Source organism: Methylobacterium sp. GC_Met_3 (assembly GCF_026540775.1).
Lineage (GTDB): Bacteria > Pseudomonadota > Alphaproteobacteria > Rhizobiales > Beijerinckiaceae > Methylobacterium.
On record NZ_JALNUL010000020.1, the window covers coordinates 1 to 57,671 of the forward strand.

Annotated in this window: 46 protein-coding genes (1 of these 46 running past the window's edge); 24 read left to right on the forward strand and 22 right to left on the reverse strand. The window is 68.6% G+C overall.

All coding sequences use genetic code 11. The annotated features are described in order from the left end of the window. Positions 1-409: 409 nt before the first annotated feature. A complete protein-coding gene (locus OXS27_RS20420; protein WP_267358417.1) occupies positions 410-631 on the reverse strand; it encodes a hypothetical protein in 222 nt (73 codons plus the stop codon). A 107-nt stretch (positions 632-738) separates the two neighbouring features. On the opposite strand from OXS27_RS20420, the gene OXS27_RS20425 reads away from it, so the two are divergent. From OXS27_RS20425 to OXS27_RS20445, 5 genes are read left to right on the forward strand one after another with little or no spacing between them, the layout of a single operon-like run. Further along, a complete protein-coding gene (locus OXS27_RS20425) occupies positions 739-1,125 on the forward strand; it encodes a hypothetical protein (RefSeq protein WP_267358419.1) in 387 nt (128 codons plus the stop codon). After that, on the forward strand, positions 1,122-2,678 hold the full coding sequence (locus tag OXS27_RS20430) for a hypothetical protein (RefSeq protein ID WP_267358420.1): 1,557 nt from the start codon (positions 1,122-1,124) through the stop codon (positions 2,676-2,678). Before OXS27_RS20425 ends, OXS27_RS20430 begins: the two co-directional genes overlap by 4 nt. A 1-nt stretch (position 2,679) precedes the next feature. After that, a complete protein-coding gene (locus OXS27_RS20435; protein WP_267358421.1) occupies positions 2,680-3,366 on the forward strand; it encodes a hypothetical protein in 687 nt (228 codons plus the stop codon). After that, positions 3,363-3,668, forward strand: a complete 306-nt coding sequence (locus OXS27_RS20440; RefSeq protein WP_267358422.1) for a hypothetical protein — start codon at positions 3,363-3,365, stop codon at positions 3,666-3,668. Before OXS27_RS20435 ends, OXS27_RS20440 begins: the two co-directional genes overlap by 4 nt. Before the next feature lies 1 nt (position 3,669). Continuing rightward, entirely contained in the window at positions 3,670-6,366 is a 2,697-nt protein-coding gene (locus OXS27_RS20445) for a hypothetical protein (protein ID WP_267358423.1), read from the forward strand. 30 nt (positions 6,367-6,396) lie between these two features. Here the strand turns inward: OXS27_RS20445 and OXS27_RS20450 are convergent, their stop codons facing one another. Beyond that, positions 6,397-6,786, reverse strand: a complete 390-nt coding sequence (locus OXS27_RS20450; protein WP_267358425.1) for a hypothetical protein — start codon at positions 6,784-6,786, stop codon at positions 6,397-6,399. A gap of 277 nt (positions 6,787-7,063) precedes the next feature. Here OXS27_RS20450 and OXS27_RS20455 point away from each other — a divergent pair, with 277 nt between their 5' ends. Further along, positions 7,064-7,666, forward strand: coding sequence for a hypothetical protein (locus OXS27_RS20455; protein ID WP_267358426.1), 603 nt, complete (start codon positions 7,064-7,066; stop codon positions 7,664-7,666). Positions 7,667-7,915: 249 nt separating this feature from the next. Here the strand turns inward: OXS27_RS20455 and OXS27_RS20460 are convergent, their stop codons facing one another. Beyond that, entirely contained in the window at positions 7,916-8,131 is a 216-nt protein-coding gene (locus OXS27_RS20460; protein ID WP_267358428.1) for a helix-turn-helix transcriptional regulator, read from the reverse strand. 172 nt (positions 8,132-8,303) lie between these two features. On the opposite strand from OXS27_RS20460, the gene OXS27_RS20465 reads away from it, so the two are divergent. From OXS27_RS20465 to OXS27_RS20490, 6 genes are all read left to right on the forward strand, one after another. After that, complete coding sequence (locus OXS27_RS20465) at positions 8,304-8,558, forward strand: hypothetical protein (RefSeq protein ID WP_267358429.1); 255 nt, start codon at positions 8,304-8,306, stop codon at positions 8,556-8,558. A 10-nt stretch (positions 8,559-8,568) separates the two neighbouring features. Further along, positions 8,569-8,808 (forward strand): hypothetical protein, encoded by a 240-nt coding sequence (locus tag OXS27_RS20470; protein WP_267358431.1) that lies wholly within the window; start codon positions 8,569-8,571, stop codon positions 8,806-8,808. Beyond that, positions 8,805-9,026 carry a hypothetical protein gene (locus OXS27_RS20475; RefSeq protein WP_267358432.1) on the forward strand — a complete coding sequence of 74 codons (222 nt, stop codon included), beginning with the start codon at positions 8,805-8,807 and terminating at the stop codon, positions 9,024-9,026. The genes OXS27_RS20470 and OXS27_RS20475 overlap by 4 nt, the downstream gene beginning before the upstream one ends. Continuing rightward, complete coding sequence (locus OXS27_RS20480) at positions 9,023-9,478, forward strand: hypothetical protein (RefSeq protein WP_267358433.1); 456 nt, start codon at positions 9,023-9,025, stop codon at positions 9,476-9,478. Before OXS27_RS20475 ends, OXS27_RS20480 begins: the two co-directional genes overlap by 4 nt. After that, positions 9,469-9,678, forward strand: coding sequence for a hypothetical protein (locus tag OXS27_RS20485; protein ID WP_267358434.1), 210 nt, complete (start codon positions 9,469-9,471; stop codon positions 9,676-9,678). Before OXS27_RS20480 ends, OXS27_RS20485 begins: the two co-directional genes overlap by 10 nt. A 423-nt stretch (positions 9,679-10,101) precedes the next feature. Beyond that, the gene (locus OXS27_RS20490; protein WP_267358435.1) at positions 10,102-10,338 is read left to right on the forward strand and encodes a hypothetical protein; all 237 of its coding nucleotides are present in this window, start codon (positions 10,102-10,104) and stop codon (positions 10,336-10,338) included. 22 nt (positions 10,339-10,360) lie between these two features. Here OXS27_RS20490 and OXS27_RS20495 read toward each other — a convergent pair whose 3' ends face one another. Beyond that, positions 10,361-10,750 (reverse strand): hypothetical protein, encoded by a 390-nt coding sequence (locus tag OXS27_RS20495; protein ID WP_243927336.1) that lies wholly within the window; start codon positions 10,748-10,750, stop codon positions 10,361-10,363. A gap of 184 nt (positions 10,751-10,934) precedes the next feature. Between OXS27_RS20495 and OXS27_RS20500 the strand changes: the two genes are divergently transcribed. The 3 genes from OXS27_RS20500 (at position 10,935) to OXS27_RS20510 (ending at position 13,329) form a co-directional block, all read left to right on the forward strand. Further along, positions 10,935-11,171 (forward strand): DUF4170 domain-containing protein, encoded by a 237-nt coding sequence (locus OXS27_RS20500; RefSeq protein WP_243927333.1) that lies wholly within the window; start codon positions 10,935-10,937, stop codon positions 11,169-11,171. A 162-nt stretch (positions 11,172-11,333) separates the two neighbouring features. Further along, the gene (locus tag OXS27_RS20505; RefSeq protein WP_243927331.1) at positions 11,334-12,278 is read left to right on the forward strand and encodes a ribose-phosphate pyrophosphokinase; all 945 of its coding nucleotides are present in this window, start codon (positions 11,334-11,336) and stop codon (positions 12,276-12,278) included. Between the two features lie 163 nt (positions 12,279-12,441). Continuing rightward, on the forward strand, positions 12,442-13,329 hold the full coding sequence (locus OXS27_RS20510; protein ID WP_267358439.1) for a hypothetical protein: 888 nt from the start codon (positions 12,442-12,444) through the stop codon (positions 13,327-13,329). Positions 13,330-13,347: 18 nt separating this feature from the next. On the opposite strand, the gene OXS27_RS20515 is transcribed toward OXS27_RS20510, so the two are convergent. Together OXS27_RS20515 and OXS27_RS20520 are read right to left on the reverse strand one after the other, a co-directional pair. Continuing rightward, the gene (locus OXS27_RS20515; RefSeq protein ID WP_243927327.1) at positions 13,348-13,623 is read right to left on the reverse strand and encodes a YiaA/YiaB family inner membrane protein; all 276 of its coding nucleotides are present in this window, start codon (positions 13,621-13,623) and stop codon (positions 13,348-13,350) included. Between the two features lie 62 nt (positions 13,624-13,685). Next, a complete protein-coding gene (locus OXS27_RS20520; protein WP_267358440.1) occupies positions 13,686-14,414 on the reverse strand; it encodes a PspA/IM30 family protein in 729 nt (242 codons plus the stop codon). Positions 14,415-14,517: 103 nt separating this feature from the next. Here OXS27_RS20520 and OXS27_RS20525 point away from each other — a divergent pair, with 103 nt between their 5' ends. Then, the gene (locus OXS27_RS20525) at positions 14,518-15,144 is read left to right on the forward strand and encodes a TetR/AcrR family transcriptional regulator (RefSeq protein ID WP_267358441.1); all 627 of its coding nucleotides are present in this window, start codon (positions 14,518-14,520) and stop codon (positions 15,142-15,144) included. Between the two features lie 4 nt (positions 15,145-15,148). On the opposite strand, the gene OXS27_RS20530 is transcribed toward OXS27_RS20525, so the two are convergent. Next, positions 15,149-15,361 (reverse strand): hypothetical protein, encoded by a 213-nt coding sequence (locus OXS27_RS20530; RefSeq protein ID WP_267358442.1) that lies wholly within the window; start codon positions 15,359-15,361, stop codon positions 15,149-15,151. A gap of 287 nt (positions 15,362-15,648) precedes the next feature. On the opposite strand from OXS27_RS20530, the gene OXS27_RS20535 reads away from it, so the two are divergent. The 3 genes from OXS27_RS20535 (at position 15,649) to OXS27_RS20545 (ending at position 19,190) form a co-directional block, all read left to right on the forward strand. Next, positions 15,649-16,692 carry an ABC transporter substrate-binding protein gene (locus tag OXS27_RS20535; RefSeq protein ID WP_243927321.1) on the forward strand — a complete coding sequence of 348 codons (1,044 nt, stop codon included), beginning with the start codon at positions 15,649-15,651 and terminating at the stop codon, positions 16,690-16,692. A 188-nt stretch (positions 16,693-16,880) separates the two neighbouring features. Then, positions 16,881-17,873: an ABC transporter substrate-binding protein gene (locus OXS27_RS20540; protein WP_267358444.1), complete on the forward strand. Its 993-nt coding sequence runs from the start codon at positions 16,881-16,883 to the stop codon at positions 17,871-17,873. A gap of 612 nt (positions 17,874-18,485) precedes the next feature. Next, the gene (locus OXS27_RS20545; RefSeq protein WP_243927317.1) at positions 18,486-19,190 is read left to right on the forward strand and encodes a cell cycle transcriptional regulator TrcR; all 705 of its coding nucleotides are present in this window, start codon (positions 18,486-18,488) and stop codon (positions 19,188-19,190) included. Positions 19,191-19,207: 17 nt separating this feature from the next. Here the strand turns inward: OXS27_RS20545 and OXS27_RS20550 are convergent, their stop codons facing one another. Beyond that, on the reverse strand, positions 19,208-20,233 hold the full coding sequence (locus OXS27_RS20550) for a histone deacetylase family protein (protein WP_267358490.1): 1,026 nt from the start codon (positions 20,231-20,233) through the stop codon (positions 19,208-19,210). Positions 20,234-20,277: 44 nt separating this feature from the next. Beyond that, complete coding sequence (locus OXS27_RS20555) at positions 20,278-21,666, reverse strand: HD domain-containing phosphohydrolase (RefSeq protein ID WP_267358445.1); 1,389 nt, start codon at positions 21,664-21,666, stop codon at positions 20,278-20,280. A 556-nt stretch (positions 21,667-22,222) separates the two neighbouring features. Here OXS27_RS20555 and OXS27_RS20560 point away from each other — a divergent pair. Continuing rightward, positions 22,223-23,107, forward strand: a complete 885-nt coding sequence (locus tag OXS27_RS20560) for a LysR substrate-binding domain-containing protein (RefSeq protein WP_267358491.1) — start codon at positions 22,223-22,225, stop codon at positions 23,105-23,107. A gap of 245 nt (positions 23,108-23,352) precedes the next feature. Then, on the forward strand, positions 23,353-23,772 hold the full coding sequence (locus OXS27_RS20565) for a hypothetical protein (RefSeq protein WP_243927313.1): 420 nt from the start codon (positions 23,353-23,355) through the stop codon (positions 23,770-23,772). 677 nt (positions 23,773-24,449) lie between these two features. Here OXS27_RS20565 and urtE read toward each other — a convergent pair. From urtE to urtA, 5 genes are all read right to left on the reverse strand, one after another. Then, the gene (urtE, locus tag OXS27_RS20570; protein WP_267358446.1) at positions 24,450-25,145 is read right to left on the reverse strand and encodes an urea ABC transporter ATP-binding subunit UrtE; all 696 of its coding nucleotides are present in this window, start codon (positions 25,143-25,145) and stop codon (positions 24,450-24,452) included. A 181-nt stretch (positions 25,146-25,326) separates the two neighbouring features. Then, positions 25,327-26,124, reverse strand: a complete 798-nt coding sequence (gene urtD, locus OXS27_RS20575) for an urea ABC transporter ATP-binding protein UrtD (protein WP_243927307.1) — start codon at positions 26,122-26,124, stop codon at positions 25,327-25,329. Continuing rightward, positions 26,121-27,275: an urea ABC transporter permease subunit UrtC gene (gene urtC, locus OXS27_RS20580; RefSeq protein ID WP_267358448.1), complete on the reverse strand. Its 1,155-nt coding sequence runs from the start codon at positions 27,273-27,275 to the stop codon at positions 26,121-26,123. Before urtC ends, urtD begins: the two co-directional genes overlap by 4 nt. Before the next feature lie 5 nt (positions 27,276-27,280). Continuing rightward, positions 27,281-28,855, reverse strand: a complete 1,575-nt coding sequence (gene urtB / locus OXS27_RS20585) for an urea ABC transporter permease subunit UrtB (RefSeq protein WP_267358449.1) — start codon at positions 28,853-28,855, stop codon at positions 27,281-27,283. A 183-nt stretch (positions 28,856-29,038) separates the two neighbouring features. Continuing rightward, positions 29,039-30,334 (reverse strand): urea ABC transporter substrate-binding protein, encoded by a 1,296-nt coding sequence (urtA, locus tag OXS27_RS20590; RefSeq protein WP_267358450.1) that lies wholly within the window; start codon positions 30,332-30,334, stop codon positions 29,039-29,041. A gap of 309 nt (positions 30,335-30,643) precedes the next feature. Between urtA and OXS27_RS20595 the strand changes: the two genes are divergently transcribed. After that, a complete protein-coding gene (locus tag OXS27_RS20595; RefSeq protein ID WP_267358451.1) occupies positions 30,644-31,327 on the forward strand; it encodes a Crp/Fnr family transcriptional regulator in 684 nt (227 codons plus the stop codon). Positions 31,328-31,448: 121 nt separating this feature from the next. Here the strand turns inward: OXS27_RS20595 and OXS27_RS20600 are convergent, their stop codons facing one another. Next, positions 31,449-33,986, reverse strand: a complete 2,538-nt coding sequence (locus OXS27_RS20600) for a glycogen/starch/alpha-glucan phosphorylase (protein ID WP_267358452.1) — start codon at positions 33,984-33,986, stop codon at positions 31,449-31,451. A gap of 408 nt (positions 33,987-34,394) precedes the next feature. Between OXS27_RS20600 and OXS27_RS20605 the strand changes: the two genes are divergently transcribed. Further along, positions 34,395-35,978 carry an alpha-amylase family glycosyl hydrolase gene (locus OXS27_RS20605; protein WP_267358453.1) on the forward strand — a complete coding sequence of 528 codons (1,584 nt, stop codon included), beginning with the start codon at positions 34,395-34,397 and terminating at the stop codon, positions 35,976-35,978. Positions 35,979-36,262: 284 nt separating this feature from the next. Beyond that, positions 36,263-37,753: a glycogen synthase GlgA gene (gene glgA, locus OXS27_RS20610; protein ID WP_243927451.1), complete on the forward strand. Its 1,491-nt coding sequence runs from the start codon at positions 36,263-36,265 to the stop codon at positions 37,751-37,753. Positions 37,754-37,967: 214 nt separating this feature from the next. Here glgA and glgB read toward each other — a convergent pair whose 3' ends face one another. The 7 genes from glgB to OXS27_RS20645 all read right to left on the reverse strand — a co-directional run. Next, positions 37,968-40,247, reverse strand: a complete 2,280-nt coding sequence (gene glgB, locus OXS27_RS20615; protein ID WP_243927295.1) for a 1,4-alpha-glucan branching protein GlgB — start codon at positions 40,245-40,247, stop codon at positions 37,968-37,970. Next, complete coding sequence (gene treS / locus OXS27_RS20620; RefSeq protein ID WP_267358455.1) at positions 40,244-43,522, reverse strand: maltose alpha-D-glucosyltransferase; 3,279 nt, start codon at positions 43,520-43,522, stop codon at positions 40,244-40,246. The genes glgB and treS overlap by 4 nt, the downstream gene beginning before the upstream one ends. A gap of 149 nt (positions 43,523-43,671) precedes the next feature. Next, entirely contained in the window at positions 43,672-47,052 is a 3,381-nt protein-coding gene (locus tag OXS27_RS20625) for a maltotransferase domain-containing protein (protein WP_267358456.1), read from the reverse strand. A gap of 339 nt (positions 47,053-47,391) precedes the next feature. Next, positions 47,392-52,299: a malto-oligosyltrehalose synthase gene (locus OXS27_RS20630; RefSeq protein ID WP_267358492.1), complete on the reverse strand. Its 4,908-nt coding sequence runs from the start codon at positions 52,297-52,299 to the stop codon at positions 47,392-47,394. Positions 52,300-52,310: 11 nt separating this feature from the next. Then, complete coding sequence (gene treZ / locus OXS27_RS20635) at positions 52,311-54,116, reverse strand: malto-oligosyltrehalose trehalohydrolase (RefSeq protein WP_267358457.1); 1,806 nt, start codon at positions 54,114-54,116, stop codon at positions 52,311-52,313. Positions 54,117-54,337: 221 nt separating this feature from the next. Then, positions 54,338-56,446 (reverse strand): glycogen debranching protein GlgX, encoded by a 2,109-nt coding sequence (gene glgX, locus OXS27_RS20640; RefSeq protein ID WP_267358458.1) that lies wholly within the window; start codon positions 56,444-56,446, stop codon positions 54,338-54,340. A 167-nt stretch (positions 56,447-56,613) separates the two neighbouring features. Continuing rightward, positions 56,614-57,671 carry the 3' portion of a trehalose-6-phosphate synthase gene (locus OXS27_RS20645; protein WP_243927285.1) on the reverse strand. It continues 367 nt past the right edge of the window, so the window shows 1,058 of its 1,425 coding nt (coding positions 368-1,425); its start codon lies beyond the right edge, outside the window; the stop codon is at positions 56,614-56,616.

Here is a 57,671-nt window from a genome sequence, read left to right on the forward strand (position 1 = left end):
AAGAGACAGGTGGGTGGGTGGCAGACCCAAGGTGGGGTGGAGGGCCGTTCAGAGATCGGGTGCCGGAGGTCAGGGGCCGGACCTGATGCGACCCAGCTGGTCGAGCGCTGAGGACGAATGTCTGATGCAGCTCCCGGCCGGAGAGCGCAGCACGTTCAAACCGCACTGCCCGAAAAAATATGCGCGGGCGAAGGCATGTTTTCCGCTCTTTGCAGGCCCGGCAGCGCGGCTGCCCACTGAACAGCAGCCGCGAGGTGGGTGACCGATCCCCCACCTTCACGGCGACGGGCTAGAACCGGCCGCGGCGGATACATCATCCGCCTCGAAGGCCAGAAAACATAGCTTCGGCAACGGCTTAAATTTCGGCGCCGAACGCTACCCACATCTTCCCCCACGATTGAGGGCATTTCTAACCGGATGACTCGCCGATCACGGCGGTATTGATCTCAGCCTGTGCTGCAGCCTCCAGCTGACTGACGCTCATCTGTTCACGATCGTCATCGAAGACGCGGACGTTCCAGCCCTGCCGGACCAACCGGTTGTGCTGCTCGAAGGCTATCCACGCTGAGGCACACCGAAGATCCTTCTTTGCGCGGCCGAGCGCTGCTCGGATCATATAGCCGTGTTCCACGTCCACCTCCCGCCCGCGGCTAGTCCATGCAAGCGGCAGACCTCAGCATCACAAACGGCCGTGACACAATATAGCAAATGCTATATTAGTTAGCCGATAGCACGCGAATGGATGGGCTCAGTGCCATGAAGGCCCGGGGACGCAGCAAGGTCACCAACGGCAACAGGCTTCTGCCCGATGTGGATGGCCGGACGGTCTGGGCGCGCCGGATGCGCGACCTGATCCACGCGCACACAGCCGACCTCGGCGGCGACAGCGAGATGTCGGAGGCCGAGCGCAGCCTCGTGCGCCGGGCCGCCACCTTGGCGACTGAGCTGGAGCGGCTTGAGGCGCAGTTCGCAGCCGCCGGTGCCGCTGATCCCGAGACCCTGGACCTCTACGGCAGACAGGCTGGCACGCTGAAGCGCATCCTCGAAGGGATCGGCCTGAAGCGCCGCCCACGGGACGTGACGCCAGACCTGCGCCACTACATCAACGCGAGGCCGGCGGCATGAACCTGCTGGAAGCCATGCGCGACCCGAAGCTGTTCGGGCCCTGGTTCAAGGACGCTGACACCTGGGCGGCCTGGAGGGCGTTCGTAGGCGCCCTGTTCGGCTTGCCCCTGTCCGAGGCCGAGGCAACCACCTACCGCGCCTGTACGGGCCGCTCTGAGGCTCCTGAGGCGGCCTTCACCGAGGCGTGGCTCATCTGCGGGCGCCGCGCCGGCAAGAGCTTCGTGCTGGCGCTGATCGCCACTTACCTCGCCGCGTTCCGCGAGTACCGTCAGCACCTCGCCCCGGGCGAGCGGGCGACGATCCTGATCATCGCCACGGACCGTCGCCAGGCCCGGACGATCATCCGCTACATCCGCGCCCTGCTCACCGAGGTGCCGATGTTGGCCCGCATGGTCGAGCGGGAGACGGCTGATGAATTCGACCTCATCAACCGCGTCACCATCGAGGTCGGGACCAGTTCATACCGTGCCGTCCGCGGCCGCACGCTCGCCGCCGCCTTGGCCGACGAGATCGCGTTCTGGCCCACCGACGATGCGGCCGAGCCGGACTACGCCATCCTCGACGCGCTGCGGCCCGCGATGGCGACGATCCCGAACGCCATGCTGCTGTGCGCCTCGTCGCCTTATGCCCGCCGTGGCGCCCTTTATGACGCTCACCGCCGGTACTACGGTCGGGATGGTGCACCCGCCTTAGTCTGGCAGGCCGAGACCCGGGCGATGAACCCGACGGTCCGTCAGTCGGTGATCGACGAGGCGTTGGAGCGCGATCTCGCCAGCGCTTCGGCTGAGTACCTCGCGGAATTCAGATCCGACGTGGAGAGCTTCGTCTCCCGGGAGGTGGTCGAGGCCGCCATCCCGCCCGGCATCGCCGAGCGCCCGCCGGTCACTGGCGTGGCCTATCGCGCCTTCACGGATCCATCCGGTGGCGCGTCGGACTCCATGACGCTGGCGATCAGCCACCAGGCCGGTGAGCGGGTGGTTCTGGATGCCGTCCGTGAGCGCAAGGCGCCGTTTAGCCCAGAGTCGGTGGTGACGGAGTTCGCCGGCCTGCTGAAGCGCTACGGGCTCTCCAAGGTGACGGGCGACCGGTACGCGGGCGAGTGGCCCCGGGAGGCGTTCCAGCGCCACGGCATCACCTACGTGCCGTCGGAGCGGCCCAAGAGCCAGATCTACCTCGACCTGCTGCCCAAGCTGAATTCCGGCGAGGTCGAGCTACTCGACGTGCCGACGCTGGCCGCACAGCTCGTCTCCCTAGAGCGCCGCACGGCTCGCGGTGGCCGGGACAGCATCGACCACGCCCCCGGCTCTCACGACGACGTGGCGAACGCCGTGGCCGGCGCCCTGGTGATCCGCACGCAGGCCGCTCCGGTCGCCCAGTTCGGCCACTACACCTACAGCAGGGGCGGCACGCCGAAGCATTCCGGACCCGCACCCGAATGGTTCATCCGCGGCGACAAGTACGCGCCCGGTGATCCTCGCTGGAAGCTGGAGATCGCGCAGGGACTGGTCTCCCGAGACGAAGCAATCGCCAAGGGTTGGATAAAGGAAGCCTAAGATGGACGAAGCTGAAATCCGCAACCGACGCTTGATCCGTCAGAACGTCATCGAGCGCGTGCGCGCCGACCAGCCTCACACCGGGTCCGTGGTAGCCTGCATCGATCGCATCTTCGACATTTCGGACCGGTTTCACGTTAAGCGATCCGAGATCGAGGCGGATCAGAAGCTCTCGACGGTCGGGCGCCGCGCCGCCCTCGCACAGGCTGTCCGCGCCGAACTGATGCCGGATCTGGCGAAGGCGACGCGGCCGATCCGCAAGGCTCTCGGCTACGCCGCCTCGCAACGAGCGGGGTTCGAGGATCCCGTGCGGGTCGACTCGACCGACCATGTGGGCGAGATGCGCCGACAGGAACTTCGCTCCTACCTGCGCAGCCTCCAGCCGCATGAGCGGATGAGCATGGCGAACGAGTTGGTGAAGGAGGATGCCGGCGCCGCCGCGATCCTCGACGCGCACCCGGCGCTCAGCGGGCTGCAGGAGCAATTCTATGGGCAGTTGCGCGCCCAGGTCGCCGAGCGGGTCAACGGGCCGAAGCTTACCGAGTTGGCCGGCATCGAGGGCGACTACCAGCAGGGCCAGGCCGCAGCCGGCATCCTGTTGAATGACCTTGTGGCGGCCTCCGGTCTGACCGCCAAGGCGTTCACGGAGGAGATGGCCCCGCTGGAACAGGCGGCGGACAGCGCATGACGACGTCTGCGGAGCGGCGCGCCCGCAGGCGCTGGCAAATCGGCGGGCCTGCCGATCCTCTCAACGGGGCCTTTGAGCAGTTGGTGATCTTCGCCGCGGCTGCGTCCCGGATGAGTGTCGTAGCCACGGCCGCAGGCAGCAGGTTTGCGGCTGCGGGTGGCCCGACCGCTGCTGAAGCTGAAGCACTGGCGCGCTGGGCTCTCCCGGCAGACGCCGCATTCCGGCGCGCGACCGTCGATCTCGAACGCCTGACCGGGCAACTCGCCGCCATCGCCTGTATAGACCTGACCGGAGACCGCTGAGATGATCACGAGCTACGAGGTCGGCGCGGTCTACCGCATCGTTGATCAAGCCTCCCCGACCCTGCTGAAAATCGTCGGTCTGCTGGAGAAGGTCTCCGGTCTCAGCAAACAGGTCGAGGCGCATTTCTCCGGCATCGGCGCGGTAAAGCTTGGCGGGCTCAACAAGAGCTTGAGCACCCTCGACAAGCACCTGACGGGGGTCGCCGAGAAGGCGGGTGTTGCCCGAGAGGGGCTGGTCAGCAGCTTCGCCAAGGCTGATACCTCGATCAACACGACGACGGCCGCGGTCGCTAAACTTACCGCTGAACTCGCGGCGGCGAAGACCGAGGCTGCGGGTCTCCGGATCCCGGCGGGCGGTGGCGGGCGTGTGCGCCCAGGCCAGGGCGGATTTGGCGGCGGCGGATCCCGTGCGGGCGGTCATGGCTCCTCAAGCGCGGCGGGCCATACCGGTCTTCAGCTCGGGGTGATGGGGTTCTTCGGCGCCGAGGCGGTCGGACACGGCCTCAAGGACGTGTTGCAGCACGCGAGCGAGCTTGAGCACGTCCAGCAGCAGATGATCCAGGGCGGCTTCAAGGAAGTCAATATTGCGAAGGCCCGAAATGCCGCGTGGGCGGAGGCCGGCAAGTACGGCTTGAACGTCGCCAAGGTGCTCGGCGACATCAAGGAACTGACCTTGCCGTTCGGCTCGATCGAGCACGCGATTGAGTTCATCGAGCCTCTTGAGAAGATGAAGATCGTTCTCAACGGTGTCTCAGAGGGCAAAGGCAATGCCTCTGCCGAGGCCGTTTACAAGATGGCTCGGGCGGGCGAACTGAAGGGACTTCAGGATCCCAAGGACTTCCTGTCCTATTTCGAGAACATGACCAAGGCGATCTCCGCATCTGGTGGAAAGATCACGCCTAACGATTTCATGCAGGCCACGAAGTACTCCAAGCTGTCCGGAATGGGCTTCAGCGAGGAGTATTTTACCAAGTACCTGCCGACGCTGATCCAGACCATGGGCGCGAGCACCGCTGGTACGGCGTCTCAGTCGCTCTTCAGCACCCTCGTGCAAGGCACGGTCACCAAGCGCGCCCTCGGCCGAATGGATGACTTGGGGCTCATTGGCGATCCGTCGAAAATCATCTACGACAACAAAGGCGACCCGAAGGGTTTCAACCCTGGCGCGGTCCAAGGGACTGAGCTTCTTGTCTCGAACCCATTCAAATGGGCGCAGACGGTCCTCCTGCCGCTTCTGGAAAAGAAGTACGGCAGCATCGACGACCCGGCCAATAAGCAGAAGGCGATTGAGGATCTGGGCGGCCTGTTCGGTAACCGGAATTCCGCGGCGGCCATCGCTGAACTCGCCTTGCGCGGCAAGACCTTCAATAAGGACGCGGCGCTCATTGAGCAGGCCCGCGGCCTTGGTGGCGCGGATCAGCTTCAGAAGGAAGACCCGAACAGCTCGGCGGCTCGCCTTCACGGGGCCTGGGAGAACCTCCTGACCGCGATCGGCGGGCCGGGTGTCTCCATCGCGGTCGCGGGCATGAACAGCTTGGCGACCGGCATTACCGCCATCACGAAGGTAGCGAACGAGCATCCGGGCGCGATGAAGATCGTCCTTGAGGGCGTGCTCGGTCTCGCAGGCGCACTAGCCGCGATAACCGTCGGCGGCGCGCTCGTCGGCGCTGCCGTCCTCGCCCCGACCGGCGCGGTCGTGGTCGCGGTGACGACCTTGGTCGGAGTGCTCGGGAGCATCGCGGCCTTTAACTGGAAAAGCCTGCTGTCCGCGCTGGATGCCGCCGACAAGGCGTTCAACGACGCCGCCTTGGCCCTCGGCACGGAGATCAAATCCTGGCCTGGCAAACTCGCCAGCGCTATCGCAGAGATGGGCACCGGCCTCGTCACCGCCATCGGCGATATGCTTAAGAGCCTGTTCAGCAAGCTCAACCCGTTCAGCAAGACGGCGTTTGAAAGCGGCGAGGGGTTCGGCGGTCTGATCCACAGCGCCAGCTTCGGCGGTGGCGCCAATGACAACTTCGGTGGAGCATCCGGCGTTGGTCGGGCGCTCGGCCGGTCCGGCACGGGCGGCATTGTCCCGCGCGGCGCTTTCGGTCCCGGCACTGGCGCGGGCGATAGCTGGTACGAAGCGATCATGCGGGCCGAGGGTACGGCCGGCAAAGACCCATACAATGTGGTGCTCGGGAATGGCCGCTACGGTCTGCCCAGCAAGCCGCTCACAGATATGTCGCTTGCTGAGGCTTATCAGTTCGGCCGAAGCGTTCGCGCTCGCCACGGGTCATCTTCGGCGATTGGAGCGTTTCAGATCGTCGGTCAGACCATGAAGAGCTTCATGGGCGAGGCTGGTCTCGGCTGGAACGACAAGTTCAGTCCCGAGAACCAGCGCAAGCTGGCCGAAGTGATCCGGCGCCACCAAGGGTTCGGCGCTTGGGAAGGCTTCAAGGTTCATCCTGGCGAGCTTCGGCATGCTCGCGAGTTGCACCCCTACGGTCAGCAGTCTGCCCCGACCGCCAGCGCACCGCCGAAGCCTCACCACGAGGAACTCCACGTCCACAACGTCTACATGGACGGGGAGAAGATCGAACGGCACGTCACGCGGCGGCAGGTTGCGAAGATGCGCTTCCCCTCAAGCGTCGGCGGCACGGACAGCTACGGCAACTGGCATGGCCCCGGCACGGCAGGAACGAAGGTCGCCTGATGGTTGACGGTACAGAGAAGTCAAGGGTGGCTATTGAGCTTTATCCGGATCGGGAATGTCCTCCGGTGGCAGGTTTTGATCGATCATCCGTGCGAGTACACGTGCACTCGTGGCTTCGATCCGAACCCCGAAATCTACTTGGTTCTCATCCACGAATTGAAGAGCAACCGTACCATCAGATGCTAGGCCGACGTCTTCCAGAGTGGCGTAGGGGACGAGCCACTCTGACTCTTCTCCAGGCTCTTGAGGCTTCAGCATGTCTTTGGCTTGCTTGGCGGCTAAAGAAAGCCCTCGCGCGACCTCGGCAGCTTCCTCGTCCGTGAAATTGATGGCGTAGCTGCCCTTGTCGGACTGGATCACGAAGCGCACGTGACCGGGCGTGGCCTGGAAAGTAGTAGGAGGCTTCTCATCACGCGGCATCGGTCAGACCCCAGTTCTTAGCAACCTCGTGCCTTGTCGACGGACGGTCGAGCTTACTCGGCATCAGGTGTCGCGTTGCGCCATAGATGCTACAGGTGCGATGGTGCCTGGGCTGGTCGCTTACACAACGCAGAGACGATTGGCGACGGTGTTCAGGCTGGAACGCTATCTCAGTAGAAATGGAAGACCCGTGGGGACCCCGATAAATCCAATAGGGTGGGATTTCGAAATAAAGAACAGAAAGACACTACAGACGCAAGTACATGGCTGGAACGATATGAAAAAAGAACCCAATCAGGATTTTGCAACCGCTGACATTGATTGGGACAAAACTAATCCTGATGTCGCTAAACACATTTTTACGCAAAGCGAAACCTATTTACGCGCGCAGATGCAGATCGCTTTGGACGCGGACAAGCGCGCTTTAGGCTTGGCGGGGTTTTTTACAACTTTTTCCACAGCCTTGATCGCGGCCTGCGTCACTTATTACAACGTAAATAAGGAATTCCATATCCTGGTGATTGGATTGATTGGTGCTTGTCTTGCTTTCACTTCGGCCGTTCTGAGTTACTACTCAGCTCGCCCAATGCTGATAGCACCGCCTGGGAATTATCCAGAAAGTTACTGGGCAGCTATTGGGGAGTCTGCAGCATATCTTTATGGACAAGAGGCACAAAATTATCAATCAAAGATCAAGTTCAATGAAAATTTTTTGAATACAAACGCGAGGTACGTTCGTTGGGCGATGCGTATATTCGTTAGTATACCGCTTGTACTAGTCATTACTTATTATCTTCACGATTTTTCATCACGTATGGACCAGGCGAAACTTTGGGCTTGTCAGGCTTCGGTGCTGCATCATGTGCTTGCTTGCGACTAGCAACATGTGACGTTCCGGTCCTGACACGATGCTCATCTAATTTTTGAGAACTACCAGTTTTCTTACCATGGTTGTTGTTTTTGTCGTCCTTTGCCATGACCGGTCCAGACCTTCCGCGATGTGGTTACTGCAATCCTTGTCTGAGCTACTCTTCTGTGGTGCTTTTCAAAATCGCGCAAGGCCTCGCAGGCCGTCACACGTACCGCTCACTTGGGTAGCCTTTCGATTTCAGGTGCTTAGCGGGGAGCATCAGTTCGCCCCCTCAGCCTTCCTCAGCCGCACCCCCGGCCCCTCGCCGTTCTCATCAATGAAAATGACACCAGCGGCTTCAAGCGCTGTCTGTAGGGCAGCGACGGTGCGGTCCTTCAGATCGTCGCCGCGCTCGAACCGAGCCACCGTGTCAGGGGACACGCCGGCTGCGGCAGCAAGTTCCCGGACGCCCAGGCCGAGCGCGGTCCGCGCCATCTTGCATTGGACAGCCTGCATTTCAGAACCCTGTTACGATTTCGGTTGACGGCCGTCCGAGGCAGGCGTAATCATAACCTCGTTCCGATTTCGGAACAACAACTGGTTTCGGCGCTCGTCGCCGGCCTCTCTAGAAATGTCCTGCAGCCTTCAGCCCCGGAGCACACCGGTTATGGCAATGCCCCCGCTCGCCCTGAAGTCGACTAATCGCCGGCTGGCCACCATCTATGCCCGCCCGCGGCCGGTGATCGAGCCTGATGAATCAGCGCCCGGCACCTTCGAGGCCTGGGAGGCTATCTCTCCTGTCCGCCCCGACACCGCCCACGTCCGGGCCCCGCGCTTTCTCGACTTGGCTGGCGAACTGCTGACCGCCACCCTCATCATCGCCGGGGGCGTGTTCGCCTACGGCTTCATGCCAGTGGCCTGAGGAGAACGGCATGAGCCATCATCCTGCTTTTCACCCGATCGCCGACATGGAGGATGACATCCTCGCGGTCGCGCGGTGGGCTGGAGTGCTCAACAACCTGGGCACATGCACAAGCTCGATCGATCCAGGTCAGATCTGGGTGATCAGCCACGCGCTGACCGACCTGGGTAGGCGGCTCGACGCAAGTTGGAACCAGGCTTTCGACGCCGCTGCCGAGCGACGGGCCCTAGGCCCCGGGAGGCCCGCATGAGCACGCCCCGCGTCGACTGGGGCAACATCCTCGCCATGGAGGATGACCTGCGAAACCTCGATCGTCTGGCCAACGTGCTGACGACGCTCGGCACGCACGACGACGACGTGGACCGCGACTGCATCTATGTGCTGGGCTGCATGCTCAGTCAGATGGCGAAGCGCCTGGAAGTTCGCTTCGACGCTATCACGCCGATCAAAGACGGAGGCTCCCGATGACCGCCGCACCACTGACAGGTGGGGTCGTCATGGCCCTTCCTTCCGACTCCGAACAACTGCCGGAACGAGAGGCGCAGTTCCTCGCCCTTACGCCGAGGATCCTGCCGCTGGCCAAGGCGCTGAACGCCGCCGCGCTGGAAGTCCACCGCCTCTACGAGGCCGGTGACGAGACCGCGGGACCATTCCCCGGTCACGACGACGGACCATTGCGCAGCGCCTGGATCAAGCGGAGCCACGCCGCCCGGGACGGCAACGGCTACCACGAGGCCTGGGCGACCATGAATGCCGCTGACAAAGCGCTCACGCCGCTGGTGGACGGCTTCGATGAGGTCGAGATGACCACGCTACCAGCCATTCTGCTCAAGGCCATGCTGATCGGCCTGGGCGAGTGGTGGAAGGAAAGCGTCTCGGCCGACCTCCAGCGGTACGCGGAGGCTCAGCTATGCGCCTGATGCTCCTCATCGGCACCCTGGCCGGCCACGTCGTCGGCTTCGTCGGGCTCGGCCGCAGGCTCCTGCTGGCTTGGCTCGCTCATCGCGATTTAGAGCGAGCCAAGCTGCTGCTGCGACGATCTGACCGACGATACACAGCTTCTTGCCTGTCCCGGCTGCCCATCAAGGCGAGTGGTGTGCCCCGCGTGAATCGTCCGTGAAGGACTCACCCATAAGCCCAATTAAATCAGGGTCTTAGGGTCTGAATCGTTGTCGGAGGGAATCACCCCTCCGGTTTCCGCCATCGTCCGCTCACGTCCGCGACATGCCGCCATATCGGCATGGGTCAGTGTGTGGGTAGGCTCATTCATTCGAGCGTTAAGTATGGGTAATCATTACGTAAAGACCGCCACTGTGGCGGACATCCGCTTCCGCCAAGATCCCTATCATTCAGACCTATAACCGAGTCGTTATTGGTCCTGAGGCGACACACGCGCTACAACCGGCGATCATGATCCGCCGATATGGTCGTTCCTGGCCGTCTCCGCGTTGATTCGATCCCGCACTGGTGCCCCCGTGAAGAACCGGTCCGCCCTCCCCGCCCCGATCCCGCCGGCCGCCGGCCGCGAAGTCTGAGGCCGGTCATGCTGGACACGCTCGTCGCGCTCTTCCCACCCGGCCTCCGCGAGGCGCTGCGCACCCGGGCGGCGCGGCGGCCTGTCGACCGGGCGCCGGTCGGGCCGAGTCCGCTGCCGGACTTCGGCGCGAAGCCGGCACCGATGCCGGTGGTCGCCCCGCCCTCCGCCACGAACGACAATCCGCTCCGGGCCGTCCACGACGCGGTGGAGCGGGACCTGCGCGCCAGCGGCCATCTGCGCTGAGGATCGTTCGCGCTGACGTCCGTCAGCGCCCGGCCGGTCCGGGCCGGTCGACCGCCCCCGCCTCGACCCAGTGGCAGGCCGTGGTGTTCCGGAGGCTGGCGCAATCATAGCTCCGGCCGCCGAGCGAGACCCGGTCGGCGATGCCGGTGACGTCGCCCCGCGCCATGACGGTACAGCCGAGATGGTCCGCCTTGGGATCGGCCAGCAGCGCGGACGCCGCCGGCGCGCCGTCGTGCATCAGCATCCGGTAATTGGCCAGCGACGGGCAGCCGATCACCGGCGGCCCGCCCCGCCGGTCGGCGGTCTTGTCCGGACCGGGCCGAGCCGGCGCCCGGCTTGCCGTCTGGCTGGAGGCCGGCAGGACCGACAGGCCGAGCGCCAGGACGGCGATGCGGAGTGAGACACATGTCATGACGTGCTGATAGCATGTTGCGCGGCTGGTCTTGCAGCGCTGGTCTTGCAGCTCCCGCAGGACGCCTGAAAAGCGGGCCTGCGGCAGAGGCGGGGCTCGGATACGGCGTTTCAGGCTTGACCGAAGCCGTGCCATTTGCGAGCGCCGCGGACGCGTGTGGACGGCCGAGCGCGGAGGAGTGACCATGACGACGGCGATCGATAGCGACCAGAAGCTCCACTTGGTCTTCGGCGGCGAGTTGCAGGATCTCGACGGCATCCGGTTCCGGGATCTCGCGAATCTCGATATCGTCGGCATCTTCCCGGATTACGCCTCCGCGCAGGCCGCGTGGCGGGCCAAGGCGCAGGCCACCGTGGACAGCGCCCAGACCCGTTATTTCGTGGTCCACCTGCACCGGCTGCTGGAGCCGCCGGCCGTCTGAACGGGGCACGGCCTGTGCGCGGCATCCGTAAGGACTGCGTGAAGGCATTGTGACACTTCCGGCCCGCTGCTAAGAGCCTCGCCCGTCATCGCATCGTTCCGGCCTGCAAGGGCCGGCCATCGGAGCGCGGCGGGCAGACCGGCCGCGAGTGAGCGGCTGCCCATGAAATCCTCGATCAAGATCATCGCCGGGAACTCCAGCCGGCCCCTGGCCGAGGCGATCGCGGCCTATCTCGAATTGCCGCTCGCCAAGTGCATGGTCCGGCGCTTCGCCGACATGGAGATCTTCGTCGAGCTGCAGGAGAACGTGCGCGGCGAGGACGTGTTCATCGTCCAGTCGACCTCGTTTCCGGCCAACGATCACCTGATGGAACTGCTGATCATGATCGACGCCGCGCGCCGGTCGTCGGCGCGGCGCATCACGGCGGTGATCCCGTATTTCGGCTACGCCCGGCAGGACCGGCGTACCTCGGGCCGGACCCCGATCTCGGCCAAGCTGGTGGCGAACCTGATCACCCGGGCGGGCGCCGACCGGGTGCTGACCCTCGACCTCCATGCCGGCCAGATTCAGGGCTTCTTCGACATCCCCACCGACAACCTGTTCGCCGCCCCCGTGATGGTGCGCGACATCAAGGAGCGGCTGCCGAACGCCGACCGGATGGTGGTCTCGCCGGACGTCGGCGGCGTGGTCCGGGCGCGGGCCATCGCCAAGCGGATCGACTGCTCGCTCGCCATCGTGGACAAGCGCCGGGAGCGCCCGGGCGAGTCCGAGGTGATGAACATCATCGGCGAGGTCGAGGGCCGCTCCTGCATCCTGGTCGACGACATCGTCGATTCCGGCGGCACCCTGGTCAACGCCGCCGAGGCGCTGCTCAATGCCGGCGCCAAGGACGTCTCGGCCTACATCACCCACGGGGTGCTGTCGGGGGGCGCGGTCTCGCGCATCGCCGCCTCGCGGATGAAGGAATTGGTGATCACCGATTCGATCCAGCCGACGCAAGCGGTGAAGCTCGCCCGCAACATCCGGGTGGCGACGATCGCGCCGCTGCTCGGCGAGGCGATCGGGCGCACGGCGACGGAATCCAGCGTCTCCAGCCTGTTCGACTGAGCGCCGGACAAAGGCATGGTTTCGAAAGGTCGAGACCGTTCGCGGAGCCCGGATCTTCGTCGGGGCCTCGCCCTGACACCCCGCCAAAGGGCACGCCCTTTGGAAACCCGGGTCGCAGTACCACCTGCGCGCGAAGGCCCTATGTGCTCAGCCGATACGGGGTTTGGTTCGGGAGCGGACACTGGGTCGGGCGCACATCATCGGCATCCACGGGCTCGCCAACAAGCCGCCGCGTGACGAGAAGGCGGGCTGGTGGCAGGCCGCGATCCGCGAGGGGCTCGACCGCAATCGCGGGATGCACGTGCCGGAGGGCCGCCTGCGCTTCACCTTCGTCTACTGGGCGGATCTGCGCTATCCGCAGCCGCTCACCGACGACAGCAACCGCGAGCCCTACCGGCCCGATTACGGGCTCGGCCCGTTCCCCTCGCCGGCGGGCGATCCCGAGAGCGCCGCGCCGACGCTCACCGACCGGATCTACCGCAGCCTGTCGCACCTGCAGGAGGCCGCCGGGCTGACCCCGGTGGACGACCTGATCCTCGAATACCGCCTCGACGACCTCTGGGGCTACTACACGGATGCGGGCTTTCGGGCGGCGGCCCGGGAGCGCCTGCGCGCGGTGCTCGCCGAGGCCGCCGGCGACGACGTGCTGATCGCCGCGCATTCGATGGGCGGCCTGATCGCCTACGACGTGCTGCGCGCCGCCGAGGCGGACGGGACCCCCCTGCCCCGCTGCGCCCTGGTCACCCTGGGCTCGCCCCTGGCGCTGGCCGAGCTGAAGCTGAAGCTCGCCGACGAGCACGGTGCCCTGCGCGTCCCGGCGGCGCTGACCGCCTGGACCAACCTGATGGACCGCCAGGACATCGCCACGGTGGGCGACGACCTCGCGGAAATCTACGCCCCGAACGCCGCCGGCGTGCGGGTCCGGGACGTGCCGGTGATCAACGCCTACCAGAGGCCGGACGGCACCGAGAACCGGCACAAATCCTACGGCTACCTGCGCACGCCGGAATTCTCGACGGTTCTGGAAGAGTTTCTGGGCGCCGCTGGCTGAGCGGCGCCCGCCCGGGTCTCAGAGCCGGCCCGGGATCGCTTCGCGCAGGACGCGCTCGGTGGCGGCGTCCTCGATCTTGTTGATCAGCCGGTTCGCCTCGTGCTCGTCGCGCAGGGTCTTGGCCAGGGTGAAGGTCGTGCCCGTGAGGAACAGCGACGCCATGGCGAGGTAGCCCTTGATCCAGATATCCGCGGGCAGGAAGAAGATCCCGATCGTCAGCATGGCGGCTGCGGCGGCGAAACTGACCAGCGTGAAGGTCTTCCAGGCGCCGGTATGGGGCATCTGTGGGATCATGGTGCGGATTCCTGTTTGCTGTTCGAAGGATTGGGATGGATGCGGTTTGATCAGGTCGCGGCTCAGAGACCTTGTGGTGACGCGCTCTCTTGCGCCGAACCGGTGCCCACTTCGGCGGAGAGCGCTTTGAGGCGGTCGAGCACCGCCCGCGGGTCCGTGCGGGGGCGGCCGTAGCCGGCGGCTTCGAGGTCGGCCTCGATCCCGCCCGCGGCCTCGGTCTCCAGTGCGTTCAGCGCGGCGGCGACATCCGCCTCGGTCTCGTGCCGCGCGCGCAGGCGGGCCAGCGTCCGCTCCGCCTCGCCAAGCGCCCCCGCCGAGAGGGTCGTGGCCCGGCGGCCCTCAAGCCCCGCCCGGCGCAGCGCCTCGGTGGTGCGGGCGGTCTGGAGCCCGCGGTCGAGATCCCGCAGCCGCTCGCCCCCCTGTGCGACCAGGCGCTTCAGCCGCTCGACCTCGGCGGCGAAGCGGTCGGCGGCCTCCCGGCGGTCGGTCCGCTCGTCCTCCAGGGCGGCGATGTGGAGTGCCGCCTCGGTCCCGAGATCCATGCGGCCGTCGCCGAGCGCCCGCCGCGCCCCGTCCGACAGGGTGTCGATCCGGGTTCCGATCGCGTCGAGGGCGCGGGCCTCGGCGGCATGGTAGGCCATGGCCACGGCGAGTTCCCGCCGGGCGGTCGCCAGGGCGCCGGCGGCGTCCCGGATCTGCTGGCGCAGGATGGTCACGGCATGGGCATCGTGGATTGCCTGGGCGTTGTCGGCGATCACGCCGCGCATCAGGAGAGAGAGGGTCCTCGTCACGGTTCACCTCGCGGGAACGACGGTCCGGAGCCGGTCCGGATTTGATTGAACGTCGTTCACAAAACGAGGTAACCACGCGGCGGTGCCCGGCGCAAGGGATAAAATGAACGAGGTTCATAAAAAGATACGGGGGCGTCCGCGGAAGGCCTCGGTCGAGCGTGCGGCGGATCGCCAGGCCCTGATCGACGCCGCGGTGGCGATCCTGAACGAGGCCGGCGCGGGGGCGCTGACCGCCCGCGGCGTCGCCGAGCGGGCCGGCACGGCGGTCGGCTCGGTCTACACGCAGTTCGACAGCCTGGAGCTGCTGCGGCTGGAGGCCAACGCGGTCACGATGCGGCATCTTCGGGATGTCCTGGCGGGGGCGCTGGCTGCCTGCCCGTCGCGGGAGACGGAGACGCGGCTCCTGGCCCTGGCCGACGCGTATCTCGCCTTCGCGGCCGAGCACCATGCGGCCTGGGCGGCGATCTTCGAGCGCCGGACCGTGGCGGCGCCGGATTCGGTGCAGGCCGACATCGCGGCCCTGTTCGGGGTCCTCGAAGGGGTCCTGCGTGACGGCGGTGGCCTCGCCGGGCCGGCGATCCCCGTCATGGCGCGGGCGCTCTGGTCCAGCGTCCACGGCATGACCTATCTCGCCGATCTCGGCAGCCTCGGGCCGCTCGGCATGGACGACGTGCAGCCGATGATCGACGCCCTGGTCCGGGCGGCGGTCCGGGGCTTCTCCGGGAGCTGAACGCTCAGGCGGCCTTCACCGGCGTGCGGAACGCCCGGACCGTCTGATCGGCACCCTGGCGCAGGCCGCCGACATTCCCGGTGACGCCCTGCGCGCCCGTGGCGGCGCTCGACACCCCGCGGACGATCTCCCGGATCGCCGCGTTCTGCTCCTCCAGGGCGGCCGCGACCCGTAGGCCGTGTCCACGCGGTTGCGGGTCGTTGCGGGTCTTGGCCATGCGGTCCTGCTCGACCTGCGTCTTCGGGCTGACGCGCCGATGCCCGAGGCCGTGACGATGCCGACCAGCGCGGCCGCCGGGATGGGGTGGAGCTTCGCCCCGATGCCGATCCTCACCCGCGCGCCCGCACCGGTCGCACACGGTGCAAAGACATGACGCTTCGGCGCTGGCGGACGGTGGAGACGGGCGCGGGGCCTTGCGCTCGGCTGCGCGAGCCTGTCCATTCGTGTCCAATCACAAGCTCGGCACCGACACCCAGAAAACGCCGGGCCACAGGGAGAAGCGTCATGGTGCGTACGGGCTCGTTGCGGCTGGGCCGTGTCTTCCGGGCGGGTCCCGCCGTCCTCCTGCTGGCCGGGCTTGCCCTCGTCACCCCCATCGGCGTCGCCCCCGCCCGGGCCGACGACGCCAAGGTCCGGATCAGCCGGCAGCCGGGCTTCGTCTACCTGCCGGCCGTGCTCGCCGAGCAGCACAAGCTGATCGAGAAGCACGCCAAGGCGGCCGGTCTCGGTGACGTGGCGGTGGAGTGGGTGAACCTGACGAGCGGCGCCGCCGGCAACGACGCGCTGCTCTCGGGCAACATCGACATCGTCGACAGCGGCTCCACCAACATGCTGCTCCTGAACGACCGGACGCGCGGCGACGTGAAGGGGCTGTGCGGGGTCGGTTCGACGCCGATGCTGCTGCTCACCCGCAACCCGGACGTGAAGGACCTCAAGGACTTCTCCGGCAAGGACAAGATCGCCCTGCCCTCCGTGAAGGTCTCGTCCCAGGCGGTGCTGCTCCAGATCGCCGCCAAGAAGGCGTTCGGCCCCGAGAACGCGACCAAGCTCGACCCGCTCACCGTCCAGCTCGGCCATCCGGACGCAGTGGCGGCGCTGGGCAGCCCCCACAACGAGGTCAACAGCCACTTCTCCCTGCCGCCGTTCCAGCAGCGCGAATTGCAGGACCCGGCGATCCACACGGTGCTGAACTCGTACGAGCTGGTCGGCGAGCCGGTGAGCAACGCGATCTTCTACGCGCGGACGGGCTGGTTCAATCGCAACCCGAAACTCGCCGCCGCGATCGTGGCCGCCATCGACGAGGCCAATGCCGAGATCGCCAAGGATCCGCTCCAGGCCGCCAAGGACTACGTGGCGGCCACCAAAGAGAAGACCCCGCCCGAGACCCTGGTGGCGATCATGAAGGAGCCCGGGACCAACTTCTCGACCACGCCCTACGGCATCATGCTCCAGGCCCGGCACTTCTACGCGATGAAGACCATCAAGGCCGAGCCCAAGGATTGGAAGGACACGTTCTTCCCGATCGTCCACAACCTGCCGGGCCGGTGAGGCCGCGGCGGTCTGAGCCGTGCCGGGTTCCGACCGCGCTCTGACGATCGTTCCCGGCCGCCGACGCCGCGGCGCCGCCGCCAGGTGCGATCGCGCTTGACCGGTCTCGAATCGCGCGCCCTTGTCGCCGGCACTTGGCGGCTGGTCGCAAGCACTTGGCAGCTGGTCGCCGGCGAGGGGGGCGGCGCATGCGGCGACGGAACATCATCGGGCTGGTCGCGGGCCTCGTCCTGATCTCGGGCCAGCCTGCCGCCCCGGCGGCTCCGGAGCGGATCCGCCATGTGGTGGTCCTCTTCCCCATGCCGAAGAGCGACCCGCAATTCGGCGAGAACGAGCGGCTCCTGAGGAGCGCCCTCGTCAAGCACGGGTGGGCGGAGGGCCGGAACCTCGTGCTGACCTTCGCCTCCGTCGGCCGCGAGCCGTCGCAGATCGATCCGCTGCTGCCCGCAATCCTGACGCCCGAGCCGGACGTCATCGTCAGCCGCTCGACCGCGGTGGCGCTCGCCCTGCACCGACGGTCGCAGCGGACGCCGGTGGTGTTCACGCGGGTCGCCGACCCCGTCGGCCTCGGCCTCGTCGCGACGTTGCAGAAGCCCGGGGGCACCATGACCGGCCTGACCGGAACCGAGCCGTCCATGGGGCGCAAATGGGTGGGGCTGCTCCGGGAGATCGCCCCGGACCTGAAACGGGTGGCCTTCCTGATGCATGCGGCGAGCAGCCCGATCGCGCCGGTTCTGGCCGAATCGATCGAGCAGGTCAGCGCGTCCCTCGGGCTGGAGGCCGTGATCGTGCCCCTGCGCGAGCGCTCCGATCTGGAGCCCGCCTTCGCGAGGCTGGCCGCCCTGGGCGATGTCGGGATCCTGGTTTCCCCCGGCGCCTTCACCCTCGAGACCTGCCCCCTGATCGCGACCCTGGCGGCGCGCCATCGGATCCCGGCCGTCTACCCGTACCGGCCCTGCGTGACCGCCGGCGGCCTGGCCTCCTATGGGTCCGACGAGAGCGTGTGGTTCCAGCAGGCGAGCGACTACGTCGATCGCATCCTGCGGGGCGCGCATCCCGGAGACCTCCCGGTCCAGGCGCCGAGCCAGCTGAGCTTCATCCTGAACGCACGGGCTGCGGCGGGGCTGGGCATCGCCGTCACACCGGCCCTCCTGGCGCGGGCCGACGAGATCCTCGACTAGGGTCACTGCCACATCTCGGCTCCACCAGGGCCGGGGCGCCGGCCCTCCCGTCAATGCGCCTCCACCGGTCCGGCGGCGCGCAGGGGCTTCCTGAGATCGTCACCACGGCGTGGCTCGCCCCGACCCGCCAGAACCCATCCGCTGGCGGTGCGGCTGTTCCGCGACGGGGGCGCCCACACTGATGAGGCGTCCGGGATTGTTGTTGGCGCGCCCCGGTCGCGTTATCTTCAGGAGTGGGACCGGCGGCGGCTACCGCCGATCCCTGGCCATTACCCGTTAGGGTTTAGCCAACTCAAGAACATCGGGTGAATGGCGAGCCGGAGCTGAATCCTCCACTCGCCATTTCCGTTTCTTGAGACTGCCAGAGAGAAGACCATCTCTCCACACTCCCGGCCGCAACCGGCCGCGTGCGGCCTTCGCGGGTGAGTCGGTCGGGCTCCCGGCCCCAGTGAATCGACGCGCAGGCTCCGAACCCGCGATTGCGCCCCTCCCGGCCCCGGCCTATAGTGCCGTATCCCCATTCAACAGCGTGAGACGGGACATCCGGATCGACCATCCGGAGCCCGCGGCCCGATGCCCGGCCCCCGTCCCGCAGGCCGGAGCACGAGAGACATGTCCCAGGGTCCGCTGATGCCGAAGGCGACCGCCGTCTGGCTGGTCGAGAACACCTCGCTCGCCTTCGAGCAGATCGCCGATTTCTGCAAGCTGCACCCGCTGGAGGTGAAGGGCATCGCCGACGGCGAGGTCGCGGCCGGGATCAAGGGGCTCGATCCGGTCTCCACCGGCCAGCTCACCCGCGACGAGATCGAGAAGGCCCAGAAGGCGCCGCACTACAAGCTCAAGCCCGCCGTCTCCAAGGTGAAGCTGCCGGAGGTGAAGCGCACCACCAAGGGCCCGCGCTACACCCCGCTGTCCCGCCGCCAGGACCGGCCGAACGCCATCCTGTGGCTGCTGCGCAACCACCCGGAGCTGAAGGACGCGCAGATCATCCGGCTGGTCGGCACCACCAAGTCGACGATCCAGCAGATCCGCGAGCGCACCCACTGGAACTCGGGCTCGCTGCAGCCGATGGACCCGGTGACGCTGGGGCTCTCCACCCAGATCAACCTCGATTTCGAGGTCCAGCGCGCGGCGGCCGACCGCCCGGCCGCGGTGGCGGCCGATTCCGGCGCCTCGCTGCTGCCGACGGAGGTCTCCACGGCCCTGGACGAGCGGGAGCCTGAGGCGGATCACGGCGGCCGCGAGGAGCGGCTCGACGCGGATTCGGTCTTCGCCAAGCTCAAGGGCCGGCAGCAGGACGAGGACGACGAGGCGTAATTCGCCGTCCGCGGGGCCTATCGGGCGGCGTCGAAGGCCGCCAGGAAGGCCGCGAGGTTCTCCGGCAATGCCGCACAGAGGTAGCCGCCCTCCTGGACGAGGGCGGTGGGCAGCCCGGCCCGGGCGATCCTTTCCGCCGCTCCGGCGAAGCCCGACCGGGTGACTTTCAGGGCGCCGATCGGATCGTCCGCCGAGGCGTCGAGGCCCAGCGCCACCACGAGCCCCCGCGGCTTCTGCGCGGCGATCGCCGCGAGCCCCGCCTCCACGGCTTCGAGCCAGGGGGCGTCGCCCGAGCCCGGCGGCAGCGGCAGGTTGCGGTTGAAGCCGATCCCCGCCCCCGTACCGGTCTCGTCGGCATAGCCCGCGAAGAACGGGAAGTAGTCCGACGGATCGGCATGGACCGAGACCGTCAGGACATCCGCGCGCCCGTAAAAAATCCCCTGCGTGCCGTTGCCGTGGTGGACGTCGATGTCGAGGATCGCCACCGGGCCGCCGGTGTCGGCCAGCATCCGGGCGGCCGCGATCCCGCTGTTGTTGAGGAAGCAGAAGCCGCCGGCGGAATCCGCATAGGCGTGGTGGCCGGGCGGCCGGCACAGGGCGTAGGCGTGACCGTCTGCGAGCGCCGAGTCCGCGGTCGCGACGGCGCATTGCGCCGCGCCGTAGATGGCGGGCCACGTCCCGGCGCGGATCGGCGTCGAGGTGTCGGCCATGTAGAGGCCGGCGAGCCCGAGGAGCCCCGTAGGCCGCCGGTGCATGTGCGGCCGGGCGAAGACGCCGCTGAGGATCTCGTCGCCGATGCCCGGCATCTCGCCCCGGCGGGTCCAGGCCTCGGCCAGGAATGCCACGTAGGCGGGATCGTGCACCGCCCGGATCGGGTCCAGGCCGTGATCGCCGGGCTCCGCGAGGGTGTGGCCGCCCCGCAGGGCCGCATCGCGCAGGATCGCGTAGCGGTCAGCCTGCTCGGGATGCGGGATCGGCGTGCCGCGCCGCCAGTAGCGTTCGGGATCGTGCCGGGCTGAGTCGGGATTGTGGAAGACGCGCATCCCGGCAGGGTACGGCATGAGGCCGGAAACCGGAACGCGCCGTCTCAGGACCGCCCGAGGGTCGAATCGTCCGGCCGTGCGGCGATCAGATGCGGTGGACCGTTCCGTCGGTGCGCAACACCGTGGGGCAGCCCGTCGCGTCGACCGGGCGTCGGGCCGCGCCCAGGGAGATGTGGCCGGCCTGCGCGATCGCCGGCCGCGTCATCCGGCGCGTGTTCACGGCGAGGCTCCTTCGGTCGTTTGTGCGGATCCCGGGTCAGCGGCGGAACCGGTGGCGCGTCGTCCGGGGCGATCAGGCTGTGCGGATCGCGCACCAGCCACCCGGACGGGCCCGGCGGCTCGGCCGCGATCTCGCGGAGCAGGGTCGGGACCCGCGCCCAGGGCTCGGTGACCGGCCGGATCGCGGCTCGCTCCTGGCCGCCGGCGACGCGGATATCGGCCCAGCGGGCGCAGAAGGCCGCGATGCAATCCGGGTCGAAATGGCGTCCGCTCTCGGCGCGGAGGGCGTCCAGGGCCGCCTCGAAGGGCATCGCGGCCTTGTAGGGACGCTGCGTGGTCAGGGCATCGAACACGTCCGCCACCGCGACGATCCGGGCGGCGAGCGGGATCGCGGTCCCGGCGAGCCCGTTCGGGTAGCCGCCGCCGTCCCACCGCTCGTGATGGGCCTCGGCGATCTCGGCCGCGAGGCGGATCAGCTCGGATGCGCTCCCGCCCAGGATCCGCTGGCCGATGGTGGTATGCGTCTGGACCACGGCGAACTCGTCCGGATCGAGCCGCCCGGGCTTCAGCAGGATGCTGTCGGGCACGCCGACCTTGCCGACATCATGCAGAGGCGCCGCGAGATAGAGGCTGCGGCAGGCATCCGGGGCGAGCCCCAGTTCCTCGGCGATGATCTGGCTGTAGCGGGCGACCCGCCAGGTATGGTCCCCCGTGTCGCTGTCGCGATACTCGACCGCGAGGGCGAGGCGGAAGATGATCTCCTCCTCGCGTTCGCGCATGTGGCGCAGGGCGGCCTCGACCTCGCCGTCGAGCCAAGCCGCCTGCTCGGACAGCCGCCGCACGGCCTTGGCAAGGCGGATCATGTTGCGCAGCCGCACGGTCAGCTCGACGCCCTGCATGGAGGTGTCGAGGAAGTCGGTCGCGCCGGCCTCCAGCGCGGAGAGCCGCACCGCGTCCGAGATGTTGTCCGCCAGCATCACGATCGGCACCTGGGCGTAATGCGGGATGGTCCGCATGCACCGGATGAAGGCGATCCCGTCCATGGTGCGCAGGTGGCAATCGACCAGGACGAGGTCGAAGGCCCGGATCTGCGCCTCGACGAGCGCGGCGCCCGGATCGGCGTGATCGGTCACGCTCACGTCGGGCTTGGCCTCCAGCAACTGGCGCAGCCTCAGGCGCATGACCGCGCTGTCGTCGACCAGAAGCGCGTCCATCAGGGGCTCCCGGGCGGCGGCTTCGGTGCGTCCGGCGCGGGGCCGCGCGCCGGGCCGTGCCGCTGGCGGTCCATCCGGAGGGACGTCGGACATCCCGGTCGCGACCCTAGTGGTCCGGACCCTTGTGGTCGCGGGCGGATCGGACTCAGTCCCGGGGCGGGCATGCGCAAGAGATTTGTCATTGATGCGGACGATCCAGGGGCTGTCTTATAGATTTGGATTGCCTCGCGTTAAAAGGAGGTAAATAATTATTCTGCGATCTTGAGTAAAGGTAACTCAGTATCCAGATTTTTTTCTGGTAAGTTTGTAAGAGGATCTGCGTATCGGTGCGTCGATTGCGGGTATAAAAAATCAAAGCTCGCGACGATAGTGCATATCCAGCTGTTGCGTCGCCACGACCGGGAACAGGATTGGATGGCCGCAAGGGTGGTTATCCCCCGCTGGCGGGTCCTGCATCCGGCGCGCTGACACGGGGACGGGCTGGGGCTACCGTCGGTCGCCCGTGGGCAGCGTGTCCGATGGGCCGGCGCGGGCGCTGTCGGAAGAGGCCGGGGCGATGATGCGGTTCGATCTCACCGATCTCGGCCTGTTCCGGCACGTGGTCGAGGCCGGCTCGATCACCCATGGGGCGGCGCGGGCGAATCTCGCTTTGGCGGCGGCCTCCACGCGGATCCGGCTGATGGAGGAGTCGCTCGGGGCCGCGCTGCTGACCCGGGGGCGCCAGGGCGTCAATCCGACCCCGGCGGGGCGTGCGCTCCTGGTCCATGCCCGCGAGGTCCTGTCCGCGGTCGAGCGTCTGCGCGAGGAGATGTCGGCCTATTCGGGGGGCGCCTTCGGCCAGATCCGCGTGCTGGCCAACACCAACGCGCTCACCGAATTCCTGCCGGAGGCGCTCTCGGCCTTCCTGGCCGACCATCCCGGGATCGGCGTCGAGATCGAGGAGCGCACCTCCGAGGAGATCGTCGGGCTCGTGGCCGAGGGGGCGGCCGATCTCGGCATCCTGTCCGGCACGGTGGATACCGGCTCGCTCCGGACCTTCCCGTTCCGGGAGGACCGGTTCGTGCTGGTCGCCGCCCGGGACCATCCCCTGGCGGGGCGGGGGGCGATTCCGTTCGCGGAGGTGCTGGGTCACGATCTCGTGGGCCTGGACCGGCGCAGCGCCATCAGCCGGTTCCTCGTCGCCCAGGCGGCGCGGGAGGGGCGCCCGATGCGTCTGCGGGTGCAACTGCGCGGGTTCGATGCCGTCTGCCGGTTGGTGGACGCCCGGGTCGGGCTGGCCGTCCTGCCCGAGAGTGCAGCCGTCCGGGCCGCCCAGGGCTTGGCCCTCGCGGTGGTGCCGCTGGCCGATTCGTGGGCGCGGCGCGACCTGACCCTGTGCCTGCGCGACCTCGACGGGCTGCCGCCCTTCATCCGGGCCTTCGTGGCGCAGTTGCGCGGCTGAGTGGGCGGGTCCAAAAGCGCGCTTCCTCTGGGGTCCCGCGATGGCCAATCGTCGCCCCAAACGGGGCCGTGCCGCCGCAGGCGCGCGAGCTCGGCCATTGGACACTGCGGACGCACTGCTATATCTACGGGAGCAAGCTTGGCCAGAACGGCTGAGTATTGCTTTCAGGTGCCAATATGGTGTCGCGGATCGCGGTTGTAGGGCTCGTTCTGCTCTCGGCAAGCGCCTGTTCTCGAATGCCCAACGTGCCGACCGCGTACAGCTCCCTGCCGCCCCTCACGGTGGAGCACGAGGCCGGCTTGAAGGCGGTCCGGAACCCGGCCGTCCCGGTGGCAGCCCTGCCGGTCATCCGCATCCCGGGCACGGCCCTGGCGCACGGGGGCTCGGGCGAGAGCCGGGGCGCGCAGGTGAACCCCCTGGATGTTCTGGCCGCCTCGACCCGCGCGCGGCTGGCTTGGCAGACCCTGAGCCCGACGGAGATGGCGCGGCCGTCCTTCGTGGTGAACAGGGACGCCGTCGCGCGCTTGGGCGTCGGCGAAACGGGGGCGACCGGCGGCAAGTCCACGGTTCAGTTCGAGACGCGCTCCTACAACCGCGAGGCGATGATGCGACGCCTGGAGAAGGAAGGTCGCGGCGCCGCCAAGCCGATCTGCTCCGGCTGCTGAGACGCCCGGGGTGATCCAGGCCGCGATTCGGGGCCTGTTCGAGGCGCCCGATCCGTCCTTCGATATGAGGCGCCCCGACTCTAAAACTTTATCGTAGCGCGCACTTCAGCGCCGAACGGCGGCCACCTCGGTGACCAGGGCCCTAGCGCGAGCGCCCTCGGGCCGACTCCGCAGGCTCTCCGGCGGTGCCATCCGTGCTCGTCCCGCGCGCTGCCCGGGCCATGGCGATCAGATCGGCGGCGGCCAGGGGCGCGTCGTCCGATGCGGACCCGCCCCCGACCAGCCACAGGCCGGGCGGACTCGTCCGGATCCGAAGACGCTTGGCGCGCGCCGTCCGGCGCATCCCTCCCGACACGATGGCAGTCTCCACGAGGCGGCGTCTCCCCGTCAGCGGGGACTGGGCTGCGGACGCGGCCGCGGCAGGGAAATGGTGACCAGCTTACCGGTGGTGGGATCGAGGATCGTCATGGGGCGCTCCTGCGGCAGGTCGCCATGGCAGTCTCGAATTGTGGTTTAACCTTGGCCGTCCGGGGACACTTTCACAGTTTTCGCGAAATTTGTACCGCGCGCGCGTCCGTCGAATTCTAAATAGTCGCATAAATAATGATATTCGCGTCGGGTTCGGCAGGAGCGGAGAGGCGCAACGTGCCCTTCCCGCAAGGGCGAGGGCGCCTGCCCTACACCGACATCCACTTGAGGACGTCGCCCTCGACCATCCCGGCCCGGGGACCGGCCAGCACCACCTGTCCGCGGTCCATCACCGCGTAGGAATCGCACAGGTCGCGGGCCCATTCGAAATACTGCTCGACCAGCACGATGCCCATCTCGCCCTTGCCGCGCAGGTAGGTGATCGCCCGGCCGATATCCTTGATGATCGAGGGCTGGATGCCCTCGGTGGGCTCGTCGAGCACGAGGAGCTTGGGCCGCGTCACCAGCGCCCGGCCGATGGCGAGCTGCTGCTGCTGGCCGCCGGAGAGGTCGCCGCCGCGCCGGTGCAGCATGTCCTTGAGCACCGGGAACAGGTCGTAGATCTCCCCCGGGATGTGCCGGTCCCGCCGCTTGAGCGGGGCGAAGCCAGTCTCGAGGTTCTCCTTGACGGTGAGCAGCGGGAAGATCTCGCGGCCCTGGGGCACGAAAGCGATCCCGGCCCGGGCCCGGTCGTAGGGGGCGAGCGCCTGGATCGGGCGGCCGTCGAGGCGGATCGCGCCGGCGCGCACCGGCTGCTGGCCGACGATCGCCCGCAGCAGCGAGGTCTTGCCGACGCCGTTGCGGCCCAGCACCGTCGTGACCTGCCCGGCCTCGGCCGTCAGCGAGACGCCGCGGAGCGCCTGCGCGGCGCCGTAATAGAGGTCGATCCCCTCGACGCTCAGCATGAGGGTTCACCATCGGATTGGGAGGGTAGAAAAGGGGATCCCGAAGGGCGTGCCCTTTGTTGGGTCGTCAGGGCGAAGCCCTGACAGTCTCGGACGCAGCCCGACGATCGAGCTTCGCTCGACAGCAGGGCTCCGCCCTGCACCCGCAAAAGGTCTCGACCTTTTGAAACCATGATGGTGGTCATCGCCCGAGATACACCTCGACCACCCGCGGGTCGGCCGAGACCGCGTCGATCGAGCCCTCGGCCAGCACCGCGCCCTCGTGCAGGCAGGTGACCCGGCAGCCGAGGTCGCGGACGAAGTGCATGTCGTGCTCCACCACCACCACGGCGTGCTCACCCGAGATCCGCCGGAGCAGGCGGGCGGTCTCGGCGGTCTCGGCGTCGGTCATGCCGGCCACCGGCTCGTCGACCAGCAGGAGCTTGGGGTCCTGGGCCAGCAGCATGCCGATCTCCAGCCATTGCTTCTGGCCGTGGCTCAGATCCGCCGCCGGGCGGCCGCGATGGGCCAGCAGGCCGACGGTCTCCAGCAGGGCATCGATCCGCTCGGCCTCCACCCGATTGCGCCAGCCGAACAGGGACGCGAAGGCGGCGCGCGGACCCTTGAGAGCCAGCAGGATGTTGTCGGCGACCGTGTGGCTCTCGAACACCGTCGGCTTCTGGAACTTGCGGCCGATGCCGAGGTCGGCGATCGCCGGCTCGTCGCTCTTGAGCAGGTCGTGGGTGCCGTCGAACAGCGCGATCCCGCTGTCCGGCCGGGTCTTGCCGGTGATGCAGTCCATCATGGTGGTCTTGCCGGCCCCGTTCGGGCCGATGATCGCCCGCAACTCGCCGCGGGCCAGCGTCAGCGACAGGCCGCGCAGGGCCTTGTAGCCGTCGAAGGTCACCCGCAGGTCGTCGAGATAGAGGAGCGCGTCCGTCTCGCGCTTCCGGTTGGCGGGGCCGCCTGCATCCGGGCGTTCGACGAGGTCGGTGCTCACGAGCCCTGCCCTTCTTCCGCGAGTTTCGGGGCGATCTCGGGCTCCGGCGGCAGCTTGGCGGCGGCGCGCCGGGAGCCGAAGCGTTCGATGGCGGTGCCGACGAGGCCGCGGGGCAGGAACAGCGTCACGACCACGAACAGGCCGCCTAGGCCGAACAGCCACGCATCGGGCATCACCCCGGTGAGCACCGTCTTGGCGTAGTTGACCAGCACGGCGCCGAGCGCCGCGCCGACCAGCGTGCCGCGGCCGCCCACCGCCACCCAGATCACCGTCTCGATGGAATTGGTCGGGGCGAACTCCCCCGGGTTGATGATGCCGACCTGCGGCACGTAGAGCGCGCCGGCGACGCCGGCCATCATGGCCGAGACCGTGAAGGCCAGCGTCTTGAAGTGTTCCGGCCGGTAGCCGAGGAAGCGGGTGCGGCTCTCGGCGTCGCGCACGGCGATCAGGATCTTGCCGTAGGCCGACACCGTCATGACCCGGGCGATCAGGTAGCCCAGCGCCAGCGCGACGCCGGTGGCGACGAAGATGCCCACGCGAAAACCCTGGGCCTGAACGGAGAAGCCCAGAAGATCCTTGAAATCGGTCAGCCCGTTGTTGCCGCCGAGGCCCATGTCGTTGCGGAAGAAGGCGAGCATCAGCGCGTAGGTCATCGCCTGGGTGATGATCGACAGGTAGACGCCCGTCACCCGCGACCGGAAGGCGAGCCAGCCGAACACGAAGGCCAGCAGCCCCGGCACCAGCAGCACCATCAGCGCCGCGAAGGCGAAATGGTCGAAGCCGTACCAATACCAGGGCAGCGCCTTGTAGTTCAGGAACACCATGAAGTCGGGCAGGACCGGGTTGCCGTAGACACCCCGGGAGCCGATCTGGCGCATCAGGTATAGGCCCATCGCGTAGCCGCCGAGCGCGAAGAACGCCCCGTGGCCGAGCGAGAGGATGCCGCAATAGCCCCAGACGAGGTCGAGGCTGACCGCGAGCAGCGCGTAGGCGAGGTACTTGCCGAACAGCGAGACGAGGTAGGTCGGCAGGTGCAGGCCGGAGCCCTCCGGCACCGCGAGGTTCAGCACCGGGACCGCGAGGCAGAAGGCGGCCAGGACGGCGAGGAAGATCCAGCCCTTGAGGTCGATGAGGGGGATGCGGGCGGTCATGGGGCTCACGACTCCACCGCCCGGCCCTTGAGCGCGAACAGGCCGCGCGGGCGCTTCTGGATGAACAGGATGATGAAGATCAGCAGGCCGATCTTGGCCAGCACCGCGCCGACATACGGCTCGGCGAGCTTGTTCACGACGCCGAGCGTCAGCGCCGCTACCAGCGTCCCCCAGAGGTTGCCGACACCGCCGAACACCACGACAAGGAACGAGTCGATGATGTAGCCCTGGCCGAGATTGGGCGAGACGTTATCGATCTGCGACAGCGCGACCCCGGCGATGCCGGCAATGCCGGAGCCGAGCCCGAAGGTCAGCGCGTCGACATAGGGCGTGCGGATACCCATCGCGGCGGCCATGCGCCGGTTCTGCGTGACCGCCCGGGTCTTCAGGCCGAACGACGTCTTCCGCAGGACGAAGAGCAGCCCGAGGAACACGGCCAGCGCGAACACGATGATCCACATCCGGCCCCAGGTGACCGACAGGCCGTAGACATCGAAGGCGCCGCTCATGAAGGCGGGGGCGCCGACCTCGCGGTTGGTCGGGCCGAAGATCGAGCGCACCCCCTGCTGCAGGATGAGGCTGACCCCGAAGGTGGCGAGCAGGGTCTCCAGCGGGCGCCCGTACAGGAAGCGGATGATGAACCGCTCGATCAGTACGCCCATCAGCCCGGCGACCAGGAACGCGCAGGGGATGCTGATCGCCAGCGACCAGCCGAACAGGGACGGCGCCTTGGTGCGGATCAGCTCCTGCACGAGATACGTCGTGTAGGCGCCGAGCATCACCATCTCGCCGTGCGCCATGTTGATCACGCCCATCACCCCGAAGGTGATGGCCAGCCCGATGGCGGCGAGCAGCAGGACCGAGCCGAGCGAGATGCCGTACCAGACGTTCTGGAGGGCGCCGAGGATCGCGAGCCGCGTCTCGATCGCCGCGATGCCGCGACCGGCAGCGGCGCGGACCGCCTCGCTCGGATCCGCCGCGAGACCGCGCAGGATGCCCATCGCGTCGCCATCGCCCCGGGCCTGGATGGCGGGAATTGCGGCCATGCGATCGGCCTCCGCGGTGCCGGGCTTGGCCAGCAGCACGGCGGCGCGGGCCTCGGTGAGCGCCTGGCGGATGCCGGCCTGCGTCTCGCGCGCCAGGGCCGCGTCGAGGGCGGGCAGCGCCGCCGCGTCCCGGGCCTTGAACACCGCGTCGGCGGCGGCGCGGCGCTTGGCCGGGTCCGGGCTCGCGAGGTCGAGCTGCCCGCGGGCGGCCTCGATCGACCGGCGGACCCGGTTGTTGGCGCGCACCGGCTTGAGGTCGGGGCTGTCGGCCGACGGGGCGCCGGTCTTCGCATCCACGACGGTGTTGCCTTGCCGGATCAGCAGAGCCTTGTCGGCGGGGCGTACGAGAAGCCGTCCGTCCGACAGGGCCGAGAGGACCGCGTCGGCGCGCGGGTCGCCGCTCGCGGCGAGGCCGGAGACGCCGGCCTCGATCTCGGCATAGCCGTCGCCGGCGAGCTGACCGTAGGGATCGGGCGCCTGGGCGAGCGCCGGGACGGCCAGCAGCAGGAACAGGAGGGTGAGGAGACGGACCATGGCACTTTTCTGGCGCGACCGGACTCTCCTCCCCTTTGTGGGGAGGAGCTGGAGGTGGGGGTGGTGCAGGATCGAGCGGTGCGGTGCCTTCTGCACCACCCCCACCCCTACCCCTACCCCTACCCACAAGCTTGAGCGCATCCCGGGCAGGCCCGGGATCGCCTGGGGAGGGGAGAAGGCGCCTCAGGCGCCGCCGCAGCTCTTGGTCTTGGTGTTGTAGTTGCCGCACTTGAGCTTGACCCAGTCGGCCTCGAGATCCTTGGAGCCCTCAAGCTGCTTCGACCACGCCTCGCCGGGGATCAGCTTGTCGGTCTTCCACACCACATCGAACTGGCCGTTCGACTCGATCTCGCCGATGAAGACCGGCTTGGTGATGTGGTGGTTGGGGAGCATCGTGGCGGTGCCGCCGGTGAGGTTCTTCTGCTCGATGCCCGGCAGCGCGTCGATCACCTTGTCGGGGTCGGTGGTGCCGGCCTTCTCGACCGCCTTCACCCACATGTTGAAGCCGATATAGTGGGCTTCCATCGGGTCGTTGGTGACGGCCTTGGGGTTCTTCCGGAACGCCTGCCACTTCTTGATGAAGGCCTCGTTTTCCGGCGTCTTGATCGACTCGAAGTAGTTCCAGGCGGCGAGGTGGCCGGTGAGCGGCTTGGCGTCGATGCCGGCGAGCTCCTCCTCACCCACCGAGAAGGCCACCACCGGGATGTCGGTCGCCTTGATCCCCTGGTTGCCGAGTTCCTTGTAGAACGGCACGTTGGCGTCGCCGTTGATGGTCGAGACCACGGCGGTCTTCTTGCCGGCCGAGCCGAACGCCTTGATCTTCGACACCTCGGTCTGCCAGTCCGAGAAGCCGAACGGCGTGTAGTTGATCAGGATGTCCTCGTCCTTGACGCCCTTCGCCTTGAGGTAGGCTTCGAGGATCTTGTTGGTGGTGCGCGGGTAGACGTAGTCGGTCCCCTCCAGCACCCAGCGCTTGGCGCCGCCGCCATCCTCCGACATCAGGTAATCGACCGCCGGGATCGCCTGCTGGTTCGGGGCGGCGCCGGTGTAGAACACGTTGCGCTCGCTCTCCTCGCCCTCGTACTGGACGGGGTAGAACAGGATGTTGTCGAGTTCCTTGAACACCGGCAGCACCGACTTGCGCGAGACGCTGGTCCAGCAGCCGAACACGGCCGCGACCTTGTCCTTGCTGATCAGCTCGCGGGCCTTCTCGGCGAACAGCGGCCAGTTCGAGGCCGGATCGACCACCACCGGCTCCAGCTTCTTGCCGAGCACGCCGCCCTTGGCGTTCTGCTCGGCGATGAGCATCAGCATCGCGTCCTTGAGGGTGGTCTCGGAGATCGCCATCGTGCCCGAGAGCGAGTGCAGGATGCCGACCTTGATGGTCTCCTGCGCGTGTGCGGCCCCTGCTCCCGCGGCGCCGATGGCGAGCCCGGCGGCCAGCGCCGCGGCCCGGCCCCACGTTCCAAATGCTATCACGGCGGTGCCCTTCGTCGTCTTCGTTGAGACGGCCCGAAGCTCGCAATTCATGTGCCACAAATTTAGGCAGTGGCCCCGGCGTAGCCGAGGTCCGAACGCGCAACTGCCCGCCCGCACGGCGCCGACCGCGCCAAGTACGGTGTACTCCAGTTGGTTGTGTAAGAATCCAGACGGATTGCGCCCCGAAAACTAACCTACTCGATACTGCCGGGCGGTGCGGTGTGAAACAGTCAGGATCATCCGCCGGGATCTTGGGACGCGGGTGATGGGGAGATGGCCCGTGCTCCCGCCCGGATTCCGAGGGGCCTCATGGCGCTGCCGCAGCAATCCGTCGTACGAAACCGACTGCTCGCCGCCCTGACGCCGGAGGAGTTCGACCGTCTCGCCCCCGCGCTGGAGCCGGTGCCCCTCATGCTGCACGACGTGCTGATCGCGCCCGGGCAGCCGATCACGCAGGCCTACTTCGTCGAGGACGGGATCGTCTCCCTCGTGGCCGACACCCGCGAAGGGCGCATCGAGATCGGCCTCACGGGCCGCGAGGGCTTCGTCGGCGTGCCGCTCGCGCTGGGGACGGAGACCACGCCCCATACCGCGATCGTGCAGGCCGGGGGCGAGGCGCTGCGCATCGCGGCCGACGCCTTGTGCGCGGCGCTCGATGCGCGCGCCGGCCTGCGCCGGGTACTGGGGCGCTACGTGCAGAGCCTGATCGTGCAGGTGGGGCAGACCGTCTACGCCAATGCCGACCTCACCGTCGAGGCACGGCTCGCCCGGTGGATCCTCATGACCCATGATCGCCTGGACCAGGACGAGCTGCCCCTGACGCACGAGCTGCTCTCGAAGATGCTCGGCGTGCGCCGCCCCACGGTCACGATGGCGACCCACACGCTGGAGGGGGCCGGCATGATCCGGGCCCGGCGCGGGCGCATCACGGTGATCGACCGCGGGAAGCTGGAGGGTCTGGCGGGCGCGATCTATGACAGTGGCGGAGTGTAGCGAATCCGCGCGTTTCGGTCGGAGGATGGGCGCAAGCGGCCCCGCGTCTCTCCCTCCCCCGCAGAGGAGGGAGGGAGAAGCCCGCGGGAGCGCTGACGCAGCGGGCCCGTGCCCCTTCCCGTCAGCCCAGCCGAACCCGCCAGATCTCGGCGGCGTATTCCCGCATCGCCCGGTCCGACGAGAACCACGCCATCCGGGCGGTGTTGCGGATCGCCTTGGCCCACCAGCCGCGGGGATCGCGCCACGCGGCGTCGATGGACCGCTGCACCCGCCAGTAATCGTCGAAGTCGGCGGTGAGCAGGTACTGGTCGCGCCGGCGCAGGTCGTCGGTCAGCGGGCGGAACCGGGCCGGCTCCTCCGGCGAGAACCGGCCGGAGGCGATCATGTCGAGCGCCGCCGCCAGGCGCGGCGAGGCCTGGATCGCCTTGGCCGCGTAATCCGGCTCGGCCTGCCGGGCGCGGACCCCGTCGGCCTCCAGGCCGAAGATGAAGATGTTCTCCGCCCCGACATGGTCGCGGATCTCGATATTGGCGCCGTCGAGCGTCCCCACCGTGAGCGCGCCGTTGAGGGCGAACTTCATGTTGCCGGTGCCCGAGGCTTCCAGGCCGGCGGTGGAGATCTGCTCCGACAGATCGGCCGCCGGGATGATCGATTCGGCGAGGCTCACCGAGTAGTTCGGCAGGAACACCACCTTCAGCCGGTCGGCGACCTCGGGGTCGTCGTTGACCGCCTTGGCGATGTCGCAGGCGAGCTTGATGATCAGCTTGGCCTGCACGTAGCTCGGCGCCGCCTTGCCGCCGAAGATCTTCACGCGGGGCGTCCAGTCCCGGTGCGGCTCGGCCTTGATCGCCTGATAGAGCGCCACCGTCTCGACCACGTTGAGCAGCTGGCGCTTGTACTCGTGGATGCGCTTGACCTGCACGTCGAACAAAGCGGCCGGATCGATATCGATGCCGGTGCGCTCGGCCACGACCTTGGCCAAAGCCTCCTTGCGCTCCCGGCGCACGGCGGCGTAGCGCGCCACGAAGGCCGGATCCTCGGCATGGGCTTCCAGGCCGCGCAGCAGCTCCGGATCGTCGAGGACGCCCGCCCCCACGGTCTCGACCGCAAGCCGGGTCAGGCCCGGATTGGCGTTGTGGAACCAGCGGCGGAAGGTGATGCCGTTGGTCTTGTTGACGATCTTGTCGGGATCCAGCGCGTGCAGGTCGGAGAAGACCGTGGAGCGCATCAGGTCGGTGTGCAGCGCCGAGACGCCGTTGACCCGGCGCGCGCCGTGGAAGGCGAGGTGCCCCATCCGCACCCGGCGGCCGTTCGACTCGTCGATCAGCGAGATCGAGGCGAGGTAGGCCTCGGCATCCGCCGGCCCCTGCCGGCCGTGCTTGGACTGCTCCTCAAGGTGCATCCAGTTGATCAGGTAGATGATCTGCATGTGGCGCGGCAGCAGCCGCTCCATCAGCTCCACCGGCCAGGTCTCCAGCGCCTCGGGCAGGAGGGTGTGGTTGGTGTAGTGCAGCGTGTTGGTGGTGACGTGCCACGCATCCTCCCAGGAGAGGCCGTGCTCGTCGATCAACAGGCGCATCAGCTCCGGCACCGCGATGGCCGGGTGCGTGTCGTTGAGCTGGATCGCCGCGTGGTCCGGCAGGGAGCGGACGTCGCCGCGCTCGGCCACGTGCCGGGCGAGCAGGTCCCGGAGCGAGGCGGCGGTGAAAAAGTATTCCTGACGCAGGCGCAGCTCCTGGCCCTCGGCCGAGGAATCGCTCGGATAGAGCACCCGAGAGATCGCCTCGGCGCGCATCCGCGCCGCGACCGCGCCGACATGGTCGCCGCCGTTGAACCGGGCGAGGTCGAGCGGCTCGACCGCCTCGGCCTTCCACAGGCGGAGCGCATTGACGTGGCGCCCGCGCCAGCCGGGCACGGGCACGTCATGGGCCACCGCCCGCACGATCTCGGCCGGCTGCCAGTGCCGCCGGATCACCCCCTCCTCCGAGGAGGACATCGTGACGGTGCCGCCGAAGCCGATCGCGTAGGCCGCCTCCGGGCGGGCGAATTCCCAGGGGTTGCCCTCCGCCAGCCACGTCTCCGGCGCCTCGCGCTGCCAGCCATCCTCGAAGGATTGCCGGAACAGGCCGTGATCGTAGCGGATGCCGTAGCCCATCGCCGGGATGCCGATGCTGGCCATGCTCTCCATGAAGCAGGCCGCCAGCCGCCCGAGGCCGCCATTGCCGAGCGCCGCATCGGGCTCGGCCTCCTCCACGGCGCCGAGATCGACCCCGAGTTCCTTGAGCGCCGCCCGGGTGGTCTCGGTCAGGCCGAGGTTGTTCATCGCGTCCGACATCAGCCGGCCGATCAGGAATTCCAGCGACAGGTAGTAGACGCGCTTGTTCGGCACGCCGCGCTCCGCCGCCATGCAGGCGGCTACGATCCGCTCGCGCAACGCCAGGGCGGTCGCCGCGAACCAGTCGCGCGGGCGCGCCGTCTCGGGCGTCCGGCCCAGCGAGAAGGCCAGCTTGGCGCGGATCGATTCCCGCAGGTCCACCACCGCGTCGCCGCTGACGGAGAGCGTCGGGGCAGCCCAGGACGCGGGCGCCGGAGCCGCGGCGGCGCGCTCGTCATGCGCGCTTTCCTGCGGTGCCGGCCGGATCAGAACGTCATTCAACACGTGCGGGTCCCCCAAAGTCTGAGTCCCGGACGTTGCCGGGGAAATCGTGGGCCGATTGTCTTATGTAATGGATTGCCGCCGCGTGAACGGTCGGGCGACCCATGCCCCGAAGCCTCCGACTCTGCGGACGGCTTCCGGCGAAGTCATGGCAGCGCCGCTCCACGCGAGCGTGCAGACCCGACACACACGATATAGCACGCCCTCGTGACATTCCAGTCACACCCGCCGGATAGGAAATCCGCATCGCCGGTCGCCAGCGGAGCGGTTCGCCGCTAGAGCGCTCTCCGACGAAGTGGACACCGGTTCGGCGCAAGAGAGCGCGTCACAACAAGAGCTTGGAGACGTGCACGATTGCAAAGCGATCGGGCACGTCTCCAAGCCCCGGTCGGCAACGCGAGGGGCTGAGGCATGACCGACACCGTCTGGTGGAAGCGCGGGACCGTCTATCAGGTCTATCCCCGCTCCTTTCAGGATACGAACGGCGACGGGGTCGGCGACCTGCCGGGCATCACCGCGCGGTTCGACTACCTCGCCTGGCTCGGGGTCGACGCCGTGTGGATCTCGCCGATCTACCCCTCGCCGATGGCCGATTTCGGCTACGACGTGGCCGATTATTGCGGGATCGACCCGCTGTTCGGCACGCTCGCGGAGTTCGACGCCCTGATCGCCGAGGCGCACCGGCGCAAGCTGAAGGTGATCCTCGACTTCGTGCCCAACCACTCGTCGATCGCGCATCCCTGGTTCGCGGAGAGCCGGTCGGCGCGCACGAACCCGAAGCGGGACTGGTACATCTGGCGCGATCCCGGCCCCGATGGCGGCCCGCCCAACAACTGGGTGTCGAATTTCGGCGGCCCGGCCTGGACGCTCGACGAGGCCACCGGACAGTATTACTACCACGCCTTCCTGACGGAGCAGCCGGACCTGAACTGGCGCAACCAAGCGGTGCGGGAGGCGATGCACGACGTGCTCCGGTTCTGGCTGGAGCGCGGGGTCGACGGCTTCCGGGTCGACGTGATCTGGCACCTGATCAAGGATGCGGGGTTCCGCGACAACCCGGCCAATCCCGATTACGCGCCGGGCGCGCCGGAGATCAATCGCTTCCAGCAGGTCTACTCCGCCGACCGGCCGGAAATCTTCGACGTGATCGCCGGGATGCGGGATGTCCTGCGCCCGTATGGCGAGCGGGTGCTGATCGGCGAGATCTACCTGCCGGTGGAGCGGCTGGTCGCCTATTACGGACCGGACCTCGGCGGCGCCGATCTGCCGTTCAACTTCCAGCTGATCCAGACCCCGTGGCAGGCCGAGGCCGTGGCCGAGCTCGTGGCGCGCTACGAGGCAGCCCTGCCCCCGGGCGGCTGGCCGAACTGGGTGCTGGGCAACCACGACCAGCCGCGCATCGCCGCCCGGGTCGGGCAGGCCCAGGCCCGCATCGCCGCGATGCTGCTGCTGACCCTGCGGGGCACGCCGACCCTCTATTACGGCGACGAGATCGGGCTCGGCCATGTCCCGATCCCGCCGGGCCGCGCGCAGGACCCCTGGGAGCGCAACGAGCCCGGGCATGGCCGCGACCCGGAGCGCACGCCGATGCAGTGGGACGACGGCCCGAACGCGGGCTTCTCCGCGGCCGAGCCGTGGCTGCCCCTCTCGGAGGACTGGCCGACCCGCAACGTCGAGGGCCAGCGCTCCGACCCGGCCTCGATGCTGACCCTGTACCGGCGGCTGCTCGCCCTGCGCCGCGACCACGCGGCGCTGGCGGTGGGCGACTATCGCGGCGTGACGCTGGGGGCCGCAGAAATGTTCGCCTACGAGCGGTTCGCGGGTGATGAGGTTCTGCGCGTGGTGCTGAACTTCGGTGCAGCGCCGCAGAGCCTGCCGCTGCCGGAGGGCGACTGGACGGTGCTGCTCTCGACGCGGGCGGGCCGCGCGGGCGATTCGGTCCGCGCCAGCCTGGCCCTCGACCCGGCCGAGGGCGTGATCCTGCGGCGTGCCTGAACACCCGCCGCGGCGCGAATAAAAGCTTCTACGGCTAGAACGGCGCGTTCTGCGTGCGACTCATGCGGCATTGCACTATGGCGTAACCAAAGCTTAAGGCCACGGATGGCCTATTTTGTGCGTCGCAACGGAACCGTCGCGGCGGAGGAGCATTGACCGTGGTTGAGATCGCGACAGCCGTGTCGGCTCGATCGTCTGCCAGACCGGGGCATTCCACCCGGCTAGGACCCGCCCCGATGCTCGATGCCCGCCGTGGTGGGTCCTTGGCGGATTGGTCGTCCGACATGGGCGACGCGTCCCGGTCCCTCACGCAAGCCGCCCGACCGGCTTCGCTGCGCCGCCGCATCCTCTACGCCACCCCCGAGATGGCCGATTTCGTGAAGACCGGCGGTCTCGGCGAGGTCTCGGCCGCCCTGCCCCGGGCCCTGGTGCCGCATTACGACATCCGCGTGCTGATCCCCGGTTACCGCGAGGTCCGGGCGGCGTTCCCCGAGATCCCGGTGGTGGCGCGGCTCGAAGGCTTCGCGGGCGTGCCGCCCTGCGACCTCGGCCTCGTCGAGGCGGCCGACGGCCTGCGCATCTACGTCCTGCTGAGCCCCGACCTCTACGAGCGCGACGGCACGCCCTACGGCGATCAGCATGGGGATTTCGGCGACAACGACCTGCGCTTCGCCCGGCTCAGCCTGGCAGCGGCGGAACTCGCATCCGGCGCCGACCCCGACTGGGCGGCCGACCTCCTGCACCTCAACGACTGGCAGGCGGCGCTGGCGCCTGCCTATCTCGCGTGGCGCGGCCGGCGGGTGCCGAGCGTCCTGACCATCCACAACCTCGCCTATCAGGGCCTCTTCCCCCGGGACAGCCTCGGGCGCCTCGGCGTGCCGGACTCGGCCTTCCAGGTGGACGGCGCCGAGTTCTACGGGCAGCTCTCCTTCCTCAAGGCCGGGATCTTCTACGCCTCGCAGGTCACCACGGTGAGCGAGACCTACGCCCGGGAGATCCAGACCCCCGAGATGGGCTGCGGCCTCGACGGGCTGCTGCGCACCCGCGCCGGCCAGGGCCGGCTCGCCGGCATCCTCAACGGCATCGACGAGACCTGGGACCCCAGCACCGATCCGCACCTCGCCACACGCTTCGAGGTCGACGACTGGAAGGGCAAGCGGGCCAATGCCGAGGCGGTGCGCCGGCAATTCGGCTTGGCGGTCTCCCGCGGGCCGCTCTTCGCGATCGTGTCGCGGCTGGTGCACCAGAAGGGCATCGACCTGAGCCTGCAGGCGGCCGAGACCATCGTGGCCGGGGGCGGCCAGCTCGTGGTGATCGGCCAGGGCGAGGGCCGGTTCGAGCAGGCGCTGCAGGGTCTCGCCAGGCGCCATCCCGATGCGGTCGGCGTGCATGTCGGCTTCGAGGAGGCGCAGGCCCGGCGGATGTTCGCGGGCAGCGACTTCCTGCTGATGCCCTCGCGGTTCGAGCCCTGCGGGCTGGCCCAGATGTACGCGCAGCGCTTCGGCTCCCTGCCGATCGTGCGGCGCACCGGCGGCCTCGCCGACACGGTCGAGGACGGGGTGACGGGTTTCACCTTCGCGGAACCGTCGGCGTCGTCCTTCGGCGGTGCGGTGCGGCGGGCGCTGGAGGCGTTCGGCCAGAAGAAGCGCCTCAATGCCATGCGGCGCCGCGCGATGGCGTCCCGCTTCGGCTGGGATCAGGCGGCCGACAACTATGCCGGGCTCTACGGGCGGGCGATCGGCAACAGCACGGCGTTGCGCTGGCGGGCGGCGTAGGGGCCAGCATCCCCTCGCCCCGCTTGCGGGGAGAGGGCTTCATGCCCCCTTGTCGGGGCAGGAAGCGAGGCGGCAGCCGAAGGTGAGGGGGCGGCTCAGGACGAGCCTCTTACGGATCCGCGCCCTCGCCTTCGCTCCGGCTTCACCTCCACTTCCCGCATGGACGACGAGGTCCATGCGGGCCTCTCCCCGGAGGCGGGGAGAGGGGTTTCCCTCACCCCTCCAACAGGAAAATCATCGTCGCCAGCGGCGGCAGGGTCAGCGACAGGCTCTGCTTCTGGCCGTGGCTCGCCTGATCCTCGGTGTGGCAACCGCCCTGGTTGCCCAGGTTGGACCCGCCGTAGATCCCGGCATCCGAGTTGAACGCCTCCCGGTAGAAGCCCGCCTCCGGAACGCCGATCCGGTAGCCCTCACGCGGCACCGGCGTGAAGTTCGAGACCACGATCGCGACCTCGCCGGGCTTGGCGCCTTTGCGGGCCCAGGCGATCACGCAGTTGTCCTGATCGTCGGCCACCAGCCACTGGAAGCCGGTATGCTCCACGTCGCGGCTGTGGAGGGCCGGCGTCGAGACGTAGAGCCGGTTGAGGTCCCGGACCACGTCCTTGACGCCCTTGTGTAGCGGGTCGTCGAGGTGGTGCCAGTCCAGGCTGGTGTCGTGGTTCCACTCGCGCTCCTGGCCGAACTCGCCGCCCATGAACAGCAGCTTCTTGCCGGGATGCCCCCACATGAAGCCGTAATAGGCCCGGAGATTCGCGAATTTCTGCCAACGGTCGCCCGGCATCTTGCCGAGCAGCGAGCCCTTCCCGTGCACGACCTCGTCGTGGGACAAAGGCAGGATGAAATTCTCCGAGAAGGCGTAGAGCAGCCCGAAGGTCAGGTTGTGGTGGTGGTAGCGGCGGTGGATCGGGTTCTCCTGCATGAAATGCAGGGTGTCGTGCATCCAGCCCATGTTCCACTTGAAGCCGAAGCCCAGGCCGCCGGTATAGGTCGGGTGCGAGACGCCGGGCCAAGAGGTCGATTCCTCCGCCACCGTGATGGTGCCGGGGGCGTGGCTGTAGGTCGCCTCGTTGGTCTTGCGCAGGAAGTCGATGGCGTCGAGGTTCTCGTTGCCGCCGTAGCGGTTCGGGATCCACTCGCCCTGGCGGCGCGAGTAATCGAGGTAGAGCATCGACGCCACGGCATCCACGCGCAGGCCGTCGAGATGGTAATGCTCCAGCCAGAACCGGGCGTTGGCCGCCAGGAAGGTCGCGACCTCCGTGCGCCCGAAATTGTAGATGTAGGTGCCCCAATCCTGGTGGAAGCCCTGGCGCGGGTCGGCATGCTCGTAGAGATGCGTGCCGTCGAACAGGCCGAGCCCGTGGGCGTCGAGCGGGAAGTGGCCCGGCACCCAGTCGAGCAGGATGCCGATCCCGGCCTCGTGGGCGGCGTCCACGAAGGCGGCGAAATCATCGGGCGTGCCGAAGCGGCTGGTCGGCGCGAACAGCGAGACCGGCTGGTAGCCCCAGGACCCGTCGAACGGAAACTCGGTGATCGGCAGCATCTCGATATGGGTGAAGCCCATATCCTTGACGTAGGGAATCAGCCGCTCGCCCAGCTCCTTGTAGGTCAGGTAGCGGTTGCCCTCTTCCGGCACCCGCGCCCAGGAGCCGAGATGGACCTCGTAGATCGAGATCGCCGTGTGGCGCGGATCCTTGGCGCCGCGGGTGCTCATCCAGCCGGAATCGCGCCAGTCGAACTCGCCCACACCGTAGGTGACCGAGGCGGTCTCCGGCGGGTGCTGGGCCGCGAAGGCGACCGGATCGGCCTTGAGCGGGATCAGGGCACCGTCGGGGCCGCGGATCTCGAACTTGTAGCGCACCCCGGCCGTGAGGCCCGGCACGAACAGTTCCCAGACGCCGCCATCCTGCCAGAGGCGCATCGGGTGGCGCCGTCCGTCCCAGTCGTTGAAGTCGCCGACCACGCTGACCTTGCGGGCATTGGGCGCCCAGACGGCGAAGCGGAACCCGTCGATCCCGTCGAGCTGGCCCGACTGGGCGCCGAGGATCCGGTAGACGAGGTTGGTGCCGACCTCGCGGAGCGAGGCCACATCGTATTGCTCGATCGACGAGCCGAAGCCGTAGGGATCGTAGCGGCGGCGCTTGGTGCCGTCCCAGGCCTCGACCTCGATCTCGTAGAGCGGCCGGCCCTCTCCCTCGATCCGGGCGACCCAGAACCCGTCCGGGTGGCGCTTCTCGAACGGCACGGTGCGGCCGTCCATCACCAGGGCGGCGGTCTTCGCCTCGGGCAGCACGGCGCGCACTTCCCAGGCCCCGGAGCCGACCCGGTGGGGGCCGAGCACCGAGAAGGGGTCGCCGTGGCTCGCGCTCATCAAAGCGGCGATCGCGTCCGGATGGACGCTCGGCGCCGTGCTGGCGGAACCCGGGACATCCGCGCTCCGTGCCGGCCCGGCCTCCGGGTCGGCCCGTCCTGCGAAGGTCTCGTCGATCGCCGTCATGCCGTTGCTCCGGGCTCGTTTCGATCCGTGTCCAGAATGGTGAGAACCCCACGGGCGGGGATTTCGATCCAGTCCGGCCGGTTGTTGGCCTCGTAATCGACTTCGTAGAGCGCCTTGGTCAGGAGGCAGAGCCGCAGCAGCCGGTCCCGTGTGTCCGGGTCGGTCACGGCCGCCCGCGAATCCACGATCGCGGCCTCGTAGCCGGCCAGGAATGCCGCCTCGATCATGCCGCGCCACGCCGTGGCGGCATTGCGCGCCCGGTCCTCCGAATCGGCGAACCGGACGGTGAGCTCCCGGATCACCGTCTCGGCGCCGTACGCGAAGGAGCGCATCAGCCCGGCCACGTCCCGCAGGGGCATCGACTTGGCCCGGCGCTCATCGGCCGGCCGCGAGGGCTCGCCCTCGAAGTCGACGATGATCAGGTCGTTCTCGGCGACGAGCACCTGACCCAGGTGATAATCGCCGTGGATGCGGGTCTTGTGGGCACCACGCGGCGGCTCGGCCGAGAGCCGCTCGATCAGCGCCTCGACCTCCCGGCGGCGGCCTGCCAGCTCCGTGCAGGCGGGCCGGCCGGCATCGAGGCCGCGCTCGGCCTGGCCCTTGAGCGCCCGGAAGGCGCGCTCGGTCTGGTGGCGGGCGTCGCGCGCCAGCACCGCGAGGTCGTCCTCCTCGAACGGCTCGGCCGCGAAGGCCGGGTCGTCGGTCTCGATCGCCAGCGCCGCGTGCAGCTCGGCGGTGCGCCGCCCGAGCAGGTCGGCCCAGGGCCCGTGGGCCTGGAACGCCTCTTCGGGGGCCGCGGCCTCGCTCTCCGGGGTGAGCACCATGGTCTCGAAGTCCCGGCGCAGGCCCTCCAGCATCAGGGTCCAGGCGTCGCCCTGGTTCATGACGAACTTTTGGAGCACCGCCAGAGCGGTGCGGGTGCCGTCCTCGGCGACATGCTCGAGAGTCCCGAGCAAAGCGGGCGTGTTGGTGAACCCCGCCTGCTCGGTGAGGAAGCGGCCGACCTCGATCTCGGGGTGGATGCCGGGCTGCAGGCGGCGCAGCAGCTTGAGCATCATCTTCGAGCCGATGGCGATCGAGGTGTTGCTCTGCTCGGCCGAGAGCCGGCGGATATCGGCCACGTCCACCGTGACCTCCGGGTCGAAGGCCGAGGTGGTGGCGAACACGAGCCGCCCGCTCTCCGTGGGGAGCTCGGTGCCCTGGCGCATGTCGTCGATCAGGCAGGCCGCGAAGTCGTTGGAGCCGGCCGCCCCGTAGAGCAGGCCGGTGCGCGGGCCCCGGCGCACACGCGCCACCGCGTAGGGCAGCAGCGTCTCGTCCTCGCGGCCCTCATCGACGCCGACCGGGACGAAGTATTCGTGGCTCTCGCCGTTGGCGAGCTGCACCTGCAGCCGCGGCAGCAGGAAGCGCGCGCTGCCATCGGCATCCTTGAGGGCGGCGCAGTCGATGACCTTCGTGGCCTTGATCCGCGAGCCCTTGGCGCCGAACCAGCGCCGGCTCGACAGGAACGGCGGCACCACGGTGCGCTCGAACGCGACACGCTCGCGGCCGCTCATCAGGCTCTCGATGCCGCCGGTGAGCACCAGGGTGAACAGCTCCGGCGGCTCCTGCTGCGGCCCGATCACCCCCGACTGGGCGGCGCTCAAGCTGAACCAATAGAAGCCGTAGGACGGCAGGGTCAGCAGGTAGGGCAGGTCGCCGATCGGCGGGAACTCGGTGCCGCCGGTCAATTCGATCGGCACCGCGGTGCGCAGCTCCGACAGGTCGAGCTGCACGGCCTGGGGCGCGCGCGACAGGTTCGCCACGCACAGGACCCGCTCGTCCTCGTGCTCGCGGATCCAGGCGAGAACCTTGCGGTTCGACGGATACAGGAACTGGATCGTGCCCCGCCCCAGGGCGACGCTGTTGTTGCGGATCGCGATCATCCGCCGCGTCCAGTTCAGCAGGCTGGTCTGCGCCTGGGTCTGGGCCTCGACGTTGATCGCGTCGAAGCCGTAGATCGGGTCCTGGATCGCCGGCAGGAACAGCCGCTGCGGGTTCGCCCGGGAGAAGCCGCCGTTGCGGTCGGGGCTCCACTGCATCGGCGTGCGCACGCCGTCGCGGTCGCCGAGGTAGATGTTGTCGCCCATGCCGATCTCGTCGCCGTAATACAGCACCGGCGTGCCGGGCATCGACAGGACGAGGGACTTCATCAGTTCGATCTTGCGCCGGTCGTTCTCGAGCAGCGGCGCGAGGCGGCGCCGGATGCCGAGATTGATCCGGGCCCGGCGCTCGGCGGCGTAGAACGACCAGAGGTAGTCACGCTCCTCGGCGGTGACCATTTCCAAGGTCAGCTCGTCGTGATTCCGCAAAAAAATCGCCCATTGGCAGCCCTCGGGGATCTCCGGGGTCTGGCGCATGATGTCGGTGATCGGGTGCCGGTCCTCCCGGGCGATCGCCATGTACATCCGCGGCATCAGCGGGAAGTGGAACGCCATGTGGCATTCGTCGCCGTCGCCGAAATACTGGGCGGTCTCCTCCGGCCACTGGTTGGCCTCGGCCAGGAGCATCCGGTCGGGGTAGCTGACATCCAGCGCCGCCCGGATCTTCTTGATCACATCATGGGTTTCGGCGAGGTTCTCGCAATTCGTGCCGTCGCGCTCGATCAGGTAGGGGATCGCGTCGAGGCGCAGACCGTCGACGCCCATGTCGAGCCAGTAGCGCATGGTCGCGATGACCGCGTCCAGCACCTTCGGGTTGTCGAAGTTCAGGTCCGGCTGATGGCTGTAGAACCGGTGCCAGAAATATTGCTTGGCGACCGGGTCCCAGGTCCAGTTCGACGCCTCGGTGTCGAGGAAGATGATCCGGGTATCCTTGTACGGCTCGTCGGTATCCGACCAGACGTAGAAGTCGCGCTCGGGCGAGCCGGGGGGCGCCTCGCGGGCCGCCTGGAACCAGGGGTGCTGGTCCGAGGTGTGGTTGATCACGAGCTCGGTGATCACCCGCAGGCCGCGCTCGTGCGCCGCCGCCACGAAGGCCTTGAAGTCCTCCATGGTCCCGTAGGACGGGTTGATGCCCTCGTAATCCGCGATGTCGTACCCGTCGTCGCGCAGCGGCGAGGGATAGAACGGCATCAGCCAGATCGCCGTGACGCCGAGATCGCGCACGTAATCGAGTCGCTGGGTCAGCCCCTCGAAATCGCCGATCCCGTCGTTGTTCGAGTCGAAGAACGACTTGACGTGGATTTGGTAGATGATGGCATCACGGTACCATTGCGGGTCGCTGCGATCGATCATCGCGTCGCTGCCTCATCGGTCGGATCTGACGGGACCGGCGGGGGAACCAACCGGGGCGCAGGCGGTCTCTCACCGCGCGGATATCGTGGCCGGCGACGGGGAGGCCCCCCGCCGGCATCAACTGCCATGATCGAGTGCCACGGGTAGCCTCAACCCGCAACCCGCCGCGGCGCCCGGAGACGCCAGATCACGCAGGATCGCTCGGCCGGATCCAGCGCGATGCGGTGGGACTTGCCGCGCAATTCGAACGTGTAGCCCTGGAGCAGGTCCTCGACCTCCACGGCGCCATCGTCCGGCAGACCCAACAGCCAGAGCGGCACCTCGTAGGTGCATTCCTGGCGGTTCCGGGGATCGAGGTTGACCATGGTGAAGACGCAATTGTCGCGCTCCGGCGTCGCCTTGGCGTAGGCGACGATCTGGTCGTTGAACGCGCCCGTGAAGACCACGTTGCGGAAATCCCAGAGGGCGGGGTTCTCGCGGCGGATGGTGTTCAGCTTGATGATGTGCTCGCGGATGTTGCCGGGCCGGTCGTAGTCCCAGGCCTTCAGCTCGTACTTTTCCGAGTTCAGATACTCTTCCTTGCCGGGATACGGCGCGGCCTCGCACAGCTCGAAGCCGTTGTAGATGCCGTAGACCGACGACAGGGTCGCGGCGAGCGTGCCCCGGATCACGAAGCCGGCGCGCCCGCTGGTTTGCAGGAAGTGCGGGTTGATGTCGGGCGTATTGGCGAAGAAGTTCGGGCGATAGTACTCACCCATCTCGCCGGCCAGCTCCAGGGCGTAGTCGGTGAGCTCCTGCTTGGTGTTGCGCCACGTGAAGTAGGTGTAGCTCTGCTGGTAGCCGGCCTTGGCGAGCTTCTTCATCATTTTCGGCCGGGTGAAGGCCTCGGCGAGGAAGAGCGCGTCCGGATACTGGCCGTTGACCTCGGCGATCACCCATTCCCAGAACGGAATCGGCTTGGTGTGCGGGTTGTCGACCCGGAAGATGCGCACCCCGCGCGCGCACCAGCCGAGCAGGATGTCGCGCAATTCGATCCAGAGCGAGGGCAGCGCGCCGCCGTAGAAATGGACGTTCGAGATGTCCTCGTACTTCTTCGGGGGGTTCTCGGCGAATTTGAGCGTGCCGTCGGGGCGCCACTCGAACCATTCCGGGTGGTTCTTGATCCAGGGATGGTCCGGCGAGCACTGGATCGCAAAATCGAGGGCGATCTCCATCCCGTAGGCGTGGCTCGCCGCGACCAGCCGCTCGAAATCGGCGAGCGTGCCGAGATCGGGATGCACGGCCTCGTGGCCGCCCTCTTCCGCGCCCACCGCGTAGACCGAGCCGACATCGCCGGGCAGGGCCTTCAGGGTGTTGTTCTTCCCCTTGCGGTTGGTCCGCCCCACGGGGTGGATCGGCGTGAAGTAGAGGACGTCGAAGCCGAGTTCGCGGATCTCCGGCAGGCGCCGGATCACGTCGTCGAAGGTGCCGTGGCGGTTCACGTCCATCGACTGGGAGCGCGGGAAGATCTCGTACCAGGCCGAGAACCGGGCCGCGAGGCGGTCGGCGATCACCGGCAGGGTCACGGGATAGCGGGTCAGGTTCACCCGCTCGGCGTTGCGGCGCACGAGGCTCGCCGCGTCGGGCTGGAGGATCCGGTCGAGCTGGGCGGCCGAGCCGGTCTCCTCGGCGGCGAGCGCGGCCACCAGGGCGGCGAGCCGGTCGGCGTCGCGACCGCCCTGGGTCCGGGCCAGCGACGCGGCGGTGCCGACCAGGGCCACGCCCTCGATCGTCTCCAGGCGGACATCCACGCCGGCGGCGCGCTTCTTCAGGGTGTCGCGCACCCAGGACGAGAAGGCGTCGCGCCACGCGATCAGGGTGAACTCGTAGCGGGCGTTCTGCTCCAGGGGGAATTGCCCGGCCCAGCGGTCGTTGTCGACGAAGACCATCGGGTCCTCGCGCCAGATCTGGGTGCCAGCGACCCGCGACAGGATCGCGGCGTCGATGATCTCGTGGCCGTCGGAGAAGATGTCGGCCTCGACCCGCAGGGATTCGCCGACGATCCGCTTCACCGCAGAACGGCCGCCGTCGAGCTCAGGGCTGACCGCCTCGATCACCACCCGGCCCTCGCCATCCGGCGTGCCGCGCGTCGGCTGGCGGGCGACCTCCTGGGCGCTGGCCGCGAGGATGCGCAGCTCGCCCGGCATCAGGTCGATGGCGCTGCCGGGATGGAACGCGATCGGCTCGGCCTCCGGGGTCCGGTCGACGAAGGTTCCAAGCATCCCGCCCGTGCGGGCGATCAGCGCACCGGCCTCCACCGGGACCGGCTTGTCGGTCGGGTTGTAAAGCACGATCAGTCCGTGCCGGGCCGAGGCCGGATGGCCGGTGTCGAAGCGGGCGAGCGCCACCAGATCGCTGTCGGGGGCCGAGACCCGGATCTGCGCACCTTCGACATTTGCGGCCGGCAGCTCCGCCCGCAGGGCGTTGATCGCCCGGATCGAGGCGGAGATGTCGAGGCCGGTGTCGTCCTCGCGGTCGCGCGGGGTGGTGTCGACCACGTGCAGCGCCCGGCGGTAGCCCCACTCGTAGCCGATCGGCATCAGCACGCCGGCCGAGAAGAAGGCGGCCAGCGCGTAGCGGGTGCGCAGATGCGCCGCCACCGCCTCCGGGCCGCCCCCGATCTCGGCGGCAAGGCGCTTCATGTCGTGGTTCTCGGGGAACGCGATGGAGGGCGCCAGCACCCGCAGGCGCTCGTATTGCTCCAGCGCCCAGGGCTTCTTCAGGTCCCACCACGCGAAGGAGTTGAACAGGTAGTCGAAGCCGGCGCCGGCCGTGGCCTTGGCCTCCTCGAAGGTGCAGCCCAGGGTCTCGGCGGCGAACAGGCAGGCAGGATCGCGGGACTTGGCCTCACCGATCAGGACGCGCCAGGTCTCCGGCGGGACCTTGTAGGCTGCGTCGCAGCGGAAGCCCGCCACGCCGAGGCCCTGGAGATGCGCCACGTAGGCGCCCCAGATCCGGGTCAGCTCATCCCGGGCGGCGGGGGTGTGGTAGTCGAGCTCGGCCAGATCGCCCCAGACGGTGCGGATCGACGGGTCGTCCGGATCGACGGCGGCCGGGTGCATGATCGAGCCGTCCGGCTCCTTCATGAACAGGTCGGGCCGCTCGGTCACGAGGCGCCCGTTATCGGCGGTGTGGTTGATCACGAGATCGGTCATCACCGACAGGCCCAGCGCCTCGGCTGCCGTGCAGAACCCGCGGATCTGCTCGTCGTCCGGCGTGCCGTCTTGGTCGCGGAAGCGCTCGTCCAGCCGCTCGGGATCGGCCACCGCGTAGAGGCTCCGCGAGCCGCCGGTCTGGTGGAACGGGTTCAGGTAGATCCAGTCGAAGCCTAGCGCCGCGATCCGCGGCAGCTCGGCGGTCCAATCCGATACGCGCCCGACCAGGAGCGGGAACAGATTGTAGATCCGCGGCCCCGCAGCGCGCGGCGCCAGCGACGCCGGCAGGACGGCTTCGGCCCCGGACGTCGCAGCGGCTTTGGTCGGTGCGTTCATGCTGGCTTCTGGCTCCCGTTCCTGTGTCGTAACGCCCGAACTACGCAGGCGTGCCTCGCGATCCGGTTCGACGTGTCTCAGCAGAGTTGCGTGACAGGGCTGCGGAGGGTCCTGCCAACCGCGCGTTTTCCCCTTCCCCCTATGCGGGGGAGGGTGGCCCCTGCGTCAGCAGGGGTCGGGCCGGGACGAAGTCCCGCAAGGGGGCCCGGCTTCCAGAAGAGGCGCCGACCGGCCTGAAGGCCAAAGCCCTTTTCCCCACCGTCGCTCCCCTCTCCCGACCCCTGCGGGGGCCACCCTCCCCCGCAGGGGGGCGGGAGAGAAGCGGGTCTGTCGCTTCCCTCACGGATCCCGCCGCAGCACCGCAAAAGGCAGATCCCGTAGAAGCGTACCGAGATCGGCCCCCTCCCCGTCACTCTCAACGATCCGCCCGGTGACGAGATCCCGCCAGCGGGTCCCGGCCCCGAGATCGACCCGGGTGCCGGCAAAGGCCTCGCCCGACCAGCCCGCCTCGCCCACAAATCCCGCGACCAGCCGCGGCACCGCCACGAACAGGTCGCCGCCCTCCTGGCCGGGATCGGTCCGCCGGTAGGCAACGACATGGTCGGCCCGCGCCCCCGTGGCGTCGACAGGCTCGTAGGCGGCGATCGCGTAGAAATCCGGGCGCTCGGCCCGCTCGGCCAGCAACCGCGTCAGCGTCGCCTGCTTGATCCGCCCATCCGGCCAATGCGCCAGCAGCGCCGCCGGTTCGCCGCCCTGTTCGAGCATCCGTTCCAGGGCGGGGTAATCCACCGGGCGCCGGTTGTCGGGATCGACGAAGGAGAAATCCCAGATCTCCGTGCCCTGGTAGGTGTCGGGCAGGCCCGGCAGGGTGCATTTCAGGACCGTGCGGCCGAGGCTCGCCAGCATGCCGAGATGGGCGAGCCGCCGGGCGAAGGGCCGGAGCTCCCGCAGGAAGTCCGAGCCCGGTGCGATCAACGCCGTGAACAGCTTCTTGACCGCGCCCTCGTAGACCTCGTCGACGTTGACCCAGCTCGACCGGCGCTTGCCCTCGCGCATGGCCTTCTCGCCGTAGGCGATCAGCCGGTTGCGGAAATCCTCGATCGCCGTGGGCTCGTCCTGCTCCAGCAGTTCCAGAGGCCACGCACCCAGAATCGCCTGGAAGAACATCCACTGGTCGTTGGCGTCGGGCGCGGGCTCACCATCGATCCGGGCGAGGTGCGGCCCGGCCGTCCGCTGCCACAGGTCCCAGGCCTTGGCCCATTCCTCCGGGATCTCCGACAGCGCGAGCAGCCGGGTCCGGGCATCCTCGCCGCGCTTGGTGTCGTGGGTCGCCGTGGTGATCATGGCGCTCGGCCAGTCCCGGGCGCGGGCGATCTGCAGGTCGTGGAAATGATCGGCGTCGATCCCGTACTCGCCCGGATCGCCGCCGACCTCGTTGAGGCCCAGCAAGCAGGCGTAACGGTAGAACAGCGTGTCCTCCAGGCTCTTGGCCATGACAGGCCCGGTGAGCTGCTGGAACCGGCGGCGGAAGCGCAGGACCACCCGCGGATCCGGCCGGCCCGGCCCCGTGGTCTCGATCCGCCCGAGCAGGACCTCGGCGGCGAAATCGTGGACCGAGCGGTCCGGCAGGCTCGACCAGCGCTTGGCCTTGGCGACCGCGCCCTCGATCAGGCGGACATCCTCGGGCTCGACCTCGCCCTCCTCCAATTCCGACGGCAGGTAGCTCCGGTAGGTCGGGAAGCGCGCGATGATCTCGATCAGCGCCCGGCGGAGCGCATTGACGGTGAAGTCGCGGGTGCGCCGGTCGGCATCGGCGGCCTCCTTGAGGTCGGAGGTCAGCACCTCCAACTCGCTGGCGAAGCTGATCTCGAGGATCTCGGCCTTGGCGGCGCGGAGCTGGAACCCGTAGGGCTCGTCGAAGCCCGTGGCCCAGGTGTAGAGCCGCTCGACCTTCCCGCGCTTTCCCTTGTCGACCAGGATGCCGTCGAGCTGGTTGAGCACGTCGTAGCCCGTCGTCCCGGCCACCGGCCAGGGTCGCAGCCGCTCCCCCGGCTCCAGGATTTTTTCGACCACCACGTAGAAGCCCGGCCCGACCGCCGCCTGAAGCGCCCGCGCATAGCCCAGCGGGTCGGCGAGCCCGTCGATGTGATCGATGCGCAAGCCGTCGATCCGGCCCTCGCGGACGTGCCGGAACACGGTCTCGTGCGAGCGGTGGAAGATGTCGGACAGCTCGACCCGCAGGCCGGCCAGGGAGTTCACGTCGAAGAAGCGGCGGTAGTTGATGTCGCTCGACGCCACCCGCCAATGGGCGAGCCGGTAGGCCTGCGCCTCCAGCAGACGGTGCAGCGGCCCGAAGCTGTCGGGGCGGCCCTTGAAGCCGTTGAGCAGCGCGAGCGTGCTGGCCGTGGCCTCCTGGATCAGTGGCGAGACGCCGTGGATCTCGGCGAGCCGGCGCTTCAGCCCCTCGGCCTCCTCGGGGAAGCTTTTGCGGCGGGTCTCGTCGGTGTCGATCGACATGGCGCGCAGCCGCTCGGAGATGGCGAGCAGCTCTGCGGTGGTGTCGTCGTCCACCGCCCCGATGGCGGCGATCACCCGGTTGAGGATGGTCGGGTAGCTGAGCGGCCGAATCGGGAGCTGGTGCTCGTAGTGCCAGACGCTGAAGGCGCCCTTCTCGGGGTCGAACTTCAGCTCCAGCGTGCCCTGCTCCAGGGCCTCGCCGTAGCGCTCGCCCAGGAACGGGATCACGAGGTTGCGCCCGGCCCCGAGCCGCTGCCAATCGATGTCGAACGCATCGGCGAAGGGCGACAGGGAGCCCCATTCCAAGACCGAGAGCCACCACGGATTGTCGGACCCGCCGACGCCCATGTGGTTCGGGACGATGTCGAGGAGGAGCTTGATCCCGTGGGCGTGGAGCGTCTCGGAGAGCTGGATGAAGCCCTCCTCGCCGCCGAGTTCCGGATTGATCGCGCCGTGATCGACGATGTCGTAGCCGTGTGTCGAGCCGGGCCGCGCCTTCTGGAGCGGCGAGGCGTAGACGTGGCTGATCCCGAGCCGGTGCAGGTAAGGGACGATCCGACCGGCATCCGCGAAGGTGAAGTCCTTATGGAACTGCAGCCGGTAGGTCGAGCGTGGCGGCGGCACCGCGAGCCGCGCGGCCCCCGAGCGCGGGCCTCGCGCCTCGGACGACAGGGCGGCTGCGAGCTTGGCCAACGGGCCGCCGGGGGCGGCGATCGCCGCGAGGTCCCGGTCGAGCTTGCGCCGCCAGTTCGGGTAGCCCTCGGTCGAGCCCGGCACGTTGGCCTGGGCGAGTTCCGAGACCACGTCCTCGTACTGGACGGCGGTGAGCATTGAGGGCGCGCGGGCGAGGTAGCGCGCCGCGGCCTCGAAGGGCGCGGCATCCGGCGGCTCGGCGGAGGGGAGCAGCTGCTCGCCCGCCAGCGCCTCGGTCAGGCGGCGACGCTCGACCACGCGCTCGGCCCGCTCGGCCTCGGCCCGGTCCTGATCGTAGAGGCCGAGCGACTGGCGGGTGTCGGTATCGACCCCGCGCCACCAGCCCACGAAGGTCGGCAGATCGTGGGTGGTGATGGCGGTGAGCGCGTCGCGTGGATAGGCCGAGGGCGCCTTGAACCGGCCGTCGGCCTCGCGCTCGAAGGCGAGGATCCGGTAGCTCAGCACCCCGGCCCGCATCAGTGCGTCGGAAAAACCTTCGGGCGCGGTGCCGAGGTCTTCCGCGATGACGAGGCACTTGTTGCGGTGGCTCTCCAGCCGCAGCACCGCCAGCATCGGCTCGAACGGCATCGCCACGTAGGCGCCGGCCTGGGCGCCCGCGCCGAGCGGGATCAGGAACAGGCGGGCGAGCTGGAAGGCGTGGTCGATCCGGATCGCGCCCGCGTGGCGCATGTTGGCCTGGACCAGGGCGCGGAAGGCCGCGAGTCCGTCGCGCTCCATCGTCAGCGGGTCGAAGGCCGGCAGGCCCCAGTTCTGGCCCTTCGGTGCCAGCAGGTCCGGCGGCGCACCGATCGAGACCTTGTCGGCGAAGCGCTCGGGATGGGACCAGATCTCGGACCCGCCCCGGTCGGCGCCGACCGCGAGGTCGCGGTAGAGTCCGACCCGCATGCCCGAGCCGAGGGCCGCCGCCGAGGCCTCTTCGAGCTGCCGGTCGGCGAGGTGTTGCAGCCACGCGTGGTAGCCGACGAGTTCCGCGTTCTCCGCCGCGAAGGCCGTCACGGCCTCCGTGCCGGCCCGGCGATACGCCTCCGGCCAGTCGCCCAGCCAGTGCGCCCCCTGCCCCCGGAAATGCTCCGACAGGGCCTCGAAGATCGCGTGCGCTTCCAGATCCGCGCCGCCCTCCTGGCGGAAGCGCTCGAACTCCGCGTCCGTCCCGGCCCGGGCCGGCGAATCCGCCCAGAGGGCCCGGAGCACGGGGTCGAGCACGTCGTGCACGCCCTGATGATCGACAAGCGCCGCCTCGCGCAAAGCCGTGATGGCATCTTCCCGCTCGGCGAGCAGCGCCTCGGCCCGGGATCCGGCGAGCCCCGGCAGGCTGCGCGGGGCGATGAACAGGGTCTCGAGGAACAGGCGTGAAGAGGGCGAGTAGGGCGAGATCTTGGTCCGGTCGGAGCCGAACAGGGCATGGACCGGGCTGAGCCCCAGGAACGCCGCCCCGCGCAAGGCGGCCTCGCGGGCGGCCTCGCCGGCATCCGCGTAGGTGCCGATGCCGATATTGGTGGCCGAGCGCAGGCCGTAGAGCTGCGCGGCCAGACCCCAGTCGGAGGCCCCCTCCTCCGTGTAGGGCCGCGGGCGCCAGCAACGCTGCGGCGCGGCGATCACCCAGGCTTCGGTGCGGCTCTGCCCGGCCTGCACGGTGAGGCGGTGATAGCCCGGGGTCAGCGGCGGCAGCTCGAAGCCGGGCTCCGCCCCTTGCGGATTCGCCCGGCCCTCGCGCGCCGTGCCGCGTTCATCCACGAGGCGCCAGACCAGGGTGTGGGGCGCACCGCTTTGGAGCCGCACCGGCACCCGGGCCGCCCGGCGGGCCTCCACGGGCAGGAGCGGCGGGATCAGGCCGCGGCGCAGGCGCTCGACCTGCTCCAGGCTCCCGGCGATCGCCGTCTCGTCCTCCACCGCGAAGCCCAGCGCCGCCAGCAGGCCCCGGCGCACCTCCAGGGAGGTCTCGACCGGCTTGCCGAAGGCATCGGTATAGCCCGCGGCCACGCCGACGAGATCGGCCAGCTGTTCCAAGGCACTCACGTTCAAGGCGTTCACGAGTGGGACTCCGTCAGGAACACGCCCGCCCAGGAGGGCAGGTCGCGTCCGGCCCCGTCCGGGGCGTTGGTCCAGACCACCCGGGCGCCGCCCGGATCCAGCGCGAAGGGGGTGTCGCCGACATTGGCGACGAACCGCAGGGTGCCGGCGCCGAAGCGCCACGTGCAATCGACCACGTCGGCCCGCGGCAGGCTGGCGGCGGCACCCGCGTAGCCGGACTTGGCGAGCGGCACGACCACGTCGCGGCGCAGGCCCAGGAGTCGCGTGGTCTCCGCCAGCACCTCGCGGTGCGGCGAGCGCTCCCGCTCGGACCAGTCGAGCTTCGAGGCCTCGAAGGTCTCGCGCTCGGTGGGATCCGGTATCTTCGAGGTATCGTCGGCGAACGCCGCGAAGCTCTTGAACTCCCGGCGGCGGCCGTCGCGCACCGCCGTGTTCAGCTCTTCGTCCGGCGCAAAGTCGACGAAGAACAGGAACGGCGCCGAGGCCGACCATTCCTCGCCCATCCAGAGCATCGGGATCTGCGGCGCCAGCAGGAGGCCGGCCCGGGCGAGATCGAGCTTCTTCGGGTCGGCCAGATGGTTGAGCCGCTCGCCGAGCGCCCGGTTGCCGACCTGGTCGTGGTTCTGGAGGAAGGTCACGAAGGCCGAGGGCGGCAGATGCCCGGAGGATTCGCCCCGCGGGTGGTTGTCGAGCGTCGGGAAGGGCTCGCCCTGATACGCAAAGCCCTCCGCGAGGCAGCGCGCGAGATGGGCGACGGGTTTGTCGGCAAAGCTTTTATAGTAGCCGGCATCCTCGCCGGTGAGCAGGACGTGCCAGCAATGGTGCAGGTCGTCAGCCCATTGGGCGTCGTGCATCTTGGGGCGCCCGGCGGCGTCGCGCTCCAGCCACCGGGCCTGGTTGGCCTCGTTCTCCAGCATCAGGTGGATCTGGCGGTCCGGGAAGGTCTTGCGGACCGTCTCGCCGAGCTCGGCCAGGAAGTGGCGGGGCGAATCGTCGAGGATCGCGTGGACGGCGTCGAAGCGCAGGCCGTCGAAGCGGTATTCCTCCAGCCAGTACAGGGCGTTCTGGATGAAGTACTGCCGCACCGTGGCGCCGCTCTCCTTGCCGTCGAAGTTGATGCCCGCGCCCCACGGCGTCTGGTGGCGTTCGGTGAAGAAGGTCTTGGCGTAGGCGTGGAGGTAGTTCCCGGCCGGGCCGAAGTGGTTGTAGACCGCGTCGAGATAGACCATCAGGCCGAGCCCATGGGCGGTGTCGACCAGCCGCTTGAGGTCGTCCGGCCGGCCATAGGCGCCGTCGGGGGCGTAGGGCTGGACGCCGTCGTAGCCCCAGTTGCGCGAGCCCTTGAAGTCGGCGAGCGGCAGCAGCTCAATGGCGGTGACGCCGAGCGCCTTGAGGTCGGGCAGCCGGGCCTGCAGGCCGGCATAGGTGCCCTCCGGCGTCGCGGTGCCGACATGGCACTCGTAGATCACCGCCTCCTCGAACGGCCGCCCGGCCCAGGCCTCGTCCGACCATTCGAAGGCACGCGGGTCGATCACCTCGCTGAGGCCCGAAACGTCGTCCGGCTGGAACCGGGAGGCGGGATCGGGCGCCACGAGGTCGCCGTCGATGCGGAAGCCGTAGCGGGCGCCGGGCTTCACGCCGGGCAGGGCGGTGCGCCGCCAGCCGCCGCCGGATTCGGGCAGCGGGTGGTCGACGCCGTCGACGACGAGGTCGACGCTCTGCGCGGTGGGGGCCCAGAGGGCGAAGCGGACGCCGCCCCCGACCATCTCGGCCCCGAATTCCATGTTGTGGGCGCGCCGCATCGGGCCACATTCCTCGTCGTTGGCCGCACGCGCCGGGGCAAGCGCGGCAGGCTCACCTGTCGTGAGAGAAGGCCCCGGGCTCGATCCGGTTCCCGCAGCGCAGCTATGGCGGGCGTGGGGTGTGGCAATGGGGGAACGGGGGCCCACAGCTCTCCCTCCCCCGCAGAGGGGGGAGGGAGAGCTGTGGAGCCGTCACCGATCCTTTTCTCGCGTGATACAGGCTATGGCCCCGGCACCCACCCGGCCTCCGCCCTCGGGGCGGTGAGAACCAGAGCCGTCCGCCCGGCCAGCGGCACCGCGGCGCCCGCCGCGTAAGGCGCGGCATCCGGCGAAAGTGCCCCCTCGGCCTCGCCCGTGTCGAACACGGGCCGCCATGGGCCGCCGATCACCGGGGCGAGGTGGAAGGTCAGAGCCCCCTCCCCGGCGTTGAACAGCACCAGCAGGCGCTCGCCCGGTGCGCCGTCATTGCCGATCTGCATCCCGAACGTCTGGAGTCCGTCGTCGGACCAGTGGCGGTCGCCCATCTCGGTGCCTTCGGCGCTGAGCCAATGCACGTCGCGCAGGGGCGCATCCGGATGGATCAGCGCGCCGGTGAAGAAGCGCCGTCGTCGCAGCGCCGGTTGAGCCCGTCGCAAGGCCAGCAGATTGGCGACGAAGCCCGTGAGCGCAGGGTCCGGATCGACACTCCAGTCCATCCAGCTCGTCGGATTGTCCTGGGCATAGGCGTTGTTGTTGCCGCCCTGGCTGCGCGACCGCTCGTCGCCCATCAGCAGCATCGGCACGCCCTGGGCCAGCATCACGGTGGCCAGCATGTTGCGCTTCTGGCGGGTGCGAACCGCCAGGATGGCGGCATCGTCGGTGTCACCCTCGACGCCGTAATTCCGGCTAACGTTGTGGCCGTGGCCGTCGCGGTTGTCCTCGCCGTTGGCTTCGTTGTGCTTCGCCTCGTACGCCACCGTGTCGGCCAGCGTGAAGCCGTCGTGGCTGGCGATGAAGTTGACGCTGGCGAGCGGCGAGCGGCGGGAGGGCGCGAACACCTCGCGCGAGCCGGTCAGCCCCTGCGTGACCTTGGCGAGCGTGCCGGAATCGCCCTTCCAGAACCCGCGGGTCGCGTCGCGGAACTTGTCGTTCCATTCGCTCCAGCCGCGCGGGTAGCTGCCGAGCTGATAGCCCCCCTCCCCGATGTCCCAGGGCTCGGCCACCATCTTGACCCGGGCGAGCACCGGATCCTGCGCCACCGCCTGGAAGAAGGCAGCCTGCGGGGTGAATGCGAGCGGCGAACGCCCGAGGCTCGAAGCCAGGTCGAACCGGAAGCCCGCGATCCCGTAGGCGGTCACCCAGTGACGCAGGGAATCCAGCACCAGCTGCATCACCCGCGGGTGGCTCACATCGAAGGTGTTGCCGCAGCCGGTGCAGTCAAAGTTGCGGTGCCGGTTGGCGGGGTCCAGCTTGTAGTAGCTGGCATTGTCGATGCCGCGGAACGCCAAGGTCGGGCCGGTGTGGTCGCCCTCCGCGGTGTGGTTGTAGACCACGTCGAGCCAGGTCTCGATCCCGGCGGCGTTGAGTTCCCGGATCGCCGCCTTGAGGCTGCCGAGGCCGCCCTCCCCCAGGTAACGCGGGTCGGGGGCGAAGTAGCTCAGCGGCTGATACCCCCAGAAGTTGACGAGGCCCTTGTCCACCAGGAAGCGGTCATCCGCGAAGGCCTGGATCGGCAGGAGTTCCAGGGCGGTCACGCCGAGCTTCACGAGGTGCTCGATGATCGCCGGATGGGCCAAGGCCGCGTAGGTGCCGCGCTCGGATTCGGGGATCGCGGGATGGGTGCGGGTCAGCGCCTTGACGTGCGCCTCGTACACCACCGTGTCGGCGAGCGGCCGGCGCACCGGATCGAGGGCGAGGTCGGGCACCTCGGGGGCAGTGACCACGCAGCGCGGCATGTAGACCGCGCTGTCGCGCCGGTCGATCCGATCCTCGCGCCCACCGCGCCGGTGCCCGTAGAGCGCGTCATGCCAGCGGATCTTCCCGCGGATCTCCCGCGCATAGGGGTCGAGCACCAGCTTCGAGGGGTTGAACCGGTGGCCGTTCGCCGGATCCCAGGGGCCATGCACCCGGTAGCCGTAGAGCTGGCCCGGCAGCACCCCGCGCAGGTAGCCGTGCCAGACGTCGTCGGTCCGGCAGGGCAGCCGCACCGTGCGGGTCTCGTGCCGCTCACCGGGCTCGAACAGGCAGATATCGACCGCGGTGGCGTGCTCGGAGAACAGGGCAAAATTGACCCCGCGCCCGTCGAAATGCGCGCCGAGCGGCGCCGGCACCCCGTCATCGACGGCGATCATGGGCGAGGTCCAGATATGAACGTGAGATCGGAGAGTTGCCGCGCAACATCATGGTTTCAAAAGGTCTTCGACCTTTTGTGGGTGCAGGGCGAAGCCCGAAGGCTCAGGTCTCCGCCCCGAGGCCCCGCCAAAGGGATGATCCCTTTGGAAACCCGGGACATCGCTGGTTATTCGGCAGCAGCGGCTGCCGCGGATGGCGGCTCGCGCTCGATCGTGCGGAAATTCTCAAGTTCCGCCAGGAAGTTGCGCGCCCACCAATCGACATCCTCGCGGGTCATGCGCTCGACCATCGGCTTCCAGCGCGCCACCCGTTCGGCCTTCGGCATGTAGAGCGCCGCGCGGATCGCCTCCGCCACCTCGAACTTGTCGTAGGGGTTGATCAGCAGCGCCTCGGGCAGCTGCCGGGCGGCGCCGGCGAATTTCGACAGGACCAGAACGCCCGGATCGTCCTCGGCTTGAGCGACCACGTATTCCTTGGCGACGAGGTTCATGCCGTCGCGCATCGGTGTGACGATGCCGACCCGGGCCGCCCGGTAGAGACCGGCCAGCACCGGGCGCGGATAGGCCTTGGTGATGTACTGGATCGGCGTCCAGGCCGGGTCGCCGAGCGAGCCGTTGATCTCGCCGACCTTCTCGTTCACGTCCCGGGCGAGCTGCTCGTATTCCGGCACTTCGCTGCGGGATTTCGGCGTGATCTGGATGTAGGTGACGTTGCCGCGCTGGTCGGGATTCGAGGCGAAGAAGCTCTCCACCGCCTCCATCCGCTCGGACACGCCCTTGGAATAATCCAGCCGGTCGACGCCGATCAGCAGCTTGCGGGTGCGCAGGCCGGCGATGGTCTCGCGCACGACCTTGTTGGCGCTGGCCTTCTCGGCCGCCTCCTTGAAGCCGGCAACATCGATGCCGATCGGGAAGGCGCGGATCCGGGTGCGCCGCCCGTCGACCATCAGCGAGCCGCCGCCCAGGGGAATCGCCCGCTGGGTATCGATCAGGTTGCGCTGCAGGTTCTGAACGTCCGCCTCGGTCTGCAGACCGATCAGGTCGTAATCCACGATGGCGCGCAGCAATTCGCCGCTGGCCGGCAGCGAGTTGAACACATCGGCGGCGGGCCAGGGGATGTGGTGGAAGTAGCCGATCGGGTTGTCGAGCCCGAGGCCGCGCAGCTCGGAGGCGAGCGGCAGCAGGTGGTAATCGTGCACCCAGATGATGTCGTCGGGCTCGACCA

What these genes read in the sequence shown, in the direction of transcription:
- OXS27_RS20430 (WP_267358420.1), top strand. Translation starts at nt 1,122, where the DNA reads ATGAACCTGCTGGAAGCCATGCGCGACCCGAAGCTGTTCGGGCCCTGG.
- OXS27_RS20445 (WP_267358423.1), top strand. Translation starts at nt 3,670, where the DNA reads ATGATCACGAGCTACGAGGTCGGCGCGGTCTACCGCATCGTTGATCAA.
- urtE (WP_267358446.1), bottom strand. Translation starts at nt 25,145, where the DNA reads ATGCTGAGCGTCGAGGGGATCGACCTCTATTACGGCGCCGCGCAGGCG.
- OXS27_RS20505 (WP_243927331.1), top strand. Translation starts at nt 11,334, where the DNA reads ATGAAATCCTCGATCAAGATCATCGCCGGGAACTCCAGCCGGCCCCTG.
- OXS27_RS20595 (WP_267358451.1), top strand. Translation starts at nt 30,644, where the DNA reads ATGGCGCTGCCGCAGCAATCCGTCGTACGAAACCGACTGCTCGCCGCC.
- OXS27_RS20425 (WP_267358419.1), top strand. Translation starts at nt 739, where the DNA reads ATGGATGGGCTCAGTGCCATGAAGGCCCGGGGACGCAGCAAGGTCACC.
- OXS27_RS20460 (WP_267358428.1), bottom strand. Translation starts at nt 8,131, where the DNA reads ATGGCGCGGACCGCGCTCGGCCTGGGCGTCCGGGAACTTGCTGCCGCA.
- OXS27_RS20515 (WP_243927327.1), bottom strand. Translation starts at nt 13,623, where the DNA reads ATGATCCCACAGATGCCCCATACCGGCGCCTGGAAGACCTTCACGCTG.
- OXS27_RS20455 (WP_267358426.1), top strand. Translation starts at nt 7,064, where the DNA reads ATGAAAAAAGAACCCAATCAGGATTTTGCAACCGCTGACATTGATTGG.
- OXS27_RS20555 (WP_267358445.1), bottom strand. Translation starts at nt 21,666, where the DNA reads ATGGACGCGCTTCTGGTCGACGACAGCGCGGTCATGCGCCTGAGGCTG.
- urtC (WP_267358448.1), bottom strand. Translation starts at nt 27,275, where the DNA reads ATGACCGCCCGCATCCCCCTCATCGACCTCAAGGGCTGGATCTTCCTC.
- OXS27_RS20465 (WP_267358429.1), top strand. Translation starts at nt 8,304, where the DNA reads ATGGCAATGCCCCCGCTCGCCCTGAAGTCGACTAATCGCCGGCTGGCC.
- OXS27_RS20550 (WP_267358490.1), bottom strand. Translation starts at nt 20,233, where the DNA reads ATGCGCGTCTTCCACAATCCCGACTCAGCCCGGCACGATCCCGAACGC.
- OXS27_RS20485 (WP_267358434.1), top strand. Translation starts at nt 9,469, where the DNA reads ATGCGCCTGATGCTCCTCATCGGCACCCTGGCCGGCCACGTCGTCGGC.
- treS (WP_267358455.1), bottom strand. Translation starts at nt 43,522, where the DNA reads ATGATCGATCGCAGCGACCCGCAATGGTACCGTGATGCCATCATCTAC.
- OXS27_RS20435 (WP_267358421.1), top strand. Translation starts at nt 2,680, where the DNA reads ATGGACGAAGCTGAAATCCGCAACCGACGCTTGATCCGTCAGAACGTC.
- urtB (WP_267358449.1), bottom strand. Translation starts at nt 28,855, where the DNA reads ATGGTCCGTCTCCTCACCCTCCTGTTCCTGCTGCTGGCCGTCCCGGCG.
- treZ (WP_267358457.1), bottom strand. Translation starts at nt 54,116, where the DNA reads ATGCGGCGCGCCCACAACATGGAATTCGGGGCCGAGATGGTCGGGGGC.
- OXS27_RS20545 (WP_243927317.1), top strand. Translation starts at nt 18,486, where the DNA reads ATGTCCCAGGGTCCGCTGATGCCGAAGGCGACCGCCGTCTGGCTGGTC.
- OXS27_RS20475 (WP_267358432.1), top strand. Translation starts at nt 8,805, where the DNA reads ATGAGCACGCCCCGCGTCGACTGGGGCAACATCCTCGCCATGGAGGAT.
- OXS27_RS20480 (WP_267358433.1), top strand. Translation starts at nt 9,023, where the DNA reads ATGACCGCCGCACCACTGACAGGTGGGGTCGTCATGGCCCTTCCTTCC.
- OXS27_RS20500 (WP_243927333.1), top strand. Translation starts at nt 10,935, where the DNA reads ATGACGACGGCGATCGATAGCGACCAGAAGCTCCACTTGGTCTTCGGC.
- glgB (WP_243927295.1), bottom strand. Translation starts at nt 40,247, where the DNA reads ATGACGGCGATCGACGAGACCTTCGCAGGACGGGCCGACCCGGAGGCC.
- OXS27_RS20490 (WP_267358435.1), top strand. Translation starts at nt 10,102, where the DNA reads ATGCTGGACACGCTCGTCGCGCTCTTCCCACCCGGCCTCCGCGAGGCG.
- OXS27_RS20530 (WP_267358442.1), bottom strand. Translation starts at nt 15,361, where the DNA reads ATGGCCAAGACCCGCAACGACCCGCAACCGCGTGGACACGGCCTACGG.
- glgX (WP_267358458.1), bottom strand. Translation starts at nt 56,446, where the DNA reads ATGATCGCCGTCGATGACGGGGTGCCGGCGCCGCTCGGCGCGCATTTC.
- OXS27_RS20495 (WP_243927336.1), bottom strand. Translation starts at nt 10,750, where the DNA reads ATGACATGTGTCTCACTCCGCATCGCCGTCCTGGCGCTCGGCCTGTCG.
- OXS27_RS20540 (WP_267358444.1), top strand. Translation starts at nt 16,881, where the DNA reads ATGCGGCGACGGAACATCATCGGGCTGGTCGCGGGCCTCGTCCTGATC.
- OXS27_RS20470 (WP_267358431.1), top strand. Translation starts at nt 8,569, where the DNA reads ATGAGCCATCATCCTGCTTTTCACCCGATCGCCGACATGGAGGATGAC.
- glgA (WP_243927451.1), top strand. Translation starts at nt 36,263, where the DNA reads ATGGGCGACGCGTCCCGGTCCCTCACGCAAGCCGCCCGACCGGCTTCG.
- OXS27_RS20560 (WP_267358491.1), top strand. Translation starts at nt 22,223, where the DNA reads ATGATGCGGTTCGATCTCACCGATCTCGGCCTGTTCCGGCACGTGGTC.
- OXS27_RS20625 (WP_267358456.1), bottom strand. Translation starts at nt 47,052, where the DNA reads ATGAACGCACCGACCAAAGCCGCTGCGACGTCCGGGGCCGAAGCCGTC.
- OXS27_RS20605 (WP_267358453.1), top strand. Translation starts at nt 34,395, where the DNA reads ATGACCGACACCGTCTGGTGGAAGCGCGGGACCGTCTATCAGGTCTAT.
- OXS27_RS20535 (WP_243927321.1), top strand. Translation starts at nt 15,649, where the DNA reads ATGGTGCGTACGGGCTCGTTGCGGCTGGGCCGTGTCTTCCGGGCGGGT.
- OXS27_RS20450 (WP_267358425.1), bottom strand. Translation starts at nt 6,786, where the DNA reads ATGCCGCGTGATGAGAAGCCTCCTACTACTTTCCAGGCCACGCCCGGT.
- OXS27_RS20440 (WP_267358422.1), top strand. Translation starts at nt 3,363, where the DNA reads ATGACGACGTCTGCGGAGCGGCGCGCCCGCAGGCGCTGGCAAATCGGC.
- OXS27_RS20525 (WP_267358441.1), top strand. Translation starts at nt 14,518, where the DNA reads ATGAACGAGGTTCATAAAAAGATACGGGGGCGTCCGCGGAAGGCCTCG.